Origin of the sequence: Methylobacterium sp. E-005 (assembly GCF_022829725.1) — a bacterium.
GTDB lineage: Bacteria > Pseudomonadota > Alphaproteobacteria > Rhizobiales > Beijerinckiaceae > Methylobacterium.
In genome coordinates this window covers 337,777-391,852 of sequence record NZ_JAKSYG010000256.1, presented here as the reverse complement: position 1 = coordinate 391,852, position 54,076 = coordinate 337,777, and the positions used below count along the sequence as shown (strand labels likewise).

General features: G+C 68.2%; 62 protein-coding genes (2 of these 62 running past the window's edge). 35 read left to right on the top strand and 27 right to left on the bottom strand.

Going from position 1 to position 54,076, the window contains the following annotated elements:
* From MKK88_RS32855 to MKK88_RS32835, 5 genes are all read left to right on the top strand, one after another.
* Nucleotides 1–164, top strand: the final stretch of a protein-coding gene (locus MKK88_RS32855) for a phosphoglycerate kinase (protein WP_244007828.1). Its footprint begins 1,039 nt before the window's first position; 164 of the gene's 1,203 nt are visible here — the last part of the coding sequence; the start codon falls outside the window, past its left edge; its stop codon occupies nt 162–164.
* A gap of 92 nt (nt 165–256) precedes the next feature.
* Complete coding sequence (locus MKK88_RS32850; protein WP_244007826.1) at nt 257–502, top strand: hypothetical protein; 246 nt, start codon at nt 257–259, stop codon at nt 500–502.
* A 152-nt stretch (nt 503–654) separates the two neighbouring features.
* Nucleotides 655–1,725 (top strand): class II fructose-bisphosphate aldolase, encoded by a 1,071-nt coding sequence (gene fba, locus MKK88_RS32845; protein ID WP_244007824.1) that lies wholly within the window; start codon nt 655–657, stop codon nt 1,723–1,725.
* A 19-nt stretch (nt 1,726–1,744) separates the two neighbouring features.
* A complete protein-coding gene (locus tag MKK88_RS32840) occupies nt 1,745–2,392 on the top strand; it encodes a thiamine phosphate synthase (RefSeq protein WP_244007822.1) in 648 nt (215 codons plus the stop codon).
* Nucleotides 2,389–3,432 carry a tetratricopeptide repeat protein gene (locus MKK88_RS32835; RefSeq protein ID WP_244007820.1) on the top strand — a complete coding sequence of 348 codons (1,044 nt, stop codon included), beginning with the start codon at nt 2,389–2,391 and terminating at the stop codon, nt 3,430–3,432. Before MKK88_RS32840 ends, MKK88_RS32835 begins: the two co-directional genes overlap by 4 nt.
* 4 nt (nt 3,433–3,436) lie before the next feature.
* Here MKK88_RS32835 and MKK88_RS32830 read toward each other — a convergent pair whose 3' ends face one another.
* The 3 genes from MKK88_RS32830 to MKK88_RS32820 are packed head-to-tail and all read right to left on the bottom strand — an operon-like array spanning nt 3,437 to nt 4,726.
* Nucleotides 3,437–3,877 (bottom strand): cupin domain-containing protein, encoded by a 441-nt coding sequence (locus MKK88_RS32830; protein ID WP_244007818.1) that lies wholly within the window; start codon nt 3,875–3,877, stop codon nt 3,437–3,439.
* Nucleotides 3,874–4,287, bottom strand: a complete 414-nt coding sequence (locus MKK88_RS32825; protein ID WP_244007816.1) for a carboxymuconolactone decarboxylase family protein — start codon at nt 4,285–4,287, stop codon at nt 3,874–3,876. The genes MKK88_RS32830 and MKK88_RS32825 overlap by 4 nt, the downstream gene beginning before the upstream one ends.
* A gap of 13 nt (nt 4,288–4,300) precedes the next feature.
* Nucleotides 4,301–4,726, bottom strand: coding sequence for a DUF779 domain-containing protein (locus MKK88_RS32820; RefSeq protein ID WP_244007814.1), 426 nt, complete (start codon nt 4,724–4,726; stop codon nt 4,301–4,303).
* A 163-nt stretch (nt 4,727–4,889) separates the two neighbouring features.
* On the opposite strand from MKK88_RS32820, the gene MKK88_RS32815 reads away from it, so the two are divergent.
* On the top strand, nt 4,890–5,183 hold the full coding sequence (locus tag MKK88_RS32815; RefSeq protein ID WP_244007812.1) for a hypothetical protein: 294 nt from the start codon (nt 4,890–4,892) through the stop codon (nt 5,181–5,183).
* Nucleotides 5,180–5,509: a hypothetical protein gene (locus tag MKK88_RS32810; protein WP_244007810.1), complete on the top strand. Its 330-nt coding sequence runs from the start codon at nt 5,180–5,182 to the stop codon at nt 5,507–5,509. Before MKK88_RS32815 ends, MKK88_RS32810 begins: the two co-directional genes overlap by 4 nt.
* Nucleotides 5,510–5,582: 73 nt before the next feature.
* Here the strand turns inward: MKK88_RS32810 and adh are convergent, their stop codons facing one another.
* The 6 genes from adh to MKK88_RS34010 all read right to left on the bottom strand — a co-directional run bounded on the left by adh (nt 5,583) and on the right by MKK88_RS34010 (nt 11,048).
* A complete protein-coding gene (adh, locus tag MKK88_RS32805; protein ID WP_244007808.1) occupies nt 5,583–7,106 on the bottom strand; it encodes an aldehyde dehydrogenase in 1,524 nt (507 codons plus the stop codon).
* A gap of 340 nt (nt 7,107–7,446) precedes the next feature.
* Nucleotides 7,447–7,794, bottom strand: a complete 348-nt coding sequence (locus MKK88_RS32800) for a DUF3325 domain-containing protein (protein ID WP_244007806.1) — start codon at nt 7,792–7,794, stop codon at nt 7,447–7,449.
* Nucleotides 7,791–9,281 (bottom strand): PepSY-associated TM helix domain-containing protein, encoded by a 1,491-nt coding sequence (locus MKK88_RS32795; protein WP_244007980.1) that lies wholly within the window; start codon nt 9,279–9,281, stop codon nt 7,791–7,793. Before MKK88_RS32795 ends, MKK88_RS32800 begins: the two co-directional genes overlap by 4 nt.
* 26 nt (nt 9,282–9,307) lie before the next feature.
* Complete coding sequence (locus tag MKK88_RS32790; RefSeq protein WP_244007804.1) at nt 9,308–9,634, bottom strand: iron transporter; 327 nt, start codon at nt 9,632–9,634, stop codon at nt 9,308–9,310.
* A gap of 248 nt (nt 9,635–9,882) precedes the next feature.
* A complete protein-coding gene (locus MKK88_RS32785; protein ID WP_244007802.1) occupies nt 9,883–10,179 on the bottom strand; it encodes a hypothetical protein in 297 nt (98 codons plus the stop codon).
* Between the two features lie 59 nt (nt 10,180–10,238).
* A complete protein-coding gene (locus MKK88_RS34010) occupies nt 10,239–11,048 on the bottom strand; it encodes a cold-shock protein (protein ID WP_279602688.1) in 810 nt (269 codons plus the stop codon).
* Nucleotides 11,049–11,361: 313 nt separating this feature from the next.
* Here MKK88_RS34010 and MKK88_RS32770 point away from each other — a divergent pair, with 313 nt between their 5' ends.
* From MKK88_RS32770 to MKK88_RS32760, 3 genes are all read left to right on the top strand, one after another.
* Nucleotides 11,362–11,835, top strand: coding sequence for a response regulator (locus MKK88_RS32770; RefSeq protein ID WP_244007800.1), 474 nt, complete (start codon nt 11,362–11,364; stop codon nt 11,833–11,835).
* Nucleotides 11,836–11,945: 110 nt separating this feature from the next.
* Nucleotides 11,946–13,028, top strand: a complete 1,083-nt coding sequence (locus MKK88_RS32765) for a Ppx/GppA phosphatase family protein (protein WP_244007799.1) — start codon at nt 11,946–11,948, stop codon at nt 13,026–13,028.
* Nucleotides 13,029–13,038: 10 nt separating this feature from the next.
* Nucleotides 13,039–13,764: an RlmE family RNA methyltransferase gene (locus tag MKK88_RS32760; RefSeq protein ID WP_244007797.1), complete on the top strand. Its 726-nt coding sequence runs from the start codon at nt 13,039–13,041 to the stop codon at nt 13,762–13,764.
* 236 nt (nt 13,765–14,000) lie between these two features.
* Here MKK88_RS32760 and MKK88_RS32755 read toward each other — a convergent pair whose 3' ends face one another.
* The 5 genes from MKK88_RS32755 to MKK88_RS32735 form a co-directional block, all read right to left on the bottom strand.
* Nucleotides 14,001–15,104, bottom strand: a complete 1,104-nt coding sequence (locus MKK88_RS32755) for a DUF4167 domain-containing protein (protein WP_244007976.1) — start codon at nt 15,102–15,104, stop codon at nt 14,001–14,003.
* A 495-nt stretch (nt 15,105–15,599) separates the two neighbouring features.
* Nucleotides 15,600–16,514, bottom strand: a complete 915-nt coding sequence (gene prmC / locus MKK88_RS32750; RefSeq protein ID WP_244007795.1) for a peptide chain release factor N(5)-glutamine methyltransferase — start codon at nt 16,512–16,514, stop codon at nt 15,600–15,602.
* 8 nt (nt 16,515–16,522) lie between these two features.
* Nucleotides 16,523–17,608 (bottom strand): peptide chain release factor 1, encoded by a 1,086-nt coding sequence (gene prfA, locus MKK88_RS32745; protein WP_244007792.1) that lies wholly within the window; start codon nt 17,606–17,608, stop codon nt 16,523–16,525.
* 213 nt (nt 17,609–17,821) lie between these two features.
* On the bottom strand, nt 17,822–20,083 hold the full coding sequence (gene ptsP / locus MKK88_RS32740; RefSeq protein WP_244007790.1) for a phosphoenolpyruvate--protein phosphotransferase: 2,262 nt from the start codon (nt 20,081–20,083) through the stop codon (nt 17,822–17,824).
* 188 nt (nt 20,084–20,271) lie between these two features.
* Nucleotides 20,272–21,507: an aspartate kinase gene (locus MKK88_RS32735; protein WP_244007788.1), complete on the bottom strand. Its 1,236-nt coding sequence runs from the start codon at nt 21,505–21,507 to the stop codon at nt 20,272–20,274.
* A gap of 207 nt (nt 21,508–21,714) precedes the next feature.
* Between MKK88_RS32735 and ubiG the strand changes: the two genes are divergently transcribed.
* From ubiG to MKK88_RS32705, 6 genes are all read left to right on the top strand, one after another.
* The gene (ubiG, locus tag MKK88_RS32730) at nt 21,715–22,476 is read left to right on the top strand and encodes a bifunctional 2-polyprenyl-6-hydroxyphenol methylase/3-demethylubiquinol 3-O-methyltransferase UbiG (RefSeq protein ID WP_244007786.1); all 762 of its coding nucleotides are present in this window, start codon (nt 21,715–21,717) and stop codon (nt 22,474–22,476) included.
* A gap of 46 nt (nt 22,477–22,522) precedes the next feature.
* A complete protein-coding gene (locus MKK88_RS32725; protein ID WP_244007784.1) occupies nt 22,523–23,092 on the top strand; it encodes a YbhB/YbcL family Raf kinase inhibitor-like protein in 570 nt (189 codons plus the stop codon).
* A 177-nt stretch (nt 23,093–23,269) separates the two neighbouring features.
* A complete protein-coding gene (locus MKK88_RS32720; RefSeq protein WP_244007783.1) occupies nt 23,270–23,848 on the top strand; it encodes a PAS domain-containing protein in 579 nt (192 codons plus the stop codon).
* 164 nt (nt 23,849–24,012) lie between these two features.
* The gene (ykgO, locus tag MKK88_RS32715) at nt 24,013–24,138 is read left to right on the top strand and encodes a type B 50S ribosomal protein L36 (RefSeq protein WP_003601867.1); all 126 of its coding nucleotides are present in this window, start codon (nt 24,013–24,015) and stop codon (nt 24,136–24,138) included.
* A gap of 120 nt (nt 24,139–24,258) precedes the next feature.
* A complete protein-coding gene (locus MKK88_RS32710; protein WP_244007781.1) occupies nt 24,259–24,870 on the top strand; it encodes a tetratricopeptide repeat protein in 612 nt (203 codons plus the stop codon).
* Nucleotides 24,867–25,874, top strand: coding sequence for an alpha/beta fold hydrolase (locus MKK88_RS32705; protein WP_244007779.1), 1,008 nt, complete (start codon nt 24,867–24,869; stop codon nt 25,872–25,874). Before MKK88_RS32710 ends, MKK88_RS32705 begins: the two co-directional genes overlap by 4 nt.
* Before the next feature lie 141 nt (nt 25,875–26,015).
* On the opposite strand, the gene pyk is transcribed toward MKK88_RS32705, so the two are convergent.
* The 3 genes from pyk to MKK88_RS32690 all read right to left on the bottom strand — a co-directional run bounded on the left by pyk (nt 26,016) and on the right by MKK88_RS32690 (nt 29,290).
* Nucleotides 26,016–27,452, bottom strand: coding sequence for a pyruvate kinase (gene pyk, locus MKK88_RS32700; RefSeq protein ID WP_244007777.1), 1,437 nt, complete (start codon nt 27,450–27,452; stop codon nt 26,016–26,018).
* 70 nt (nt 27,453–27,522) lie between these two features.
* Nucleotides 27,523–28,005, bottom strand: a complete 483-nt coding sequence (locus MKK88_RS32695; RefSeq protein ID WP_244007775.1) for a DUF1036 domain-containing protein — start codon at nt 28,003–28,005, stop codon at nt 27,523–27,525.
* Nucleotides 27,971–29,290: a glycerate kinase gene (locus tag MKK88_RS32690; protein WP_244007773.1), complete on the bottom strand. Its 1,320-nt coding sequence runs from the start codon at nt 29,288–29,290 to the stop codon at nt 27,971–27,973. Before MKK88_RS32690 ends, MKK88_RS32695 begins: the two co-directional genes overlap by 35 nt.
* 178 nt (nt 29,291–29,468) lie before the next feature.
* Here MKK88_RS32690 and MKK88_RS32685 point away from each other — a divergent pair, with 178 nt between their 5' ends.
* The 3 genes from MKK88_RS32685 to MKK88_RS32675 all read left to right on the top strand — a co-directional run bounded on the left by MKK88_RS32685 (nt 29,469) and on the right by MKK88_RS32675 (nt 30,981).
* Nucleotides 29,469–30,230, top strand: coding sequence for an N-formylglutamate amidohydrolase (locus MKK88_RS32685; protein WP_244007771.1), 762 nt, complete (start codon nt 29,469–29,471; stop codon nt 30,228–30,230).
* Nucleotides 30,231–30,290: 60 nt separating this feature from the next.
* On the top strand, nt 30,291–30,599 hold the full coding sequence (locus MKK88_RS32680) for a DUF1244 domain-containing protein (protein WP_244007769.1): 309 nt from the start codon (nt 30,291–30,293) through the stop codon (nt 30,597–30,599).
* A gap of 103 nt (nt 30,600–30,702) precedes the next feature.
* Entirely contained in the window at nt 30,703–30,981 is a 279-nt protein-coding gene (locus tag MKK88_RS32675) for a DUF2312 domain-containing protein (protein ID WP_026604676.1), read from the top strand.
* Between the two features lie 59 nt (nt 30,982–31,040).
* Here the strand turns inward: MKK88_RS32675 and MKK88_RS32670 are convergent, their stop codons facing one another.
* Entirely contained in the window at nt 31,041–32,873 is a 1,833-nt protein-coding gene (locus MKK88_RS32670) for an alkaline phosphatase family protein (protein ID WP_244007767.1), read from the bottom strand.
* A 218-nt stretch (nt 32,874–33,091) separates the two neighbouring features.
* Nucleotides 33,092–34,129 carry an aspartate-semialdehyde dehydrogenase gene (locus tag MKK88_RS32665; protein ID WP_244007765.1) on the bottom strand — a complete coding sequence of 346 codons (1,038 nt, stop codon included), beginning with the start codon at nt 34,127–34,129 and terminating at the stop codon, nt 33,092–33,094.
* Between the two features lie 416 nt (nt 34,130–34,545).
* Between MKK88_RS32665 and MKK88_RS32660 the strand changes: the two genes are divergently transcribed.
* From MKK88_RS32660 to MKK88_RS32650, 3 genes are all read left to right on the top strand, one after another.
* On the top strand, nt 34,546–35,298 hold the full coding sequence (locus MKK88_RS32660) for a hypothetical protein (protein WP_244007763.1): 753 nt from the start codon (nt 34,546–34,548) through the stop codon (nt 35,296–35,298).
* Nucleotides 35,299–35,434: 136 nt separating this feature from the next.
* Nucleotides 35,435–35,851 carry a hypothetical protein gene (locus MKK88_RS32655; protein ID WP_244007761.1) on the top strand — a complete coding sequence of 139 codons (417 nt, stop codon included), beginning with the start codon at nt 35,435–35,437 and terminating at the stop codon, nt 35,849–35,851.
* A gap of 157 nt (nt 35,852–36,008) precedes the next feature.
* Nucleotides 36,009–37,628 carry a gamma-glutamyltransferase family protein gene (locus tag MKK88_RS32650; protein WP_244007759.1) on the top strand — a complete coding sequence of 540 codons (1,620 nt, stop codon included), beginning with the start codon at nt 36,009–36,011 and terminating at the stop codon, nt 37,626–37,628.
* A gap of 4 nt (nt 37,629–37,632) precedes the next feature.
* On the opposite strand, the gene MKK88_RS32645 is transcribed toward MKK88_RS32650, so the two are convergent.
* The 7 genes from MKK88_RS32645 to ruvA all read right to left on the bottom strand — a co-directional run bounded on the left by MKK88_RS32645 (nt 37,633) and on the right by ruvA (nt 42,662).
* Entirely contained in the window at nt 37,633–38,595 is a 963-nt protein-coding gene (locus MKK88_RS32645) for a hypothetical protein (protein ID WP_244007757.1), read from the bottom strand.
* Nucleotides 38,596–38,684: 89 nt separating this feature from the next.
* Nucleotides 38,685–39,359 (bottom strand): alpha-ketoglutarate-dependent dioxygenase AlkB, encoded by a 675-nt coding sequence (locus MKK88_RS32640; protein ID WP_244007755.1) that lies wholly within the window; start codon nt 39,357–39,359, stop codon nt 38,685–38,687.
* A complete protein-coding gene (locus MKK88_RS32635; protein ID WP_244007753.1) occupies nt 39,360–39,995 on the bottom strand; it encodes a 2,3-bisphosphoglycerate-dependent phosphoglycerate mutase in 636 nt (211 codons plus the stop codon). It abuts the gene before it with no gap.
* A gap of 10 nt (nt 39,996–40,005) precedes the next feature.
* Entirely contained in the window at nt 40,006–40,803 is a 798-nt protein-coding gene (dapB, locus tag MKK88_RS32630) for a 4-hydroxy-tetrahydrodipicolinate reductase (protein ID WP_244007751.1), read from the bottom strand.
* 214 nt (nt 40,804–41,017) lie between these two features.
* Nucleotides 41,018–41,515 (bottom strand): bacterioferritin, encoded by a 498-nt coding sequence (gene bfr / locus MKK88_RS32625; RefSeq protein ID WP_244007749.1) that lies wholly within the window; start codon nt 41,513–41,515, stop codon nt 41,018–41,020.
* Between the two features lie 44 nt (nt 41,516–41,559).
* Nucleotides 41,560–41,835, bottom strand: coding sequence for a bacterioferritin-associated ferredoxin (locus MKK88_RS32620; RefSeq protein ID WP_244007747.1), 276 nt, complete (start codon nt 41,833–41,835; stop codon nt 41,560–41,562).
* Between the two features lie 209 nt (nt 41,836–42,044).
* The gene (ruvA, locus tag MKK88_RS32615) at nt 42,045–42,662 is read right to left on the bottom strand and encodes a Holliday junction branch migration protein RuvA (RefSeq protein WP_244007745.1); all 618 of its coding nucleotides are present in this window, start codon (nt 42,660–42,662) and stop codon (nt 42,045–42,047) included.
* A 150-nt stretch (nt 42,663–42,812) separates the two neighbouring features.
* Here ruvA and MKK88_RS32610 point away from each other — a divergent pair, with 150 nt between their 5' ends.
* From MKK88_RS32610 to obgE, 6 genes are all read left to right on the top strand, one after another.
* Nucleotides 42,813–43,433 (top strand): YceI family protein, encoded by a 621-nt coding sequence (locus tag MKK88_RS32610; protein WP_244007743.1) that lies wholly within the window; start codon nt 42,813–42,815, stop codon nt 43,431–43,433.
* A 90-nt stretch (nt 43,434–43,523) separates the two neighbouring features.
* Complete coding sequence (locus MKK88_RS32605; RefSeq protein WP_244007741.1) at nt 43,524–43,928, top strand: hypothetical protein; 405 nt, start codon at nt 43,524–43,526, stop codon at nt 43,926–43,928.
* 167 nt (nt 43,929–44,095) lie between these two features.
* Nucleotides 44,096–44,410 carry a 50S ribosomal protein L21 gene (rplU, locus tag MKK88_RS32600; protein WP_244007739.1) on the top strand — a complete coding sequence of 105 codons (315 nt, stop codon included), beginning with the start codon at nt 44,096–44,098 and terminating at the stop codon, nt 44,408–44,410.
* Between the two features lie 86 nt (nt 44,411–44,496).
* Nucleotides 44,497–44,763, top strand: a complete 267-nt coding sequence (gene rpmA, locus MKK88_RS32595; RefSeq protein WP_012317134.1) for a 50S ribosomal protein L27 — start codon at nt 44,497–44,499, stop codon at nt 44,761–44,763.
* A 185-nt stretch (nt 44,764–44,948) separates the two neighbouring features.
* On the top strand, nt 44,949–45,554 hold the full coding sequence (locus tag MKK88_RS32590) for a GNAT family N-acetyltransferase (RefSeq protein ID WP_244007737.1): 606 nt from the start codon (nt 44,949–44,951) through the stop codon (nt 45,552–45,554).
* 86 nt (nt 45,555–45,640) lie between these two features.
* A complete protein-coding gene (obgE, locus tag MKK88_RS32585) occupies nt 45,641–46,669 on the top strand; it encodes a GTPase ObgE (RefSeq protein ID WP_244007735.1) in 1,029 nt (342 codons plus the stop codon).
* 74 nt (nt 46,670–46,743) lie between these two features.
* Here the strand turns inward: obgE and MKK88_RS32580 are convergent, their stop codons facing one another.
* Nucleotides 46,744–47,934, bottom strand: a complete 1,191-nt coding sequence (locus MKK88_RS32580; protein ID WP_244007733.1) for a cupin domain-containing protein — start codon at nt 47,932–47,934, stop codon at nt 46,744–46,746.
* A 294-nt stretch (nt 47,935–48,228) separates the two neighbouring features.
* On the opposite strand from MKK88_RS32580, the gene proB reads away from it, so the two are divergent.
* The 7 genes from proB to MKK88_RS32545 form a co-directional block, all read left to right on the top strand.
* Complete coding sequence (proB, locus tag MKK88_RS32575; protein WP_244007731.1) at nt 48,229–49,344, top strand: glutamate 5-kinase; 1,116 nt, start codon at nt 48,229–48,231, stop codon at nt 49,342–49,344.
* Between the two features lie 158 nt (nt 49,345–49,502).
* Nucleotides 49,503–50,801, top strand: coding sequence for a glutamate-5-semialdehyde dehydrogenase (locus tag MKK88_RS32570; protein ID WP_244007729.1), 1,299 nt, complete (start codon nt 49,503–49,505; stop codon nt 50,799–50,801).
* Nucleotides 50,802–50,820: 19 nt separating this feature from the next.
* On the top strand, nt 50,821–51,495 hold the full coding sequence (locus MKK88_RS32565; RefSeq protein ID WP_313902368.1) for a nicotinate-nucleotide adenylyltransferase: 675 nt from the start codon (nt 50,821–50,823) through the stop codon (nt 51,493–51,495).
* A 60-nt stretch (nt 51,496–51,555) separates the two neighbouring features.
* Nucleotides 51,556–51,942 (top strand): ribosome silencing factor, encoded by a 387-nt coding sequence (gene rsfS, locus MKK88_RS32560; protein WP_244007972.1) that lies wholly within the window; start codon nt 51,556–51,558, stop codon nt 51,940–51,942.
* Between the two features lie 8 nt (nt 51,943–51,950).
* Nucleotides 51,951–52,445 carry a 23S rRNA (pseudouridine(1915)-N(3))-methyltransferase RlmH gene (rlmH, locus tag MKK88_RS32555; RefSeq protein WP_244007726.1) on the top strand — a complete coding sequence of 165 codons (495 nt, stop codon included), beginning with the start codon at nt 51,951–51,953 and terminating at the stop codon, nt 52,443–52,445.
* Nucleotides 52,446–52,645: 200 nt separating this feature from the next.
* Entirely contained in the window at nt 52,646–53,995 is a 1,350-nt protein-coding gene (locus tag MKK88_RS32550) for a peptidoglycan DD-metalloendopeptidase family protein (protein ID WP_244007970.1), read from the top strand.
* On the top strand, nt 53,995–54,076 hold the 5' end (the start) of the coding sequence (locus tag MKK88_RS32545) for a S41 family peptidase (RefSeq protein ID WP_244007724.1). 1,259 nt of this gene lie beyond the right edge of the window; only the first 82 of its 1,341 coding nucleotides appear in the window; the start codon lies at nt 53,995–53,997; its stop codon lies beyond the right edge, outside the window. The genes MKK88_RS32550 and MKK88_RS32545 overlap by 1 nt, the downstream gene beginning before the upstream one ends.

Sequence of the window (54,076 nt, the reverse complement as noted above, 5' to 3'; positions counted from 1 at the left end):
GGCAGCTGGTCTCGGTGGCGGGCGGCGGTGACACGGTCGCGGCCCTCAACCACGCTGGCGTAGCGCAGGATTTCACCTACGTTTCCACCGCGGGTGGCGCCTTCCTCGAATGGCTGGAGGGCAAGGCCCTGCCGGGCGTCGAGGCCCTGCGAGCAAAGGGCTGAGCGCGGCGCGCCGCTCTCCTCCCCAGGGTCCGCCATCCCATCTATACTCCCGGCCATCAAACAGCCGGGGGGCCGAGCCGATCGGTGACATCATGGAGAACGCGACGATCGAGATCCTGAAGGGCATTCAGGCGAGCCTTGCGCAGCTTCGCTCGGACACGACAGCGTTGCGCGCCGAGACCGGAGCTCGGTTCGACAGCCTCGCGGCTGGCTTGCCGAAGGATCGGCGAAACGCCGCCGGTATGCTCGTGATGATGCGGGCCACGGCCGGTGATTTCGACGCACGGGTGGGCGAGGTCGAGGAGCGTGTCGCAGCGTTCGAGAGCAGGATCGCCTGATTTTTTTCACTGGACAATTGCTCTGCGCGGTAACGATTAGCACTTTGACGCAAAGCTCTCAGCCTGACGGCGCTATAGAAGCTGACTGAGAGCTTCAAATCGCCGTCGGCGATCGGGCTGACCACCAAACGGCAAACGGGAAGACAGTCACGATGGCACGCATCACCCTTCGACAGCTCCTGGATCACGCCGCCGAACACGAATACGGCGTGCCCGCCTTCAACCTGAACAACATGGAACAGGGGCTCGCCATCATGGCGGCCGCCGACGCCACCGATTCCCCGGTGATCCTCCAGGCGAGCCGCGGCGCCCGCGCCTATGCCAACGACATCGTGCTGGCCAAGCTGATCGACGGCCTGGTCGAGATCTACCCGCACATCCCCGTCTGCATGCACCTCGACCACGGTAATAACGAGGCCACCTGCGCCACCGCGATCCAGTACGGCTTCACCTCGGTGATGATGGACGGCTCGCTGAAGGCCGATGGGAAGACGCCGGCCGACTACAACTACAATGTCGAGATCACCCGGAACGTCACCAAGATGGCGCATTGGGCCGGCGTGTCCGTCGAGGGCGAACTCGGCGTGCTGGGCTCGCTGGAAAGCGGTCAGGGCGAGGCCGAGGACGGCCACGGCGCCGAGGGGACCCTGAGCCACGACCAGCTCCTGACCGATCCGGACGAGGCGGTGAAGTTCGTGGAAGCCACCAAGGTCGATGCGCTGGCGGTGGCGATGGGCACCAGCCACGGCGCGTACAAGTTCACCCGCCAGCCCGATGGCGAGGTGCTGGCGATGAACGTGATCGAGGAGATCCATCGCCGCCTGCCGACGACGCACCTCGTCATGCACGGCTCCTCCTCGGTGCCGCAGGATCTCCAGGACATCATCAACCAGTATGGCGGCCAGATGAAGCCGACCTGGGGCGTGCCGGTCGAGGAGATCCAGCGCGGCATCAAGCACGGTGTGCGCAAGATCAACATCGATACCGACAACCGGATGGCGATGACCGGGCAGATCCGGAAGGTGCTGACCGAGAACCCATCGGAATTCGACCCGCGCAAGTACCTGAAGCCCGCCATGGAAGCGATGACGAAGCTCTGCAAGCAGCGCTTCGAGGAATTCGGGACGGCCGGCAAGGGCTCGAAGATCCGTCCGATCTCGGTGGCCGAGATGGCCAAGCGCTACGCCAGCGGTGCGCTCGATCCGAAGATCGGCGCGCGCTGAGCGCAGACAGGCCGCCGCGATGAGTAACGATACGCGTCTCGCCCTGCTCGGGCCGCACGGCCTCGACGCGGCCGGCATGGAGGCTTTCGTGGCGGCTCTTGGGGCCGCCTGCGATGCCGGCGATGTCGCGGCCGTGATCCTGCGTCTCGCCGCCACCGACGAGCGCGGGCTGACCGCGCAGGTCAAGCAGGTGGCAGCGGTGGCACAGCCGCACGGGGCGGCGCTGGTGGTGGCCTGCCCGGGTTTCACCGGCGACCTCGCCGCGGTGGCGATTCGGGGCGGTGCCGATGGCGTCCATATCGACAAGCCCCGCGATCTGAAGGAGCTTCGGAACCGGTTACGGGACGGGCGCATCCTGGGGGTCGGTGGCACCGAGACCAAGCATGCCGCCATGGAGGCCGGCGAGGCGTCGGTCGATTACCTGATGTTCGGCGGCCTCTACCCGGACGGCGCGGCGCCCGACGCCGAGACGGTGCTGGCGCGGGTCTCGTGGTGGGCTGAGATCTTCGAGACGCCCTGCATCGCCGTGGCGACACGTGCCGACGCGATCGGCGCGCTCGCGGCCACCGGCGCGGAGTTCATCGGGCTCGAAAGCGGGCTCTGGCTGACCGATCCCGAGGCCGTCGGACAGGCGCAGGCTGCGCTTGCGCAGGTGCCCGCGCGATGAAGCGGGCAATTCCTTCAGCCCTGGCCCTCGTCAGCGTGCTGTCGGCCTTGCCGGCTTGGGCCGCGGGCCCGAGTGATCCGGTGAGAAGCGCGGCCCAGCCGATCGGCTCACCGGGTGCAGGGTCCGGCAAGTCGCCGATGCCGGAGCTGCCAAGCCCCTACACACCGAACTACACCCGCGGTGCAGTCCCGCCCGCCAGCGGCCAGCCGGCGGATCTCGCCTATGGTGCGTATCAGCGCGGGCAGTACGTGACGGCCTTCCGGGAGGCGACCAAGCGCATCGAGGCCAATTCCAAGGACGCACCGGCGATGACGCTGCTGGGCGAGTTGTACAATCAGGGCCTCGGGGTGAAGCAGGATCCCGTCAAGGCCGCCGAGTGGTACCGCTTGGCCGCGGCCCAGAACGACGCGGCCGCCATGTCGTCCCTCGGCCTGATGGCCCTCGACGGCCGCGGCATGCCGAAGGATCCGAAGGCCGGTCGCCGGTGGCTGGAACAGGCGACGGCGCATGGTTCTGGGACGGCGGCCTACAACCTCGGATTGATCTTGATCGGAACGGGCAACCCAACCGACGAGGCGGCCGCGGCTACGCAGTTCCGCAAGGCGGCCGATGCGGAGATCGGCCCGGCACAGCACGACCTTGGCGTGCTCTATCTCCAGGGTCGCGGCGTACCCAAGGATGCCAGTAAGGCGGCGTCCCTGTTCCGTCGCGGCGCGGACAATGGCGATCTGGCCAGCGAGATCGAATACGCCATCCTGCTGTTCAACGGGAACGGCGTCACCAAGGACGAGCGTTCGGCCGCCCGCTACTTCCTGCACGCCGCCTCGCGGGGGAACGCGATCGCGCAGAATCGCATCGCGCGGCTCTACGCGGTCGGGCGCGGGGTGACCAAGAACCCGGTCGAGGCCGCAGCCTGGAACCTCGCCGCCGCGGGTCAGGGCCTGTCCGACGCATGGCTGGATCAGACCCTGTCCGGACTCTCCGCCGAGGAGCGCGCCCGCGCCGAGCGGCTTGCCAACGAGCGGATCGAGCAGCGCTGAGGCCCTACGCCTCGGCCTTCGACCAATCGACCCCGGCTTCCAACTCCGGCAGGAGCACGACACTCTCCTGCTCGTTCGGGTCGGTCCGGCTGATCACCGCCGTGACCGGTTCGGTGCGGCTCCGGTTGTAGGGCAGGTGCGGCACGTCTGCGGCGATGTAGACGAACTCGCCGGCCCCCGCGATCGCGTGATGCTGCAGGCGCTCGCCCCAGAAACAGCCCGACACCCCCGACAGGACGTAGATCGCGGTCTCATGCGCTTCATGTTTGTGCGCATGGGCGCGCTCCCCGGGCGGGATCTCCAGGAGCTGCATGTGCAGCGCCTTCGAACCGACCGCCTCGGCGGAGATGGCCGGCCGATAGAGGTGCCCCTGTTTGCCGCGAAACGGCGCGCTCTCGCGCACGACGCGAAGGCCGTCCTTGGGCGTGCTGGAACCGGTACTCATGGACCATCCCCCACCTTGAAGGCGGCATCGACGGGGATCTGCATGCCGTTGACCAGCGCGTTCGTTTGGTTCGCCATGCCGACCACCGCCAGGAATTCCCCATGCTGCGCCGGCGTCAAGCCTTTCGCGCGCGCCGCGGCCGTGTGCGAATGGATGCAGTAGGGGCAGCCGTTGGCAATCGAGACCGCAATGTAGACCAGTTCCTTGGTCAGGGGATCGAGCGTTCCCGGTCCCATGACGACCTTGAGACTGGTCCAAGTCCGCTCGAGGAGCGCCGGGTCGTTGGCAAGCCCGCGCCAGAAATTGTTGATGAACTCGGATCCGCGGGTCGCCCGGATATCGGCAAAGACCGTTCGTACCCGTGGATCGGCCTCCGCGTCGGCATCGCCCCAGAGCGTCACGGTCGCCATGGCGTGATTTCCCTCAGAGCTTGCAGGCGCCTTCCAAGGCCCGATTCTCGGCGTCCGAGAAGAGCCGCGAGCGGATATGGAAGCGCTTCTCGCGGCCGTTCTCCAGTGAAAACATGCCGCCGCGCCCGGGAACGACGTCGAGAATCAGGTGCGTGTGCTTCCAGACCGCGAATTGTGAGCGGCTGATGAAGAAGTCCGCCCCGGCGATCTGGCCCAGATGTACATCACCGTCGCCGACGAGGAAGTCGCCCACCGAATAGCACATCGGCGAGGAGCCGTCGCAGCAGCCGCCCGATTGATGGAACATGACCGGGCCGTACTCGGAGCGCAGCTCCTCGATCAGCGCCAGCGCCTTCGGCGTCGCGGTGACGCGCAGGGGGGTACCGTCGGCGCCGACCTGCTCGGCGGTCGTGGCCTCAATCCTCGCGTCCAGGCTCATGCCGTCCTCCCGGGTGTCGTTGTTGATATGCGTCTGCGGTTTCGAATTTCCACATTTGCGTCAACGATATGGTCAAGCTGGTGCCGGACCGCTCGCAGCCGCGTTGCCTGCCGAGAACGCCCCGACCGGGCGACACGGAGAGCCCTGCGGGCTGATCGAGACCATGATCCTACGAAGCGCCGTTTCCTGTCACACGCTCATCGTCGCCATCGCGGCGGGCCCGGCCAGCGCGGATCCCCTGACCCTGCGGGTCCAGCCCAGGACCCAGCCGCTGTTCCTCCAGCATGCCTGGCACGTGGCCGGAAACCCGAACGTCACCCCCGATAATCCGATGGGCGTCGTCGGCTGGGACGGCCCACCCGACGACGTGCCGAGCGTGAGCGCCGATGCCGGTCCGATGCCGCCCGGCTCCATCGCCAACGTGCCCTACGAGGGCTTCGGGTACGGTGTCTATTGATCCGCCTGCTGGTCGCCTTCCTTCTCGCTGCCCTGGCGAATGGCGCCGCCCTGGCGCGTGAGGATGTCAACGCCCCCGCGCGGGAGGCGGAACTGCGCACGTGCCTCAATCACCCGGATTGGATCGCGCCGCCCGACGCCGTGATCGCCGACCGGGCATCGTTCTGCGCCTGCTACGCGGAGAGCGCTGTGACGGCGCGGCTGTGGGAACTCGAGAAGGCCGAGGCCAACCAGGGCGAGGAGGTTCGCCGTCCGGTGGCGGACCGCACCATCAGCCTGCACGACCGGAAATCGGCGGCGATCGCCGCATCCTGCCTGAAGCCCTGAACGCGGGCTCTGAAAAAGCCCCGGCCGTAAGGCCGGGGCTAAGTCGTCTCGGGGGGTTAACCCGGGCAGAAGCTCAGAAGAACCCGAGCTTCTTGGCCGAGTAGCTGACCAGCATGTTCTTGGTCTGCTGGTAGTGATCGAGCATCATCTTGTGTGTCTCGCGGCCGATGCCGGACTGCTTGTAGCCGCCGAAGGCCGCGTGGGCCGGATAGGCGTGGTAGCAGTTCGTCCAGACGCGGCCGGCCTGGATCGCCCGACCGAAGCGATAGGCGCGGGTCCCGTCTCGGGTCCAGACGCCTGCGCCGAGGCCGTAGAGCGTGTCGTTGGCGATGGAGAGCGCCTCGGCATCGTCCTTGAAGGTCGTGACCGACAGGACCGGTCCGAAGATCTCCTCTTGGAAGATGCGCATCTTGTTGTGGCCGCGGAACACCGTCGGCTTCACGTAGAAGCCCTCGGCGAACTCGCCGTCCTTCACGTTGCGCTCACCGCCGGTGAGCAACTGCGCGCCCTCCTGCCGGCCGATGTCGATGTAGGAGAGGATCTTCTCCATCTGCTCGCCCGAGGCCTGGGCGCCGATCATCGTGGCGGGATCCAGCGGCGAGCCCTGGGTGATCGCCTCGACGCGCTTCACCGCGCGCTCCATGAACCGATCGTAGATCGACTCGTGGACCAGCGCCCGGCTCGGGCAGGTGCAGACCTCACCCTGGTTCAGGGCGAACATCGTGAAGCCCTCGAGCGCCTTGTCGAAGAAGTCGTCGTCCTCGTTGGCCACATCGGCGAAGAAGATGTTCGGCGACTTGCCGCCGAGCTCCAGCGTCACCGGGATCAGATTCTGCGACGCGTACTGCATGATGAGGCGGCCCGTGGTCGTCTCACCCGTGAAGGCGATCTTGGCGATCCGCGGCGAGGAGGCGAGCGGCTTGCCGGCTTCGAGGCCGAAGCCGTTGACGATGTTGAGCACGCCCGGGGGCAGCAGGTCGCCGATGATTTCCATCAGCACCAGCACGGAGGCCGGAGTCTGCTCCGCGGGCTTGAGCACCACGCAATTGCCGGCGGCGAGCGCCGGGGCGAGCTTCCACACGGCCATCAGGATCGGGAAGTTCCACGGGATGATCTGGCCGACGACGCCCAGCGGCTCGTGGAAGTGATAGGCGACCGTGTCGTGGTCGATCTCGGAGATCGAGCCCTCCTGCGCCCGCACGCAGCCCGCGAAGTAGCGGAAATGATCGATCGCCAGCGGGATGTCGGCGTTCATCGTCTCGCGAATCGGCTTGCCGTTGTCCCAGGTCTCGGCCAGCGCGATCAGATCGAGGTTTTCCTCCATCCGGTCAGCCATCTTGAGGAGGATCCGGGCGCGCTCGGCCGGCGCGGTGCGGCCCCAGGCCTCCTTGGCGGCATGGGCGGCGTCGAGCGCCTTCTCGACGTCCTGCGCGTCCGAACGGGCCACCTCGCACACCACCTTGCCGGTGATCGGCGACGTGTTCTCGAAGTAGCGGCCGGCCACGGGGGCGACCCACTGGCCGCCGATGAAATTCTCGTAGCGGGCCGAGAAGGGCGACTTGACCTTCGAGTCGCCGAGGAATTCCGGCTTGTTCATCGCTCTGTTCCCTCCATTGGCCCCGGCCTCGCGAACCGCGGCTCTTAGGCGTTAGCTGGTGGTCGGGCGGCCGTTTCGTCGAGCCGCATCCCGATCCGCTATGATCACAGCCAATGGCTTTTGGCTTGTGGAATCAAGATGGACTTTTGGCCAGTGCGCGAGCGTGGGGATCCTACGCTGTTCCGGTCATGACCGCGAGAGCACAATGATGTTCGCGATCGGTCGAGTTGAAAACGTCGAAGTTCCCGCGCTGTGTCGATGCACTATCGCGTGAACACTGCGCGATCCGTACGCCGCACGACCGATTGATCGAAGATCCATGGGTGGTGCGATCGGTCAGTCATGACGCCAGCGCCAGCGGGGCGATCAGGGCGGCGAGCGGAAGCGCCGCCAGGGCAATGATCCGGAGCGATGTGGGCCGAAAGGCGATCACGCCGACCACGGCGAGTGCTGCCCCCGTCAGCGAGCCGACCCACTGGACCGGACCGAAGCTGCACCCGGCGGAAGCCATCGCAGCCAAGAAGGACAGCCCGAGTCCCGCCCAGCCGGCGTTTCGCAGTCCCCTGATCCGGGATCGGGAAACTGGAATGCGGACCACCGCACGGTGGTGCCGATCCTGGCTCAGGGCGAAGGCGGAGAAGCCCGCGAAGGCGAGCAGAAGGCTCAGGATCATGGCGGGCGCGGTCACGCTTCGGCCGTCATGTGCAGGTGCTCCTGAATCGGGCGTCGCGCCCATGCCCGCCGGCTTGCAAGCCGCGCCGCGAGGAGCAGCAGCAGACCCAGGAGCGCCATGGCAACATCGAAGCCGATGAACCGGGATTCGCCGATGGTGATGGCGTCGATCACCGGGATGGCCAAGAACGCCGAGGCCGGCACGGCCAGCGCGAAAGACCAAGCCCGCGTTCGCGGATAGAGCGCGGATGCCAGGGCAGCCAGCACCCAGACCGCGAAGAATGCGCCGACCTCCCACTCCGCCCGGACGTCAAGCGCGACGGGGAGCAGGCGATTGGCCAGGAAGTAGGCGGCGAGGCCCGCAGGCAGTCCGGCGATGGTGCCGAGATTGAGGATGCGGACGAGACGCAGGCCAAAGCCCTCCGGCGCGACATTCTTCGGAGCCCGGGCGACGGTCCAGAGCACGAGACCCGTCGCCACCGTGGCAGCCCCCATGAGGCCGCAGAGGAAGAACAGGAACCGCAGCGGCGCAGCCGCAAAATGCGCTTCATGCAGGCCGACCATCACGGCACCGGTCCGCGTGGCCGCGCCGGCCTCGCCCACCCGACCAAGCTCTGCGCCGGTCGCCGCATCATAGGCGATCTGGGGATGCAGATGGGCGAGGCCCGGCGGCTCCTCGAAATAAGCGGTCACGGTCGCGGCCGCATCGGCGGGATTCGCGACCGTCACGAGTTCGGGCATCTCGCCGGTCGTCGCGATGGCGCGCGACACGATTTCGCCGAGCGGCAGCCCCGTGCCCGGCCGGCCCGCCACCGGGCGACCCGCGATCATGAGGCCGGCCTCCGCGTAGTAGCGTTGAATATCGCCGCGGTAGCCCGTCTTCACCGCCCAGGGCATCAGCATCGAGGACAGGGTCACGAGGCCCGTATAGACGATCATCAGGTGGAACGGCAGCGCCAGGACGCCCATCACGTTGTGGGCGTCGAGCCAGCCGCGCTGCGCCGAGCGATCTCGCCGGAAGGTGAAGAAGTCGGCGAAGATCCGCCGATGAATCACGATTCCCGAGAGGAGCGCGATCAGCAGGACCATCGCGCAGGCGGAAACGATCCACCGGCCCCAGATCGGCGGCATGTTCAGCTCGAAGTGGAATCGGTAGAGGAAATCGCCGCCGCGTGTGTCCCGCACCGTCGAGCGCTCGCCGGTGGCCGGATCGAGCAGGGCATGATGGAACGGGCCGCCGAAGTTCGGCCACCAATAGACCTCGACGGTCGGGTTTTCAGCGGTCGGCAGCCGGATGGACCAACCTGCGGCGGCGGGCATCGTCTTCTGGAGGAACGTCCCCGCTCGGCTTGCCGCGGCGACGGGATCCGACACCGTGTCCGATAGTTCCGGCCGCATCCAATGCGAGATCGCAGTCCGATAATAGCTGGCGGTGCCGGTGACGAAGATCGCGAACAACAGCCAACCAACGACGAGGCCGGACCACGTGTGCAGCCACGCCATCGACTGGCGGACGCTTTTTGGCCGGCTCACGCGACCCCTCCCGCCTGGAAGGCGCCTACGAGCCACAAGGCGGCGATCAACAACGCTGCGGCGAGCCCGAGGCCCAAAGCGGCACGGCCGACCGTCCCAGCGGCGAAAACCCAGATCACCGCGGCCGCCATGATGGCGAAGCTCGCGATGAGGGCAGCCGATACGGCCTCGGCCCGGCCCCCTGGCAGCATCAGGGCCAGGAGCGCGCTCGCCAGGGCGGCGATCAGATACCCACCCACGCCCGCGAGAAGCACTCGGGCGGTCACCGCCAACCGATACGCGCGCACGGAGCCTGGACGGGCCTTCACTCCATCCGCACTCATGGCGCCACCTCGCGTCTCCGTGAATCCATGGCGCGACCTAATCGCGACCGCCGAGGTGACGCAACGGCTATGTTCCGGAACGATTCCAGTGAGGCAAGAAGGACTTAGAACGAGTCTGAACTAAACGGGCGTGGAACACCAAGTCCCAACGGGCCGTTCCGCGCAGCCCCCATCATCGCGCTGAGATGGTGTGGGTTGGCCGTTGGGACACTGGAGTAAGGCAGCGCCTTCTCGGACAAGGCTGCACCTCAGTACCCGGATGGCGGAGCCGTGCGCCCCGACCCGGATCGGCGCAGCGCCAGCGCGGCGTCCCGTGCGCTCGGCGGTAGCTCGGCCTCGAGTTTGACGCGCGGCGATGGCGCCTCGCTCATTGACCGGTCGTGGTCATGTCCCCGCGCGTAGCCGGCGTTGATCCCGGCATAGAAGCCGGAAAAATCTTCGGCGCGCGCACCGCCGGCCAGGACGACGAGAAGGGCTGAAAGCACGATACGGCGCATGGCGGACTCGGGGATGTCGCCCAGAAACGAAGCGGGCGGCGGTTCCATCCGGAACCACCGCCCTCAGTCTTCATGCGGATCGCGGCGTCAAAACGGCCGCGATCGCCTCAATCCTCGACGTTGATGCTCTGGGCCTCACGGCCCTTCTGACCCTCGACCACGCCCAGGGTGACCTGCTGCCCTTCGGCCAGCGAATCGAGACCGGCGCGGGACAGGGCCGAGCGGTGGACGAAAACGTCCTTGCCGCCATCATTGACCGAGACAAAGCCGAAGCCCTTGGCCGGGTCGTACCATTTTACGGTGCCGGTCATCTCCACCGACGGGCCGCCGGCGAATCGGCCACCGCCGCCGCCACCACCACCGCCACCACCGTAGCCGCCACCACCGTAGCCGCCACCACCGCCGCCGCCACCGAAGCCGCGGCCGCCGTCAGCAGCGCCGTAGCCGCCGGTCCGCGGACGAAACTCGCGGCGGGGAGCCGGCGCCTCGGCCGTGGACGTGTCGACGCTCGTGACGCTGGTCACCTGCGGGCCCTTCTGACCCTGTGCCGTGGTCACCGTCAGGCGGGTTCCCGGCATGAGATCAGCGTGGCCCGCCGCTTCGACGGCGCGGATGTGAAGGAAGGCATCGCCGCCGCCGTCACCCAGCTCGACGAAGCCGAAGCCCTTCTCCTTGTTGAACCACTTGACCGTGGCATCTTGCTCGGGCCCGGAAGCGACCGGGGCCGCGCCGCGGGACGGACCGCGGTCGAACCCGCCGCCGCCGCCGCCGAAGCCGCCACCACCGCCACCGAAACCACCACCGCCGTACCCGCCGCCATATCCGCCGCTGGGAGGAGCCTGGTCAGGCCATCTCGGCTCGCCACTCTCGTCGAAGCCGCGCTTCTGCGGCCCTCTGAAATCACGACCACGTCCCATAGAAAGCTCGCAAAAACCGTCCGCCGCCCTTGTCTCGAATACCGCGTGCGCGCCATCCCAGACAGCCCACGCCCCGCACTATCATTACCCCAGGTCGCGGTAACCAAGAATAACGCCCCAGTCCTGACGCAATCGGGCCTTGACCGCAAGGACCTTCTTGGCTCAAACGCGCCCGTTTCGTTACTTTCTTGCGGGAAACAACGCAGGCGGCCCACGAGTCCCGGCACAATCTTTCGCATGTGAGAGAACGCGTTAGCGAAGCGCAAACGGTAGCCGGGTAGCTTCGGCGTCGCGTCCTGCACTGCGACCGGCCATGATCGCGACCCCGACCTTTCCCGATCTCTCGGCCCTCGTCGTCGACGAGAGCCTCTACATCCGTCGAATCGTGCGCGATATGCTGATGCGCGTCGGCATCAAGCGTGTCCTGGAAGCGCCCGACGGCGCCGAGGCGCTCGGCGTCCTGGCAGAGAGCAAGCCCGATATCAGCATCATCGATTGGGATCTCTCGATCCTATCGGGCGAGGAGTTCATCCGCCTCGCGCGCACGCCTACCACGTCGCCCTGCCCAACCATTCCGATCATCCTGATGCTGGCCCAGCCGCGCCGGAACGTCGTGGACCGCGCGGTGGCGCTCGGCGTCAATGAGATCATCGCCAAGCCGTTCTCGCCCAAGACCCTGTGGTCGCGCCTCGACGAGGTGATCAACCGCCCCCGCCCCTACTCGCAGGTGAAGAGCCTCCTGCGGCCGATCCCGCGCCGGGCCGGTCTGATGAAGGCCGTGGCCTGAGCGTGGCGGCGATCGGACGTTGCAGTTCCCCGCCGAGCCTGTAGGGTCGAAAGTCAGTTGAGGCCGGGCACCGCGCTCCAGGCCGACCCGAAGGATCGACGGCCGCGCCGATGAGGGACGAGACCGCCGCGGCCGCGCCGTCCCGAATCCAGATCGGTGCAGAGCCGCCCCAACAGCCGAGCCCGATCATGGGCCGTGAGCGCCGGCGCCCGGCTTACGCGGCGCTGGATCTCGGCACGAACAATTGCCGCCTGCTGATCGCCGAGCCGACCTTCACCGGCTTCCGGGTGATCGACGCGTTCTCACGGATCGTCCGGCTCGGCGAGGGACTCGGCACCTCCGATCGCCTGAACGAGGCCGCGATCGAGCGTACCGTCGAGGCCCTGCGCATCTGCCGTACCAAGATGCAGACTCGCGGTGTGCAACGGGCCAAGGTCATCGCGACCGAGGCCTGCCGGCTCGCCGTGAACGGGGCGGCCTTCGTCGAGCGCGTCCGCCGGGGTGTGGGCCTCGACCTCGAAATCGTCGACCGCCAGACCGAGGCCTACCTCGCCGTCACCGGCTGTGCGGCGCTCGCCGATCCGCTCGCCGAATCAGTCGTGATCTTCGATATCGGCGGCGGCTCCACCGAGATCGCTTGGCTCGACGGCGCTGCCGCCAACCCGTCCACCGACCCGACGCTGCGGATCCGGGCCTGGGATTCGCTGCCCGTCGGCGTGGTGACCCTGGCCGAGCGTCACGGCGGGGCCGAGGTCACGCGGCGCATGTTCGAAGGCATGGTCGAGGAAGTCGCCGAGAAGCTCTCGCCCTTCGCGATTCGGGCGGCGGCTGCTGCGACGGGCAGGCATTTCCACCTGCTCGGCACCTCCGGCACGGTCACGACGATCGCCGCCATGCATCTGCGCCTCGCGCGCTACGAACGACGACGCGTCGATGGCCTGTGGATGAGTGACGCCGCCGTCACCACCGCCATCGACGACCTGCTCGACACGCGGTTGGAACAGCGGGCCGACAACCCTTGCATCGGCCGCGATCGAGCCGATCTGGTGCTCGCCGGCTGCGCGATCCTCGAGGCGATCCGCCGGGCCTTCCCGTCCGAGCGCCTACGCATCGCCGACCGGGGCCTGCGCGAGGGCCTTCTGATGAACATGATGCGGGAGGACGGGGTCTGGAACAGGAAGGCAGTTCGATGAAGGCGGCACGATGAGCGACCGGCGCGGCGGCGCGAGTTCCGGCGGCGGCGTGCGGGGGGAGCTGAAGCAGCGGGTCAAGACCGGCCGCGGGCGGACCCTGTCGCAGAAGCGCTGGCTGGAGCGGCAGCTCAACGATCCCTACGTGGCGCGGGCCAAGCGCGAGGGCTACCGCTCCCGCGCGGCCTACAAGCTCATGGAGATCGACGAGCGCTACAAGCTGCTCCGGCCCGGCCAGAGGATCGTCGACCTCGGCGCCGCGCCGGGCGGCTGGTCGCAGGTCGCCGCCCGGATGGTGGGGCCCTCCGGCAGGATCGTCGGCATCGATCTCCTTGAGATCGAACCGATGGCCGGCGTCGAATTCATCACCCTGGACTTCCTCGATCCCGAGGCGCCGGCCAAGCTCACGGCGCTGCTCGGCGGTCCGGCCGATCTGGTGATGTCCGACATGGCAGCCAACGCCACCGGCCACAAGAAGACCGACCATCTGCGCATCATCGGCCTGGCCGAGACCGCAGCGGAATTCGCCAGGGAAGTGCTGGGACCGGGCGGCGCTTATCTCGCAAAAGTGCTCCAGGGCGGCACCGAGAGCGCGCTGCTGACCGATCTGAAGCGGGATTTCGCCACCGTCCGCCATGTAAAGCCGGCGGCGAGTCGGGCCGATTCGAGCGAGCTCTACGTCCTGGCGACCGGCTATCGCGGAACGCCGGGTGGCCCCCAGGCCTCCGACGAGGATTGAACGCGGGCGCGCTCCTGTCCTCTCGCGCCCCTCGATCCCGCGCCACTGCGTCGGCGCTCGGAAGACCTATGACAGAGCAGTTCGCTCCACGCCCGATCTTGCCCCTGCCCGGCTCGTCTTTCGTGTCGAGGTCTGCACGGACCGGTGTGCACCCGTGCAGCGGCGCTCAATGACAAAGGGCCGCCCCGGTTGCCCGGGACGGCCCTTCCAGATCGATGATCCGGGGCTTTTTCGACCTACTCGGTCGATCCATCCTCGGACGGCGTGCGGGTCTCGCCTTCCTCTGCAACGCTCTCGAAGCGCGGGCGACGGCGGCGGCGGGGCTTAGCGGCGGGCGCCTCCTCGGCGGTTGCCTCGGAGTCCGGTGCCGCCGGCGGCTCAGCCGCCGGGACCGGCCGGGCCGGGGCCATCAGGAAGGCCGGCAGGCCGCTCGGATCCTCAGCTGCAGCGACAGGTGCGGCTTCGCGGCGGCGTTCGCGCCGGGGAGCGGCTTCACCCTGCCGCGCGGTCTCGCCGCGCGGAGCCCGCTCGGGACGCCCCTCCGAACGGGGCTCCGCCCGGGTTTCCTGCCGGGTCTCAGACCGTGGCTCGGCGCGCGTCTCCGTCCGCATCGAATCGTTGCGTCCGTTGTCGTACCGGCCCTGATCGGCGCGGGTGTCCTGGCGATTTTCCTGGCGATTTTCCTGGCGGTTTTCTTGGCGGTTTTCTTGGAACGCCTCCTGCCGATTGTCCGATCGGTCCTGGCGATAATCCTGCCGATTCTCTTGCCGGTTGTAGTCCTGACGGTTCGACTGCCGATCCTGCCGGTAGTCCGGGCGCTGATAATCCTGCCGCTGGTAATCCTGTCGCGGCTGGTCCTGCCGGCGGTAATCCTGGCGGCCGTTGTTGTCGAAGCGGCGCTGATCGCGGTTCTGAAACCGGTCTCGGTTCTGGCGTCCATCCTGATTCAGGTCGCCGCGCGCCTCATAGGGCTGGGGCTGCTGACCCGGATCGCCGTCGTCATAGCCGTTATAGGCGCGGCCATTCTGGGACGCGCCATTGCCCTGCCCGTCCTCGTCGCCCTCATCGCCCTCGTCATCGTAAGGACGGCTGGCGTAACCGCCTGTATTGGCCGGACGGGTCTGGTCCTGAGCACCCGACACAATCCGGAAATAGTGTTCACCGTGCTGGAAGTAGTTCTCGGCAGCCACCGGATCGCCCGCCGCCAATGCATCACGGGCGAGCTGAGCGTACTTATCGGCGATGTGCTGCGCGGTGCCGCGGAGTTTGACGTCGGGACCGTTGGATTCGTACGAGCGCGTCAGCGGATTCGGACCCTTCGGCCGATTCCGGCCGCGCATCCGTCGATTCTGGTTTGGTCTCATCGGTCTGTAATGACCCTCGTTCACGCAAACGACTGTCTTCGGAGGCGCCCGTTCGGGATCTCGAAACGCACACCGGTCAAGCGCACCCGGCGGCGCTGCGCGTGCGGCCGCACTGCGACCCTCGCGACTGTCTGACCATCCCTCGCACCGTGCGCCCGGGCTAGGCACCGGAAACCAGCTGATTGTCAGGCTCGAATGCTGCTAGACCGCCGCGCTGCCACGCGCGCCCTGGTCCAACGGTTTGGGGATCAGCGAACCCATCGGCGACCTGTGGTCGTCACCGACCATAGCGTTGTCCGTCTTAACGAACCGTTCGCGATCTTCAAGACGACACTAGCGTTCCCCGGCTCAGGCAACAAGCATTTTTTCGACGGCGTCACTTTCTGCCGAAGTGGCCTGCGGTTCGGTGAAACAGCGCCCGACAATATAGCCTCGGCGCCGAGCCGAATTGCGATGCGATCGGGCGGGGATCTAGCGCGCGAGGATCCTGACGTGGGGATTCCCACCGCCTTTGGAAAGACCGAAAGACAAAACGCGGTCGTTGCCCGCGAGATCGCGCGTGAGGCCGTGATCCACGAAGCCGGTCGCAGCGGCGAGATCGCGCACGACCGCCCCCTGATCGAAGCCGATTTCGACGATCAGCGTCCCCTCCGGAGCGAGAAGCCCCTGCGTGCGAACACCCTCGAGGATGCGCCGGTAGGCGTCGAGACCATCGGGCCCGCCATCGAGGGCAGCCCTTGGATCATGCGTCCGGACTTCCCGATGCAACGTCGGGATCACGTCCCGCGCGATGTAGGGCGGGTTCGACACCAAGAGGTCGAAGGAACCCGTTACCGCGTCGCACCAGTCCGAAACAGCGACGGCAGACCGCCCGGCGAGCCCGTTCGCCGCGAGGTTGTAGCGCGCGATGGCGAGCGCCGCAGCCGAACGGTCGAGGCCGATGCCGAAGGCCCGGGGTAACTCACTCAAGAGTGCCGCCAGAATACAACCAGAACCCGTGCCGAGGTCGAGGCACCGCAGCGGCGCATGCCGGTCCGCGATGGTCGCCAGCGCGGCCGCGACCAGGATTTCGGTATCGGGCCGTGGGACGAGAGTCTCGGGGCCGAGCCGGATGGGCAGACCCCAGAACTCCCAAGCGCCCAGGATGCGGGCAACCGGCTCGCCGGAGAGCCGCCGGACCAGGGCGGCATCCAGGGCCGCCGCTTCGCTATCATGGAGGGGACAATCCCCGGCCAGGAGGAGATCGCGACCTTCGAGTCCGAGGATTCCGAGCACCAGGAAGCGGGCATCGACCGCCGCTTCGGCAAGGCCGCCGGCTTCCAGAACGGCCGCGCAGTGTCGCAGCGCCGCCCGGCGGGACAGACCCAGGTTCGACCCCGTTGTCACGGCGCCGCTCAGGCCATGCCTTCGGCGGCCAGGAGTTCCGCCTGATGCTCGGTGATGAGGGCGTCCACCACCTCGTCGAGGGCGGTGCCGGCCATCACCTCCTCGAGCTTGTAGAGGGTCAGGTTGATCCGGTGGTCGGTCACGCGGCCTTGCGGGAAGTTGTAAGTCCGGATCCGCTCGCTGCGATCACCCGAGCCGACCTGCGCCTTGCGGTCGGCCGCGCGGGCGGAATCCTTCGCGTTCCGCTCGGCCTCGTAGAGCCGGGCGCGCAGCAGCGCCATGGCACGGGCGCGGTTCTTGTGCTGCGACCGCTCCTCCTGGACGAACACCACGATGCCAGTTGGCAGATGGGTGATGCGGATCGCCGACTCCGTCTTGTTCACGTGCTGGCCGCCCGCGCCCTGGGCGCGCATCGTGTCGATCTTCAGATCCGCGTCGTTGACATGGATATCGACCTCTTCGGCCTCGGGCAGCACGGCGACGGTGGCGGCCGAGGTATGGATGCGCCCCTGCGTCTCGGTATCGGGCACGCGTTGCACCCGGTGGGCGCCGCTCTCGTATTTGAGGCGCGCGAACACGCCCCGTCCCTTCACCTCGGCCACGACCTCGCGAAAACCGCCCACCGTACCCTCGCTCTCCGAGATCACTTCGACCCGCCAGCCCTTCGACTCAGCGTATCTGGCGTACATCCGGAACAGGTCGCCGGCGAACAGGGCCGCCTCGTCGCCGCCGGTGCCGGCCCGAACTTCCAGGATGGCGCTCTTCTCGTCCGCGGCGTCCTTCGGCAACAGCAGGAACTGCAAGTCGCGATGTGCCAACTCGAGCGCAGCCTGCGCCTCCGGCTTCTCCTCGGCGGCGAGCGCCCGCATCTCGGAATCCGTGCCGGGCTCATCGATCAAAGCCTCGACGCCGGCGAGATTCTCCAGGGAGGTTCGATAGTGGCGGATGGCCGCCACGACCGGATCGAGGTCCGACAGCTCGCGCGAGAGCTGGACCACGATGTCCGGATCGCCCTCACCGGAGGCGAGCTGTGCGGTGACGATATCGTGCCGCGCCAGGATGGCGTCGAGGCGCTCGGTGGGAAAGGGGATCATCGCCCGTGTTTCTAGAGCTCTGTGCGCGGCGTCCCGGTCGGGGCGCGGATCACGTCTCGGACGCGGAAAGGTTTTGGTCGGCAGGTTCGAGACCCGGCGTCCAGTCCTTCCCCCCACGTCTCCCGTTCGAGAGCGGAAACCGCAGCGCGCCGCCCGAGAGCGTCGTGGCGTTGCCGTACAACCCCGGCCGGATATCCGGCAAGGGTTGAGACTCTAGATAGGCACGCCGTGGGCATGCGCGAAGGCCGTGAGGGCCGGGCGCAGGGAATCGCCGTCGTGCATCCTGGCCATCTCGGTGTCGATGAGGGCGGCGACCGCCGCAGCATCGAGGCTCAGCACCATCGCCTTGACCGGGCCGATTGCGGCCGGCGACATCGACAGGTCCCGATAGCCGAGGCCGATCAGCGCCATTGCGTCGAGGGGCCGTCCCCCGATCTCGCCACAGACCGTCACCGGGCAGCCTGCGGCGTTCGCCCGCTCGACGATCAGCCGGAACGCTCGGAGCGCCGCGACGCTGAGCGGATCGAATCGGTTGGCCACCCGGCGATTCTCGCGATCGACCGCGAACAGGAACTGCATCAGATCGTTCGAGCCGACGGAGAGAAAATCCGCTTCCTTGGCGATCTCGTCGATCTGGAACAGGAGCGAGGGTACCTCGATCATCGCACCCAGCCGGCAATCGACCGGGAGCTGGTAGCCGTGGCGCTTGAGATAGGCCTTCTCGCGCTCGACGATGCCGCGGGCGCGGACGAACTCGTCCACGGTGGCGACCATCGGGAACATGATCTTGAGCGGATCGCCGTTCGCAGCCTTCAGGAGCGCGCGAAGCTGCATCCGCAGCAAAGCCGGCCGGTCCAGACCGATGCGGATCGCCCGCCAGCCCAGCGCCGGGTTCTCCTCCTCGAGCTTGGCCATGTAGGGCAGGATCTTGTCGCCGCCGATATCGAGGGTGCGCACCGTGACGGGCTTGCCCTTCGACGCAGCGAACACCTTCCGGTACAGTTCCTGCTGCTCCGCGGCCGAGGGCATGCGCTGCGCCACCATGAATTGCAGCTCTGTGCGGAACAGGCCGACGCCCTCGGCGCCGGTCTCCTTCAGGTGGCTGAAATCGACCAGCAACCCTGCATTGAGATGCAGGCCGACTCGAAGCCCGTCCCGGGTTTGGGCCGGGACGTCTCGCAGAGCACGGTACTGCTCCTGCCGGCGGGCGCGCAGGCGCACCATCTCGGCATAGGCTGCTTCGACCTCCGGGCCGGGCCGGACATGGATTTCGCCCGCCACGCCGTCGACGATGATGGCGTCGCCGGCGTCGCAGAGCGCCGTCGCGTTCTCCACCTCGCCGACTGCCGGAATCCCCAGCGCCCGGGCGACGATCGCCACGTGGCTGGTCGGACCGCCCTCCTCCAGTACGATGCCCCGCAGGGTCGAGGCTTCGTAGTCGAGGAGCGCGGCCGGCCCCATGGTCCGCGCCACCAGGATGGCGTTTTCCGGCAGCACCAGCACCCCGGCCGCGCCCGGGCCGATCAGGGCTCGCAGGAGCCGGTTGGCGAGATCGTCGAGATCGTGCAGCCGCTCGCGCAGGTACGGGTCGGACTGGCGCATCATCCTGGCGCGGTTGTCCGACTGGACCCGTTCGACCGCCGCTTCCGCGGTCAAGCCGGAGGCCACCGCCTCGCGCATCCGTCGGAGCCAGCCCTTGTCGTGGGCGAACATCCGGACGGTCTCCAGCACCTCGCGGGATTCCGCCGTGCCAATCCGGTCACCGCGCTCCACCAGGGCGTCGATCGCCGAGCGCACCTCTTCGATCGCCTCGTCGAGGCGGGCGACCTCGCGCTCGACGTTCTCGGCGATCAGCGTCTTCACGACGACGCGGGGCTCGTGCAGCACCACGTAGCCGAGGCCGATCCCATCAGCCAGCGCGATGCCCCGGGCCAGGACCGGGCGCCGGGCGGCCGTGCCGGCATCCGGGGCCAGACCCTCCAGTTCGCCCGAGGCGATCATCTCCGACAGCACCATGGCGGTGGTCTGGAGCGCCTCGATCTCCTCCTCGGAATAGACGCGGTAGGTCTTGTTCTGGACTGTCAGGACGCCGAGCGTGTTGCCGGCGCGCAGCAGCGGCACACCGAGAAAGGCGTGATAGGCCTCTTCACCGGTTTCCGGCCGGTACGAGAAGGCCGGGTGGTTCTGGGCGTCGGACAGGGAGAGCGGTTCGGCCGTGCGGGCGATCAGGCCGACGAGGCCCTCGTCGGCGCGCATGCGGGTCTGGTGGACCGCCTCGCGGTTCAGGCCCTCGGTGGCGAACAACTCAAGGGTGTTGTCATCGCGCAGCACATAGACCGAGCAGACCTCGGCCACGACATTGGCGGCGATCAGGACGACGATGCGGTCAAGCCGTGCCTGGGGGCTGACCGGCTCCGCCATCGCTTCGCGAAGGCGGCGCAGCAGCAGGCGCGGGCCTCCGGGCGCAGCGGGCATCGTTTCGTCGTTCCAGTGTCGGTGAGTGGCCTTGGCGTCGACCACCCTGCAACCTTGGCGCCAGCTCGGGACCGCCGGCGCCGGATGGACCGTGCCGCACACTCCAGAGGCGCTCTGGGATCAGCGAAACGGACCGCGACTGTTCAGCTCACACCACGCGCCCGGATCGAACCCGCGTCGTCCCAGGCTCAGGCCTGATCCAGGCCGTATAGCGAGTGGAGCGTGCGCACGGCAAGCTCTGTGTAGGCGGCCTCGATCAAAACAGAGAACTTGATCTCCGAGGTGGTGATCGCGCGGATGTTGATTCCCTTCTCGGCCAGCGACCGGAAGGCCTTCGCGGCGACGCCGGCATGGCTGCGCATACCGACGCCGATCGCCGAGACCTTCACAACATCGGTAGCGCCCTCGATCTGCGCGTAGCCAATGTGGGTCCGCGCCTCGTCGAGGATCGCCCGGGACCGCTCGTAATCCGAGGCCGGTACCGTGAAGGTCATGTCGGTGGTCGACTGATCGCCCGACACGGTCTGGATGATCATGTCGACGTTGATGTTGGCGTCGGCCAGCGGCCCGAAGATCGCGGCGGCGACGCCGGGGCTGTCCTTGACCTTGCGCAGGGTGATCTGCGCCTCGTCCCGGGAGAAGGCGATCCCGGTGATGATCTGCTGTTCCACGATGTCGTCCTCGTCGCAGATGAGGGTGCCCGGGCGCGCGGCGTCCGGCGGATCGAAGGAGGAGCGCACCGTCGTCGGCACCCGGTGAACCATAGCAAGCTCCACCGAGCGCACCTGAAGCACCTTGGCCCCCAGCGAGGCCATCTCCAGCATCTCCTCGAAGGTCACCCGCTCCATGCGGCGGGCCTTCGGCACGATGCGCGGATCCGTGGTGTAGACCCCGTCCACGTCCGTGTAGATATCGCAGCGCTCGGCGCCGATCGCGGCGGCCACTGCGACCGCTGAGGTGTCGGATCCACCGCGGCCCAAAGTCGTCACCCGGCCGGTCTCGGCGTGGATGCCCTGGAAGCCCGAGATCACCGCGACTTCGCCCTTGGCAAAGCCGGCCTCCAGATTCTTCGGGTCGATCTCGGCGATGCGGGCCGACCCATGGGCATCCGAGGTCACCACCGGGATCTGCCAGCCCTGCCAGGAACGGGCTTTCAGTCCGTCCTTTTGGAGCGCGATCGCCAGAAGGCCGGCCGTCACCAGCTCGCCCGAGGCGACGACCGCGTCGTATTCCCGGGGATCGTAGAGCGGGTTGGCATCCTTGACCCAGTCGACCAGCTCGTTGGTCTTGCCCGACATGGCCGAGACGATCACGGCAACCTCGTAGCCGGCCGCGACCTCGCGGGCGACGTGGCGCGCGACGTTGCGGATGCGGTCGACGTTGGCGACGGAGGTGCCGCCGAATTTCATCACCAGACGGGGCATGGTCTCTCGATCGCGGGGTCCCGATGGCGCGGGTTTTTCGGAGGCGGCGGGACGGGACCGAAGCAGGCCCATCCGAAGGGTGCTGGGCGGGTACAAGCGGCTCGGTAAGGTGTCAACAACCGGCCAAGCATGACGCCTACGCGCCGCGGCGACTCAACCAGCACCGTCGTGCTAAGGCGCGGCCGGAAGTTCGAGGACGGAACGCTTATGGACAGGGCAGCCACGGAGAGCGGCAGCGGGGGCTTCGTCGATCGCGGCGAGGTCGCCCGGTTCGATGCGCTCGCCGCCACGTGGTGGGACGAGACCGGCCCGATGCGGGTCCTACACCGCTTCAATCCGGTGCGGCTCGCCTATATCCGCGACGCGCTCTGCCGCCATTATGGGCGCGATCCGCGCGCACCCTTTCCGCTCGATGGCCTGACGATCTGCGATGTCGGCTGTGGCGGCGGTGTGCTCTCCGAGCCGCTGGCCCGGCTCGGGGCGACCGTGACGGGGCTGGATCCGGCCGAACAGAACATGGCGGTGGCGCGGGCCCATGCCGAGGCCGCGGACGTGCCGGTCATCTACCGCGGCGAGACGATCGAGGCGGTGGTGGCGGGTGGCGAGCGTTTCGACGCCGTACTGATCATGGAGGTGGTCGAGCATGTCTCGGACATGCCGGCCTTCGTGCGTACGGCCTGCGCGGCAGTGAAGCCCGGCGGCATGCTGTTCGCCGCGACCCTGAATCGGACGATGCGCTCCTTCGCGCTCGCGATCGTCGGCGCCGAGTACGTCCTCGGGTGGCTGCCGCGCGGCACGCATGACTGGGAAAAGTTCGTGAGGCCGGACGAGCTTAGCCGCGCCATCCGGGCGGGAGGGCTGGCGGTGACGGACACGACGGGGGTCGTCTACAATCCCCTCACCGACGGCTGGCGCACCGGCCGGGACACCGCGGTGAACTACATGGTCGCAGCCGAGCATCGCGACTGAACCGAACGCCGCCTTTGCCGTTGGCACCGCGGCGGAGACGGTGGCAATGCTTGAAAAGATACCGCGTGTGGTGGGTGAGGCCCTGTCGGGCCTGAAGGCCGGCGCCGAGAAGGCGGCCTTTCACGAAGCCTTCCCGGATGTTCCGGCGTCGCTCACGCTGAGCAGTCCCGCCTTTGCCGATGGGGCCACGATGCCGGCCCGTTTCACCGCGGATGGCGAGGGCGTGTCGCCGCCGCTCGCCTGGAGCGGCCTGCCGCCGGAGACCGCCTCCGTGGTGCTCCTAGTGGAGGATGCCGGAAGTCCGACGCCGCATCCGCTGGTTCATCTGATCGTCTGGAATCTCACCGCCGATCGAACCGGACTCGTTGAGGGCGCCGTCTCGCGGCCCGCGTCCGATGCTGATGTCCCGCTCGGGCAAAACAGCTTCCTGCAAACCGCTTGGCTTCCGCCGGATCCGCCCAACGGCCACGGCCAGCATGCTTACCTGTTTCAGATTTACGCCCTGCGGCAGACCCTAGACCTCGCGGAGAACCCGGGCCGCGGCGCTCTCCTGAGCGCGATGCATGGTCTAGTCGCCGCCAAGGGCTTACTGGTTGGACTTTACGCTCGCGGTTAAATGTCGATGCCTGTCGCAGAATACGGGCAGACAACTGTTGCGCCGCGTTGTGCCACGTTTTCCGAGCCTCTAACATTCCCGGTCGATACCCCGGGGGCGGGTAGCACCTTCGAAGCGTAATAGGAGAGCGGGCCTGTGGGGGTCGACGCGCGGCCGAGGCGACGGGGCAGTGAGAGCGTGGCACGTGCCCTCGCCGCCTCGGATGTCGGCACCTGGGAATGGCATCGGGGCGACGGGATCCTGCGCTGCGACGCAGTCGCGGCGGCGATGTTGGGGCTGCCCCGTGCCCGCGGTGACCGGGGCGGGACCTTCCCGTTGCTCCTCGATCGTATTCATCCTGAGGATCACCAGCGGATCGATTCGCTGATCGACGGCCTCCGTCGGCTGGGCGGCCTGTTCGTGGCCCAGTTCCGGACGGTTCCTGAGACGGACGATGTGCGGTGGGTCCTAGCGCGTGGGCGCTTCAATCGCAACAGCGAGGGCTTGGTTCACGAGGCGCGCGGGATCGTCATCGATGTGACTGCCAGCAGCCAAGACGGCTTCCTCGTCGAGGCCGCCTTCTCGGCCACGGACACCGCAACGGGTGGAATCGATCGGGTGGCCGAGCTGGCCCTGATGCTCTTCGAAACGGCCGCCTCGGATCTGCGTCAGGACAAGTTCGATCGGCTGAAGCCGGTGCTCGATGTCTTGCTGCACGAGATCGGGCGGCAGTTGGTCGAGCTGCCGCCGATCGCGCGCCAGGACCTCATCCACTGAGCACCGCGTTCGGGCTACGCCTTGCCTTGCCGGTGGGAATCCTGATATGGCGGCGCCATTCCGCGATGCGTGTGCCGTGATCGCCGGGCGCGAGTGCGCGTCCAGCCCCGCGACGACGTTCCCGATACCCTTTTAATGGACAGCCCTCTGGGCTCGAGAGACCGATGAAGATCCGCAACTCCCTCAAGTCCCTGCGCGGCCGTCACCGCGACAACCAGCTCGTGCGTCGCAAGGGCCGGGTCTACGTGATCAACAAGACCCAGAAGCGCTTCAAGGCCCGCCAGGGCTGAAGCCTGCTGGTCCGATCGCTGTCGGGCAAACACAGCCGCTCCTACCCGGGCGCGGCTGTTTTCGTATGCGCGGCACCGCGGCGCGTTGACGGGTCGATCGGCGGGGCACACTTTGGCGGCATGACGTCGGCCCGCCTCCTCGCTGCCCTGGTTTGCCTCTCGGCCCAGATGCCCACGTCTCTTGCTGCATGGGCAGCGCCGGAGGCGAATCGCGCGGCCCGAGCTGCGCCGGAGGCGAAGCCCGCGCCGAAGCCGCCAAGCCTCGACGACCTGTTCGCCCGGCTGCGCGCCAGCGAGGATCCGGTCGAGGCCAAGGGCATCGCCCGGCTCGTCGAGCGGCGTCTGGCCGGCTCCGGCAGCCCCACCGCCGACCTTCTCAGCGATCGCGCCCGTCAGGCCGTCACGGCTCACGATTTTCCGCTGGCCGCCGAGCTGATGGACCGGGTGACCGCCCTGGAGCCCAACTGGTCCGAGGGCTGGAATCGACGCGCCACGGTGTTCTGGCTCCTGACCGACAAAGATGACGCGATCGGCGACCTGAAGCGCGCGCTAGTCCTGGAGCCGCGCCATTTCGAGGCCTGGGCGGCTTTGGGCCGGATCTACGAATCGCAGGAGGACAAGGCGCGGGCATTGGCGGCCTTCCGCCGGGCCAAGGCGCTCTATCCGCAGATGGACAAGATCGGCGAGGCGATCGACCGCCTCGCGCCGGAGGTCGACGGCCGCGACCTGTGACCCGGGTGCTCGGCGTTCTCCTCACCCTCGTGGTTCTGCCGATCGCAGTGCTGAGCCTCGTCCTGATCGTCGGTGCAGCGGCGACATTGGCCATCTCCTGGCGGATCGGCGCCGCCTACCCGCCGGCCGGTCCCTTCGTGGCGGTGACCGGCGGCCGCCTCGCTACCATCCAGGATGGGCCATCGGATGGCCCTCCGATCGTGCTCCTGCACGGCGCCTCAGCCAATGCATCGGACCCGATGGAGGGGATCGGCCGTCGCCTCGCCGCCCGGGGATTCCGGGTCATCGCCTTTGACCGTCCGGGCTTCGGCTGGAGCGACCGGATCGCCGGCGCCGGGGCCGCCGCACCCGCCGTGCAGGCGCGCCTGATCGCGGAGGCGCTGGCCAATATGGGTGTCGGTCCGGCCATCGTGTTCGGCCATTCCTGGGCGGGTTCACTGGCTCTCGCGCTCGCCCTCGATCATCCCGAGCGGGTCTCGGCGCTCGTCCTGGCGGCGCCCGTCGCCATGCCGATGGCGGACCGGTTGCCCGATCTGCCCTGGTACTGGCGGCTTGCCGTTCAGCCGCCGGTGGCATGGCTGCTCAGCCGCACGGTCGGGCCGCCCCTGGCGCAGCGTTTCCTGCCGGAAGCGGCCCGCCGGGTCTTCACGCCTCAGCCGGAGAGCCCGGATTACCCGGAACGCTCCCGGGCGGCGCTCGTCCTGCGGCCTGAAACGTTGCTCGCCAATGTGCAGGATCTGCTCGGCCTGACGAAGGCGTTGGCCGCCCAGGCCCCGCGCTACGGCGAGATCCGGATGCCCACCCTGGTCATCGCGGGCGAGGCCGACCCGATCGTGCGCAGCGCCGAGCAGGCGGTGCCGCTCGCGCGGGCGCTCCCGGGGGCTCGGCTTATCCTGCTGCCGGGGATCGGCCACATGCTCCAGTACGTGGCCTCTGAGCGCGTAGCGGAGGAGATTGCCAAGCTGTCGACCGGCGCGGCGACTGCAACTCCCGCGGCCCACTGAGGCGCTGTGATCCGAGCCAGCTCCTCAGGGACGCAGGTTCGGGCCGGACGTTCTTGATGAAGCGCGACGCGTCCCCTCTCCCCTCCGCGGGGAAAGGGGGATCTCCGGCCATACGAAGTGTTCAGCGCGTTCGTTGAGCCCTCACGCCTTCTCGGCGTGCTCGCGGGTGATGAAGGTGAGCCGTACGAGGTTCGTCGCCCCGGGCGTGCCAAAGGGCAGGCCGGCCACCACGATCACCCGATCCCCTACGGCCGCAAAGCGCTCGCGGACCGCGAACTTGGCGGCGCGGAACGACATGTCGTCGACGTCGCTGGCGTCCTTGGTCACGATCGGATGGGTGCCCCAAGCCAGCGCCAGACGGCGCGCCGTCTCGCGCCGGGGCGTCAGGGCGATCACCGTGGCGTTCGGGCGCTCGCGCGACAAACGCAGGGCCGTCGAGCCGGAACTCGTCCAGGCCATGATGGCGTCGAGGTCCAACGCATCGACCATCTGGTGTGCCGCCGCCGCGATCGCGTCGTTGGCTGTGTGGTCCGGCGTCGCGCTCTGGGCCCGGATGATCGACCAGTAGAGCGCGTCCCGCTCCACCTGCTCCGCGATCCGGCTCATGGTCTCCACCGCGCCGAGCGGATGCGCCCCCGAGGCGCTTTCGGCCGACAGCATCACGGCATCCGCGCCCTCGTAGACCGCGGTTGCGACATCCGAGACCTCGGCGCGGGTGGGGACCGGCGCCGTGATCATCGATTCGAGCATCTGGGTCGCGACCACGACCGGCTTGCCGAAGCGCCGGGCGCTGCGGGTGATGCGCTTCTGCACGCCCGGCACCTGTTCCAGCGGCATTTCCACGCCGAGATCGCCGCGGGCGACCATCAGGCCGTCAGAGATCTCGATAATCTCGTCGAGCCGGGTCAGCGCCTGCGGCTTCTCGATCTTGGCCATCACCAGGGCGCGCCCGGCGCAGACCTTCTTGACCTCCGCCACATCCTCGGGCCGCTGGACGAACGACACGGCGATCCAGTCGGCACCGGCATTGAGGCCAGCGTCGAGATCCGCCCGATCCTTCTCGGTCATGGCCGGCACCGGGATCACCGTATGCGGCAGCGACACGCCCTTGCGATTGGAGATCCGCCCGCCGACCTCCACCCGGGTCACCGCCCGGTTCTCCGATGTCTCGACCACCGAGAGCCGCAGCTTGCCGTCATCGAGCAGGATCGCGTGGCCGGGCTCCAGGGCCTGGAGGATCTCCGGATGCGGCAGGTGGCAGCGCGCAGAATCGCCGGGCGTCGGATCGCCGTCGAGCACGAAGGTCGCGCCGGCCTCGATCATCGCGGCCCCCTCCGCGAAGGTGCCGAGCCGCAGCTTCGGCCCCTGCAGATCCACCAGGATCCCGATCGGATGCCTCGCCTCGCGCTCGATGGTGCGGATCGCCTCGACCTTCTCGGGCAGCTTCTCCCGGGGGAGATGGCTCATGTTGAGCCGGAATACGTCCACGCCCGCGCGGAACAGCCGCTCGATCATCTCCGGCGAGTCGGAGGCCGGACCCAGGGTGGCGACGATCTTCGTGCGGCGTGAGCGTTTCAAGCGTCTTCCTCCGGTGTTGCGACCGCGCGCCTTACGGCGTCGACGGGTATCGTCATGGGCTGGGCGGCGCCTACGGTTTGGCCGGGGCGTCCGCGCGATTTGGATCGGTCAGCTGGATCGTCCAGCTCTTCTGCTCGCCCGTATCGACCTCGAAGAAGCCGTTCCGGTCGTAGCCCCGTGCCAAGCAATCCTCGATGCCGCGGATCGTGAACTCGGAGTCGCGGGTGCACATGAGCGAGCGCCCGCTCCACTCGCCGCCGCGTGAGTAGTCCACGGCGAAGACGTAGTAGAACCGCGCCGCCAGCGCGCCCTTCAGCAGCGTTTCGCAGGCCTTTGGCGCGAGATCCCACCAGCCCTCCGTGACCCAGCCCTGCGGGTCGCGGTAGCCCAGGGAGATACCGACCTTGCTGCCGGTCTGGTTGCACAGGCGCAGGTCGGCTTTCGCGGGGCTCGCGCCGAGGATCGCGAACCCGAGGGCCGTGAGGACGGGTAAAAGCCTGGCCGCCGGGACACGAACCTTAGTTGACGAGGATGATGCGGCAATCGTTGACATTGGTACAGGTCGGGCCGGGGTTCACGAGGTCGCCGAGGGCCGCGAAGAACGCGGTGGAGTCGTTCTGGTCCAGCATCGCGGCCGGGTCGAGGCCGGCGGCGCGGGCGCGCTCCAGGGTCGTGGGATCGATGATGCCGCCCGCCGGATCGGTGGCGTGCCCGCGGCCGCCATCGGTGCCGTCGGTGTCGGCGCTGATGCCGGAGATGCCCGGCGCCCCCGCGAGCGCCACCGCGAGGGCCATGGCGTATTCCTGATTCGGGCCGCCATTGCCCTCACCCCGAATGGTCACGGTGAGCTCGCCACCGGAGATCAGCGCGACGCGCCGGCCGGACTCCTTGTAGCGCTTGGCCGCGATGGCGTGCTCGGCCGCGACTTCGCGGGCCTCGCCCTCAAGGTCGGCGCCCAGCATCACCGGCTCGTAGCCGGCCACGCGGGCCCCCTCCGCCGCCGCGTTCAAGGCGTCGATCGGGCGGGCGATAATGCGGTATTCCGCCCGGTCGAAGGCCGGATCGCCCGTCTTCGGCGTCTCGTTGTTGGGATCGTTGAGCAGCCGGACTGCCTCTTCCGGCAGCGGGATGCCGCGGCGTTCGCAGATGGCGCGGGCGTCGGCCAGGGTAGACGGGTCGGGCACGGTCGGCCCCGAGGCGATCACCGCCGGATCGTCGAACGGCACGTCCGAGATCGCCAGCGTCAGGATCCGCCGCGCGTTGCGGGCGGCCAGCGCCAGGCGCCCACCCTTGATCCGGGAGATGTGCTTGCGCACCGTGTTGATCTCGCCGATCGGGGCGCCGGAGCGCAGCATCGCGCGGGTGATAGCCTGCTTCTCGGTAAGGGTCAGGTCGCCGGCCGGGGCGATCCAGTTGGCCGAGCCGCCGCCGGAGAGCAGCACCAGAACCTCATCGTCCGGGCCGGCCTCGGTGGCGAGCCGCAGCGCCTCCTTGGTCGCGGCGATGCCGGCCTCGTCCGGGACGGGATGACCCGCTTCGACCATGTGGATCCCCGGCGCGTCCTGGCCGTAGCCGTGGCGTGCCACCGCGAGCCCCAGGATGCGATCGTCGCCGAGCCCGTGCTGCTGCCGGTAGAAGCGGCTCGCCACAGCGCTCATGCTGCCCGCGGCCTTGCCGGCAGCCAGGATGATCAGCCGGCCCGGGCTGGGCGCGGGCAGGTGCGGCGGCAGGGCGAGATCGGGATGGGCCGCCCGAATCGCCGCCGTCAGGAGGCTGTCGAGGAGGGCGCGTTGCGCCCGGATGGCGGGATCGACGGCGGGCGGGGCGGTCTCGGTCATGGCGTCGAACGGGCTCCTCTCTTGACCCGATCGCACGATCCCCGCCCGTTTCTTGCCTGGGCGGCGGGCCCGTTTCTTGCCGTGAGCGCACGATCCTTGGTAGGTGATCTGCCCGAGCCTTCGCCCCACGGCAAGCGCCATCGGCGCCCCCGCACAGATTGGAAGACCTCGGAGCCCCGTGACCTGTCCGGAGATTGAAGCCGCCACCGCTCCGCATCCCTGCGAGATCATACCGGGCAATCCCGGCTGTGGCCTCGTCATCGCCTGCGACCATGCGTCGAACCACGTCCCGCCCGATATCGAACTCGGGCTTCCAGCCTCCGAATTCGCTCGGCACATCGCCTACGATATCGGCGCTGCGGCGGTGACCCGGAGCCTCGCGGCCCAGCTCGGCGCCCCCGCGATCCTCACGAATTTCTCCCGCCTGATCATCGATCCGAATCGCGGCCGCGCCGACCCGACGCTGGTGATGCGCCTCTCCGACGGCGCCGTGGTTCCGGGCAACGCAAAAATCGACGAGGCCGGCAAGCAGGCGCGGATCGCCCGCTTCTACGCGCCGTTCGATGCCGCCATCGACGCGGCGATCACTGCCGCCGAGGCCGTTGGCCGCCCGCCCGCGATCCTGACCATGCACAGTTTCACGCCGTATTGGCGCGGCATCCCAAGACCCTGGCAGGTCGGCATCCTGTACGACCGGGACGAACGCTTCGCCCGCCCGCTGATCACGGCGCTGGAGGTCGATCCGGCCGGGCTGAATGTCGGCGACAACCAGCCCTATGGCGGCGGTTTGCCGGGTGACACGATCGACCGCCACGCCACGGCGCGGGGCCTGCCCAACGCGCTCGTCGAGATTCGCCAGGATCTGATCGCCAGCGAGGCGGGCCAGGATGAGTGGGCCGCGCGTTTCGCCCGCATCCTCCGGCCGCTGATCGCGGCTTGATCCCGGCGCACCCGATTCCGAAATCCTGGGCGTTGTCCCAATCGGAAAGTTATGCACCCAATGAGCGAGATCGACGCCCGCACCCAGACCGAACTCGAAGCCGCCGTGTTTCGCCGGCTCGTGGCGCATCTGCGCACGCGGACCGACGTTCAGAATATCGATCTGATGAATCTGGCGGGCTTCTGCCGGAACTGCCTGTCCAACTGGCTGAAGGACGCTGCCGATGAAACCGGCGTGTCACTGACCAAGGACGCGAGCCGGGAGGCGGTCTACGGTATGCCTTACAGCGAGTGGAAGGCCAAGTATCAGACCGAGGCCAGTGCCGATCAGCAGGCGGGCTTCGCGACCAATCAGGCTCAGGGGCATTGAGACGCCGCGAATCGGTTCAGCTTCCGGTAAGTTCGGCCCGTTAACCACGGGTCAGGGCGCAACTGCGCCGTGTAGTCCGGAGAGCCCCATGAACGCCCATTCGATGCCCACCGCCGCGCAGCGGCCCGGCGGCGACGTCTCGTCGGCCGAGGGCGTGGCCGCCGACGAGCTGAAGCAGTTCATCGAGCGGCTGGAGCGGCTGGAGGAAGAAAAGGCCGGCATCATGGGCGACATCAAGGAGGTGTTCGCCGAGTTGAAGGGCCGGGGCTTCGACGCCAAGGCGGTGCGCACCATCCTGCGGATCCGCAAGCAGGATCACAGCGAGCGCCAGGAGCAGGAGGCCATCCTCGAGCTGTACATGCAGGCCCTCGGCATGGCGTAGGTCGCTTCGCCCGTGCCGGATCTCGCACCCGGCACGGGCGAGCGGCGTCCCGGGGGCCGTCAGTGTGCCCCGGCCGATGCCGGAGGGGATTCGTCGATCAAACCCAGCGTCCGTCCCGGATACCCGGCGCCATCGAAGTAGCGGGTCTCGCCGACCGTCTGATAGCGCAGGACCGTCGCTAGGCCCGTCGCGTCCGGCTGCGAGCGCAGGACGTGCGTGTCCGCCTTGGGCGTCGCGCCATTCGCCAAAGCTTCCGTCAGCACCCGCCCGACCAGCTTGCCCTTGGCGGGGATTGTCAGATCGAGGAGGCGTGCGAGGGTCTGGCCGAGATCGGCATTGCTCGCCGGCACCGGGCTCTCGAGACCGGCGCGGAAGCTCGGTCCGGCGGCACCCATCACGTTGCGCGTGTCGGCCCGCGAGAAGCTGCCGTGCATGCCCTGGCCCTGCTGCAGCGCCGTATCGGAGACCTCGACGCCGCAGGTGGTCGGATCTGCGCACCCGGTCGAGAAACTCCGGAAGTTGACAACGATGGCGGGCATCGGCGTCAGGGCCGAGCCGTCCAGCGCGATGGAGGAAAGGGGCAGCGTCCCCGGGATCGGTCCCAGCGCCGCACTCACGAACAGGCCGCTGACGTAGTCCTGCTTGGACAAGGCGTCGACGACGCGCTGCGCCAGGGACCGGTTGCCATTCGGGATGTAGACGAGATCCGAGCCGCCATTGGCCGCCACCACGACGTCGGGCTTGGCCGGATCCGTGCCGATCAGACCGTTCGCCCGGCTCGGGAAGCTGTCTGCCCCGAGCTTGGCGCCTTTGGCGTCCGGATCGAACAGGGTCAGGCCCAGGGCGTGCGCGATGTCGATGGCGACGAAACCGGGGGGGAGCTGACGGCTCGGCACGCCCTTGTAGCTCTGGGTCGCCGCGAAGCTCGTCGCGCTTTCCTTGGAGATGGTCGAGAAGCCGTGATCCGAGGTCAGGATCACGTCCGTCGTCTCGGCAAGCCCCTGGTCCTTCAGGGCCGCCAGCAGGGTGGCGAGGTTGGTGTCGGCGTTGCGGATGGCCGCGAGGCTGGTCGGGCCGTTGATGCCCGGAACCAGCCGCCCGAGACTGTCGCCCTGGTTGTGCTGGGTTCCGTCCGGATCGCGCGACCAGAAGACCATCACGAAGGGGGTCTTGCGATCCTTGAACAGCGGCAGCACCGCCTTGGTGGCCACATCGGCGAAATAGGCCTGCTGGTCGACGTTGGCGGAGAGCGTCCCCGGCGTCTCGGCATTGCCGGCGGGGCCATTGGCGCCGCGGGTCGGCGCCTGCGCCGGAAGACCGACGGCACCCAGGCGGGCCTTGAACTCGTCGCTCAGGGGAATGCCGCCCGCGCGGCCGGTGCTGTCATCGATCAGGATCGTGTCCCGGCCCGAACGGGCCGTGTGATCGAAGACGAGGGACGGTCCGAGTTTGCCGATGCTCGCGGTCGACAGGCCCTTGGCGTGCGCCGCCCGCAGGATCGTCTCCTCGTTCAGGTAATTGCCGGCGAAATGCTCGTCGACATCGCCGAGGACCGGGTCGTTCTCCAGGAAGGGGGTCAGGCTCTCGCCAGCGCCCGGCACCGGAAAGGCGGTGTAGATCGTGTTCCCGTACTGGCCGGTATCGCCGAGCATGTGCCCCGTCGCCATCGCGGTGGCGTTCGGCATGGTGAAGGTCGGGAACAGGGAGTGGGTGTTGGTGAAGCGCACACCGGACTTCATCAGCCGGTCCATGGTCGGCGCGTTGGCGGCGTTGACCATGCCGTAGCGCAGGCCGTCGGCGATGAAGAGCACGACGTTACGGGGCTCGGCCTGCGCGTTGGTCGCAGCCAGGAATCCGAATCCGATCAGGCAGGAAGTGAGCGCGCGCCGCACGACGAATCTCCGAGTGTTCCGGCGAGCGGCGTGATCTGAGATCGTGACAGGCGCGTGACAGGAGTGCTTGGGGCCGAAGAGTCCCACCTGTCCCCTCCCCCTCGTGGGAGGGGCGGGGGTGGTTGCAGAAGGCACCGCAGCGCTCGATCCTGAGCCACCCCAGCTCCAACTCCTCCCCACAAGGGGGAGGAGAGAGCGCAGCGGGGCGATCGCTGCCCTCAGGCCGCGCGCTTGGCGCGGTTGAGCAGCTTCCGGTTCACCAGCACCTCGGCGATCTGAACAGTGTTCAGCGCCGCGCCCTTGCGCAGGTTGTCCGAGACGCACCAGAAGTTCAGGCCGTTCTCGATGGTCGCGTCCTCGCGGATGCGCGAGATATAGGTCGCATCCTCGCCGGCCGCCTCGTGGGGGGTCATGTAGCCGCCGTTCTCGCGCTTATCGATCACCAGCACGCCGGGGGCGGCGCGCAGGATCTCGGTGGCCTTCTCGGGCGAGAGGGGTCGCTCGAATTCGACGTTCACCGCCTCGGCATGCCCGATGAAGACCGGGACGCGGACGGCGGTCGCCGTCAGCTTGATCTTCGGGTCGAGCATCTTCTTGGTCTCGGCGACCATCTTCCACTCTTCCTTCGTGTAGCCATCCTCCATGAACACATCGATGTGGGGAATGACGTTGAAGGCGATGCGCTTGGTGAACTTGCCGCCTTCCTTGATCTCGCCGGCGGTGAAAACGGCGCGGGTCTGGTTGAACAGCTCGTCCATCGCCTCCTTGCCGGCGCCGGAGACCGACTGGTAGGTCGAGACCACGACGCGCCTGATCGTCGCCGCCTCGTGCAGGGGCTTGAGCGCGACGACCAGCTGCGCGGTCGAGCAGTTCGGATTGGCGATGATGTTGCGCTTGGTGAAGCCCACGATGGCGTCGGCGTTCACTTCGGGCACGATCAGCGGCACGTCGGCGTCGTAGCGGAACGCCGAGGAGTTATCGATCACCACGCAGCCCTGCTGGCCGATCCGGGGCGACCATTCCTTCGAGGTCTCGCCGCCCGCCGACATCAGGCAGATGTCGGTGTCGGAGAAGTCGTAGGAATCGAGCGTTTTGACCTTGAGCGTCTTGTCGCCGAAGGAGACTTCCTGACCCTGGCTGCGGCGCGAGGCCAAAGCCACGACCTCGTCGGCGGGGAAAGCCCGCTCGGCCAGGATATCGAGCATCTCGCGGCCCACGTTACCCGTGGCGCCGACGATGGCGACCTTGTAACCCATCTCTCGTCTCCGCGCGGAAAACCCCGACCGATCCGGGCGCCGCGCCCCCGCCAGACATATCGGCCGAAGGATCGTTCGTGCCGGACAGCGCCCGCCAAACGGGCGCGGCCGCAGACCCCGTCCTCATCCGAGGTGGGATCGACGGCCTCTTCGAGCAAGGCGCGCATGAACGAGCGCTGTCAAGATAAAGAGCCGCGCAACGATCGATTCACCCTGACCCGGGGAATCCGGTGACGATGTCGAGATCGCCAGGGGAATTCAATCCTTCCGTCTGACGATGGCGGACGAACCAGGAGGTTCGCTGTCCGTGGGGTATCAGGGTGGCTGGATCGGGCGAGGCATTGGACGGGGATGATCCCGCCTGGGGCGTGGCGAGTCTCCCGGGTCGGGTGACACTGTCATCCGGCGCCCTCGCCATGCGTCTCGTTCTCGCCTCGGCCGTGATCGCCCTGTTGTGCGTCTGCGCGTGGCGTCCGGGCCCCGGACCGGGTTCGCCCAAGCAGCAGCCACCCGCGGCGCTCGCATTGAAGCCCGGGTTCCGACCGACGATACCGGATGCGGCGGCTCCGCCTCCGGTGCCCGTCGCTCTGTTCGACCTTGCGGAACCGGGCATCGGTCCGACCCGCGTCACCGCTGGGATCGACCCGCGCAAGGGCCTGCGCGAAGACGTGTTGAGCCGCGGCGATGTCGCCGCCATCGAGGCCCCGGCGTTCCGGGTGACCCTGACACGTGGTAAAGATGCGGGCGCGGCGCCGACGCTCTTCGTCCTGATGGCCCGGCGTGCTGCGTCCGGTCCTGCCCTCGACCGGCCAGCCCTCGCGGTGGTCCGGACCGGATCGCGCGGCCGGATCCAGACCAAGTTCGGCCCGGTCGATACCCTGGAGGTGACCTTCGGCAGTCCGGTGCCGCGGACCTGTCTGGGCTTCGTCACGCGCGAGGCCGGGTTCCGGCTCGACGGATGGTCCTGCGCGCCGCTCGGCCATCCGCCCGACGCGCAGGCGCTGGCCTGTACGCTCGACGCGTTGAGTCTGGTCGACCTCGCCGACCCAGAGACGATGGCCGCCTTCTCGACGGCGGCCCCCGCCTCCCGTTCCTGTCCCCTGACAAAGGTCGCGGACGTTTCCGGCCGGATCGGGTCGGCCGCGCAACGATCGCGAAATAAAAAATGAGGCGTGAGTGTGGCAAATCGCACAAGCTCAGCCATAAGGGCGGAACAACAGCTTCGCCCAAGCGTCTTATCGTGAAAGGCGTCGAACTGTTAAGCTTCGGTCGCCATACTGGTGGCACTCAAACGCAAGGTTAGCCATGCGCTCGCTTAGGATCGCACTTCTCGGCGTCATCGCCGCCGCCGGTTTCGGCGCCGCTGCGCCGGCCCAGGCGCAGGATGGTTTCGTGCCAGGCCCGATCTATCGGGTCAGCCGTCCGCTTCCGATCCGGGTGCGTCCGCGCAGCTGGCTCGACGCCGGCAACGTGCCGCTGACCTCCAACGTTCCAGGCGCGGGCGGTTCGCGCAACCCGGCCCTGAACCCCTACCTGATCGCCGCCAGCAATTCGCTGCTCCCGCCCTACGGCCCGTCTGATCGCTACGGCCGTGGGATCCTGCCGGATCCGATCACCAATGGACCGTTCATTGGCGCCCGTTCGTCGGCCATCCGCAATGTCGACCTGTCCTTTGTCGATCGACTGGACCCGACGTCGCCGCTCTACGGCCGGCCCTACTAAGCCGATCGATCCGAACCAGGTGACGTTCAAGAGCGCGGGCCATCAGGCCCGCGTTTTTTCGTTTGCGGTCATGCCGTTTCGGGCCTTCATCGGCCTCGGTTATCCTGTATGCCAAGCGGCGCAGGGGCCGAGAGGCTGCCGAGGCGGGGTCTGAGCCATGAAGCCGTTCGACTGGGCGACCGGGTATCCGTCGCTGCGCATGCCGATTTTCGGACGCAACTGCGTGGCGACCTCGCACGCGCTCGCCGCGCAGGCCGGGATGCAGATGCTGCAGGCCGGCGGCAATGCCGTGGATGCCGCCATCGCGACCGCCGCCGCCAAAACCGTGACCGAGCCGTGCAGCAACGGGTTGGGCTCCGACGCCTTCTGCATCCTCTGGGACGGGAAGCAGCTGCACGGCCTCAACGCCTCGGGCGGCGCGCCGGCAGCTTGGACACGGGACTACTTCCTCAAGAAATACGGGCCGGCCGAGCGGCCGCCGATGCGCGGCTGGGATTCCGTAACCGTGCCGGGCGCGGTCGCCGCCTGGGTCGCGCTGAGCGAGCGCTTCGGCCGCCTGCCCTTCGCCGACCTGATGCAGCCGGCGATCCGCATCGCCGAGCGGGGCTACCTCGCCCCCGTTGTCGTACAGCAGAAATGGGCGGCCGCGGCCGGGGTCGAGGCGATCACCCGTCAGCCGGGTTTCTCCGAGTTCTTCCTGCCGAAGGGCCGGGCACCGGAGGTCGGCGAACTGGTGACCTTTCCCGGCGCCGAGAAGACCCTGCGTCTGATCGGTGAAACCAAGGGCGAGGCCTTCTACCGAGGTGAGATCGCCGAGGCGATCGCCGCCCATGCGCGCGCCAATGGCGGCGCCATGACCGTCGCCGACCTCGCCGCTTACAAACCCGAATGGGTGACGCCCACCGCGCAGGACTATCGCGGCTACACCCTCCACGAGATCCCGCCGAACGGCCAGGGTATTGCGGCGCAGATCGCGCTCGGAATTCTGCAGCATTTCGACCTCGCCGACCTGCCCGTCGATGGGCCGGAGGCGCAGCACCTTCAGATTGAGGCGATGAAGCTCGCCTTCAACGACACCTACCGCTACGTCGCCGACCCGCGCGGGATGGAGGTGACGCCTGAGGCGATGCTCGATCCCGCCTATCTGGCAAGCCGCGCTCAGCTGATCGACCGCAACCGCGCTCAAGTGTTCGGCCCCGGCAAGCCGCCTTCCGGCGGCACGATCTATCTCACCGCGGCTGACGAATCCGGCATGATGGTGAGCTTCATCCAGTCGAACTACATGGGCTTCGGCTCCGGCGTGGTGGTGCCGGGCTGGGGAATCTCGCTCCAGAATCGGGGCTACGGCTTCGTGCTCGACCCGAAGAGCCCCAACGTCGTCGAACCCGGCAAGCGGCCGTTCCACACGATCATCCCGGGCTTCCTCACGCAGGACGGCACGCCGGTGATGAGTTTCGGCGTGATGGGCGGCAACATGCAGCCGCAGGGCCACGTCCAGACCCTCGTCCGGATGATCGATCACGGCCAGAATCCGCAGGCCGCCTGCGATGCGCCGCGCTGGCGTGTGAGCGACGGGCTCGACATCAACGTCGAGGCGGCGATGCCGGCCGTGACCGTCGATCGGCTGAAGGCCCTGGGCCACCGGCTGGAGGTGATCGAGGACAGCTACCAGGATTTCGGCGCCGGCCAGTTCATCTGGCGGATGGGCGATCCAGCCGTCGAGGGCTACGTGGCGGCGAGCGACCCGCGCCGCGACGGGCAGGCCGCGGTCTGGTGAGGCGCTACTTCATCTGCACGCTGTCGATCAGCTCCCGGAACTTGGCGAGGACGCCGGTCCGCTGATCCTCGCGGACGACGCCCAGCGCGCGCAGATAGCCATCCGGGTTGAACCGGATGGTCTGCGAAACCACCACCGGCTGATTGGTGGGCTGATCCGTCGCGCGGGCCACGATTTCGTGCCAATCGACGCCGTTTGAGCGGTAGCTCTGTGCCCGCTCGATCACGAAGTCCTTCAGCGTCTGATTGGAGGCCAGCGCGGCGCGGGCGAAGCCGTCGCGCTGCTCGGCGGTCGGCGGCTGCTGCACGGCCTGCGCCAGGACCAGGATCGGCTGCTCGAGATTCTGCATCTGGTCCTTGGGACCCTGCGTGAGCAGGACCGAATTCCCGGCCAGCACCCGAACGGGGCGGAACCCCGCCATGTCGCCGATCCGGAACGGCAGCGCGTCGACTTGCTGGGTCAGCGTGAGCGCGGGGCGCAGGGTGACGCCGGTCACCATCTTGCGCATCGTCTCCTCGGTCTCGGCGTCGGGCAGGGCCTGCGCGATGACGAGGCCCGTCACGCTCGGCGCGCCGATCACGAGGATCCACTTGCGGATCGCCGGGGTGGACGCGTTGGAATCGGCGGGCTGCTCGCCGGTGTAGAGCATCCCTTCGTTGTCGCCGACCTTGACCTCCTCCCGCTTCTCGACCGCGAAGCCCTGGCTCAGGAGGTTCGCATCGGTGAAGCCGCTGACCATCTCGGCGAAGGCGTTCGGCGGCAGTTCCACCACCGAGACGGTGGCGCCGCCCTCCTTGCGCTCGAACCCCGTGAAGCGCCGCGACAGCGTCATGTCGGCGGGCGGCTCGAAGCCGAAGCGGGAACCCGGCGGGAAGACCGGCTCCCCGGCCCGCGCCGCGGTGCCGAAGACCAGACTCGCGAGGACGAGGGTCCACCCGAAACGCAGCGTCAGGTTCCGCACCAGCATCGACCTTTGTGTCTCCCGGGCTGGTCCCACGGACTTCGCCTCCCGCGATGCGTCGGATGCCGCGCTGCCGCTGTCAAGCACCTGGGAGATCAGGAAATTGGGAGACTGGGTTCCACCCCTCTGCCGGTCCAGGCGCTCACCCGGCGCAGCGTCAGGTTGCAGCGCCCCCCGGCCGGCAGAACACCTGGAAGCCGGTCCTCGGCCAGCAGGTCGGTAGCCTGGTAGAGCCGGTCGACCCCGTGGAAGATCAGCCGCGAGGCACCTCCGATCACGATCGCATCCCCGGCAAGCAGGCGGATCGAGCGGGTCGGGTCGGCGCGCCGCAGGCCGCCAAACCGGAACAGGGCGGGTGCTCCGAGCGACAGGGAGACGACTGGGGCCGAGAAATCCGCCTCGTCGCGATCCTGATGCAGGCCCATGCGGGCGGCCGGATCGTAGAGATTGATCAGGCAGGCTTCCGGAGGCGCAGGATATCCCGCCAGCGTGGTCCAGGCCGCCAGTGCGGTGGGCGGGATCGCGGGCCAGGGCCGCCCGGTCTCGGGATGCATCGTCTGATAGCGATAGCCGTTCCGGTCCGAGACCCAGCCCAGCGGCCCGGCATTCGACATCCGCACGGAGAAGGGTTTTCCGGTGCGCGGCATCCGCGGGACGAAGGGTGGCGCTGCGTCGAGCCCTGCGGCCACCTCGTCGGCGAGGCGCTGACGGGCTGCCGGATCCAAGAAACCCGGATGGTGGATCAGGCCCGGCGCGAGTTCCGTCGCCACTCAGCCGCCCGCCTCGTCCGGAGGAAGCACGCTCTTCTCCGTGACCGTCGTGTCGGCGGCGAGCCGGTAGACCAACGGCACGCCGGTCCTGATCTCGAGATCGGCGACCGCCTCGCTGTCGAGGCGATCGAGCACCATCACGAGGGCGCGCAGCGAATTGCCGTGTGCCGCCACCAGCACCCGTTCGCCGCGCATCACCCGCGGCAGGATCGCCGCGATGTAGAAGGGCAGCACCCGCGCGGCCGTATCCTTCAGGCTCTCGCCGCCGGGCGGGCGCACGTCGTAGGATCGGCGCCACTGATGGACCTGCGCGTCCCCCCACCGCATGCGCGCCTCGTCCTTGTCGAGGCCGGCGAGGTCGCCGTAATCGCGCTCGTTCAGCGCCACGTCTCGCACCACCGGGATGGTGGCGAGACCCATCACGTCGAGCATCAGCGCGCAGGTATGCTGCGCCCGCACCAGCTCGGACGTGAACGCGACGTCGAACGACAAACCCGCCCGCTTCAGCTGGCGGCCTGCGGCCTGAGCCTCCGCAACGCCGCGTGCGGTCAGTTCAGGGTCGCGCCAACCCGTGAACAGGTTCTTGCTGTTGAACGCGCTCTGGCCATGGCGGGTGAGAACCAGAAGGCGTTTCATGGGAGCTCCGTCAGAGGCCGAGCACGTCCGCCATGGAATAGAGGCCGGGCGGCTTCGGATGGGCCCAGAGCGCGGCCTTGACGGCGCCCGTGGCGAAGAGACCGCGGTCGGCGGCGTGGTGACTGATCGTCAGGCTCTCGCCCGCACCGGCGAACATCACGCTGTGATCTCCGACGACCGTGCCGCCCCGCAGGGTCGCGAAGCCGATATCGCCGGGCTTGCGCGCGCCGGTATGGCCATCCCGCGTGGAAACGCGGACAGTCTTCAGATCCACCCCACGACCCTCCGCTGCGGCCTCGCCTAGCATCAGCGCCGTCCCCGAGGGGGCGTCCACTTTCATGCGGTGGTGCATCTCGCAGATCTCGATATCGAACTCGGCGCCGAGGGATTGCGCCACGCGTCGCACGAGTTCGGCCATCAGGTTGATGCCGAGGGACATGTTGCCGGACTGGACGATCCGCGCGTGATACGAGGCCGCCTTCAGCTGCTCGCGATCCGCGTCTGACAGGCCGGTGGTCCCGACGATGTGGACGATGCGGGCCTGGGCGGCCAGTTCGGCAAAGTGAATGGTGGCGGCGGGCGTCGTGAAATCGAGCACGCCATCGGCGGCCGCGAAGGCCGCGAGCGGATCATCGGTAACGGCCACATTCAGGGGCGAAAGGCCAGCCAGCGTTCCCGCATCCTGGCCCAGGGTGGGTGAACCCGGGCGTTCGATCGCCGCGGAGAGCGTGCAGCCCTCCGCTTCCGCCACCGCCCGTACCAGCATCCGTCCCATGCGCCCATCGGCGCCAACCACAACGAGCCGCATCCGGTCTTTGCCCTCGTATCTCGACGGAGGGGGAGCCAGCTCGGCCCCCTCCCCTGTGCCTAGCGGATTCCAACGTGCCGGTCTCACACCGAGGGCCTGAGATGCATGCGCATTGCCCCTCCCCGCAAGGGGGAGGAGAGAGCCAAGCAGCCCGCGATTTGTCAGAATCGAAGTCGCCTGGCCCCTGCCGAACTCCGGCGATGCCGGAGCTGGATCAATCCTTCTCCGGCGCGATCGCCTCAAGCCCGCCGAGGTGGCGCTGCGCGTAGAGCGGCAGGCCGATCTGCTTGATGAGATCCAGCTGTGTCTCGAGGAAGTCGATATGACCCTCTTCGTCTTCGGCCAGCTCCTCGAATAGGCGCATGGACACGCGATCATTGAAGGAGTCGCAGTACTGAGCGGCTTCGAGGTAGAGGCTGCGCGCGCCGTGCTCGGCCGCGAGATCGCATTCGATGACCTCTTGGACGTTCTGGCCGATCCGAAGGGGCTCCAGCTCCTGCAGGTTCGGGAAACCGTCGAGGAACAGGATCCGATCGATGAACCGATCGGCGTGATTCATCTCCTCGATCGACTCCTTGCGCCAGAACTTGGCGAGGTCGATGTAACCCCAGTTGTTCAGCATGCGGAAATGCAGCCAGTACTGGCTGACCGCCGTCAACTCGCTGCGCAGGCCACGGTTGAGATACTCAATGACCTTGGTGTCGCCATTCATGGCCCCCGAACTCCTTGACGTCTTCTTAGGCGGGGGCAGTCACGTCAGGCGGCGACTCCCTCATCCGCAGTTTGGAATAAAACCAAACTGCAAGCCTGAGCGCAAGCCGGCGAGCAGGCATGGCCGCTGCGCGGTTCCTCGTCCTGATGACCGAGCGTGCTGCGCATGATGGACCGGATGGTCTGGGCGCAACGCCCGCATTTCGGGCTGCACCCCAGGCAGGCATAGACCTGTGCGGGTGTGCGCGGACAGCCTGGGCCTGGCGCCAGACAGGACCGGATTGCGCCATCGGAAATGACATTACAAGAACAGACGATCATGCGCGCCGCAGATCCCGCTGTTTCCCAGCACGACCCGCGCGAACGGGCCGGGCCACTCCAGTTCCACCAGTTTAGAAAAGTTGAAAAGTAACGCCTTTTCAATATCTTACCGGTCTCGCTCCGAGATGGCACTCAGCAGCCGCCCGGTCAAGGGACGGGATTTGCCGGGTGCAGACGTCCCTGGGCGCACGCGGTCGGGCGGGGTTTGGTCAGCGGGCGAGTTCCCGCAAACCAAAGCGAATCAGCACCCTTGCCTCGGCGTCGGGACCAGCCTCTTTCAGGGCGGCGGCGATCGCGGTTGCGGCCTGGACCTGCGGGTAGCCAAGATTGACCAGGGCTGACACGGCATCGCCCACGGGACCGGAGGTGGTACCCGACTCGACGGCGCCGGTCAGGGCGACCAGGGCCGGATCGATCGGTGCGAAGGCGGGCGCCTTGTCCTTCAGCTCGGCGGCCAGCCGGGCGGCGAGCCGCGGGCCAACGCCGGGCGCGCGGCTGATCGCGCCCTTGTCGCCCGTCGCGATGGCGCCGGCGAGCGCCTCGGGCTCCAGCACCGAGAGCACACCCAGCGCCACCCGGGCACCGACACCCTGCACAGTCTGGAGCAGGCGGAACCATTCCCGCTCGGCGTCGGACCGAAAGCCGTACAGGCGGATCATGTCCTCGCGGACATGGGTCTCGATCGAGAGGTCCGCCGGTTCGCCGACCTTCGGCATTCGCTGGAGGGTCCGCGCCGAGCAATGCACCACGTACCCGACGCCCGAGACATCGAGGATCACGAAATCCTCGCCGAACGAATCCACGATGCCCTTGAGTTTTCCGATCATTTTTACGCCTGCCCGCTGGAGCAGATTGCCTACAGAAGCGCGCGCGGGTCCGCCAGACGCGCTTGAGCCCGTCCGGACTTCGTGAAATCAGGGGCGCCCCGCCGACCGAGCTTGGCCGACCATCTGCGGGATAACGCTGGGGGGACGACCATGCGCGCGCCACTATTCGCCCTGCTGGGCCTGCTGTCTCTCGCTCCGGCCCGGGCGGCGGACGATCCTGTTCCCGTGGCGCCGAGCGCCGACCCGACCCAGGTACGGCCGGGGGCCTACGTGCTCGATCCGGACCACGGCAAGATCACGTGGTCGGTCTCGCATCTCGGCTATTCGACCTATTACGGTCAGTTCGCCGGCCTCACCGGCACCCTCACCCTGGATCCGAAGGCCCCGGAAAAGAGCCAGCTCACCGTCAGCGTGCCGCTCGGCGGCGTGATCACCGGCAGCCCCCATCTGAACGAGCGCCTCGCGACGCCGGACTTCTTCGACACGGCCAAGTTCCCGGCTGCCAGCTTCACCGCCACCAAGGTGGAGCCGACCAGCCCGACCACGGCGCGCATCACCGGCGACCTGAACCTGCGCGGCACCGTTCGGCCGTTCGCGATCGACGCGACCTTCAACCAAGCTGGCATCCACCCGGTCGACCAGCGCTACACGGTGGGGTTCGACGGGCGGGCGGTGATCAAGCGTTCGGAGTTCGGCATCAACGCTTACCTGCCGCAGCTCGGCGACGAGGTGTCGTTGCGGATCGAGGGCGAGTTCAAGGCGGCGCCGTAGCGGAGCAGACCCATCGGCCGAACGGTTGGCGACGGCCCAGGGACAGGTGTAGGCCACCGCCGTCGCAGCACAGCCAGGAGGTGGCCGGACATGACACAGCGCAGTGTCGCGAGGGGGCGAACGCCGGCCACACATGCGGGCCGCCCTGGCATCGCCATGGTCGTCCTGGTGCTCGCGGGCCCGGCTTTCGCCCAGGCGCCGACCTCGCCGCTCGACAATTACGCCGACGCCGCAACGACGACGATCATCGCAGAGCAATCCTGCCCCGGCGTGCAGATGAAGGCCGGTCAGCTCACGAACCTCCGGCTGGCGGCCCGGGTCAATACCGGACAGGAACCGGCGCTGCAGGAGAAGCTTCGGACGCGGGCGACACAGGTCCGCCAACAGCTCGCCGAGGTCGGTCGGGACGCCTGGTGCGCGAACGCGCTGGCAGCCTTCGGCCCGGAAGGCACCGTCGCCAGGGGCGTCCTCGTGCCGAACCGGTTCGTCCGCTGAGGATTGACACGCGGCCGGCCTGCCCCTACTGACCCCGCATGGCGCGCGGCCTCTCAAGGGGTCCGCGCGTTTCGCGTTGTCCGGGCTCAAGCCCGTTCAATGACTTCAAACAAGAAGCCGGTCCAGGGGCGGCCGCCCCGGAGGCCGTTCGAGAACACGAGAGAACGATGTTCGCAGTCATCAAGACGGGCGGTAAGCAGTACCGCGTCGCCAACAACGACACCATTACCATCGCGTCGCTCGCGGGCGAAGCCGGCGAGGCTGTGACCTTCGGCGAGGTCCTCCTGTTCGCCGACGGCGCCGGCGCCACGCAGGTCGGCGCCCCGACCCTGTCGGGCATCAGCGTCACCGGCGAGATCGTGCGCCATGGCCGCGACAAGAAGGTGATCGCCTTCAAGAAGCGCCGCCGGCAGAACTCGCGCCGCAAGCGCGGCCACCGGCAGGACCACACGGTGGTTCGCATCACCGGCATCTCGGCCTAAAGCCGGCTCAAAGCTGGGCGCGTAACGGTCCCGAGGGATCCCATTCGCGACCGCACCCCGACAGATCAGAATTCGGAGCTCATCCCATGGCACACAAGAAGGCTGGCGGCTCATCCCGCAATGGTCGCGACTCGGAAGGCCGGCGCCTCGGCGTCAAGAAGTTCGGCTCGGAGGCCGTCATTCCGGGCAACATCATCGTGCGTCAGCGCGGCACCAAATGGCATCCCGGCGCGAATGTCGGCATGGGCAAGGACCACACGATCTTCGCGCTGGTACCGGGCCATGTCCGCTTCGAGACGCGCCGCGGGCGCGCCTTCGTCGGTGTTACCCCGCTGGCCGAGGCCGCGGAATAAAAGGCGGGCGCCCGAGTGGCGAAGCTGGCGTCCCGCCCGGTGGCCCACACCGGACCGGAGACGTCGTAGCCGAGCCCCTGAGTGGCCGGATCGGACGGAACACCGGGGAGGATGGGACGCCATCCTCCCCTTCGTCGTCTTGAGGCGATGCCCCGGAGCCGGGCGCATCGCCCTGCGAGGGCACGATGTTCCCCGATCTGACCCGTGACGATGTCTTCCGGATCGAGACGCGGCGGCTTTGGCTGCGCTGGCCGAACGCCAAGGATGTGTCGGCTATCGTGACGCTGGCCGGCGAGCGCGAGGTGGCCGAGATGACGGCCCACATCCCGTACCCGCTCGACCGCCGCACGGTCGACGAGTTCCTCATCCAGGCCCGGGGTGCCAACAGCGGTGGAACGGGCCTGACCCTCGCCCTCGCCCGCCGGGAGGCACCGGGCAGCCTGATCGGGCTGATCGGGATTGCAGGGGCCGAGGGCACGCCGCATCTCGGCTACTGGCTCGGCCGGCCCTGGTGGGAAAACGGGTTGATGAGCGAGGCTGCGGCGGGCCTTGTCCATGCATTCTTCGCCTATGCCGGCGGTGAGCGACTGACGGCCACCACGTCGCCGGAGAATCGCGCCTCGCAACGGGTGATCGCAAAGACGGGGTTCCGCTGGGCGGAACGCCGTTCGACCCCGTGCCCGGCGCGGGGCGGACCGCGGCAGCTGGACTGGTTCGGCCTGGACCGCGCCGAATGGGCCGAGCGCAAGGCGACAAGGGCACCGGCTCCCGATCTGGCGCTGGCCTCCTGAGCGACTGGATCGGCACAGGGCTGTGCCGCATCTTATATCGAGCGCGGGACCGCTTCCGAGCGGCCCGCAGGCATGAGAGACGACCCGTGAAATTCCTCGACGAAGCCAAGGTCTATGTCCGCTCCGGTGACGGCGGTCCCGGCTGCGTCTCGTTCCGGCGGGAGAAGTTCATCGAGTTCGGCGGCCCGAACGGCGGCGATGGCGGTCGCGGCGGCGATGTCTGGGTGGAGTGCGTCGAGGGGCTCAACACCCTCATCGACTACCGCTACCAGCAGCACTTCAAGGCCAAGAAGGGCGAGCACGGCATGGGCTCGAACTGCCACGGCGCCAACGGGTCCGACACGGTCCTGAAGGTCCCGGCCGGCACGCAGATTTTTTCGGAGGACGGAGAGACCCTTCTCGCCGACCTGACCGAGGTCGGCCAGCGGATCCGGCTGGCCAAGGGCGGCAATGGCGGCTTCGGCAACGCCTACTTCACCACCTCGACCAACCGCGCGCCGAAGCACGCCAATCCGGGCCTGGAAGGTCAGGAGATGTGGATCTGGCTGCGGCTGAAGCTGATTGCCGATGCCGGTCTCGTCGGCCTGCCCAATGCCGGCAAGTCGACCTTCCTGGCGAGCGTGACGGCGGCGAAGCCGAAGATCGCCGATTACCCGTTCACCACGCTGCATCCCGGCCTCGGCGTCGTCCGCTCGGATGGGCGCGAATTCGTGCTGGCCGACATTCCCGGCCTGATCGAGGGGGCGCATGAGGGCGTCGGGCTGGGCGACCGGTTCCTGGCCCATGTCGAGCGCTGCCGGGTGCTGCTGCACCTCGTCGACGGCACCACCGAACATGCCGGCAAGACCTACAAGCTCGTCCGCGGCGAGATCGAGGCCTACGGCAACGGGCTCGCCGAGAAGCCCGAGATCGTGGCGCTTTCCAAAGCCGACGCCCTCGACGCCGAGACGCTCAAAAGCCAGGTTGCCAAGCTGAAGCGCGCCGCTGGCCGCGCGCCGCTGGTCCTGTCCTCCGCGAGCCGGAGGGGCGTGCCGGAGGCGCTGCGGGCACTCCAAGCCGAGATCGACGCCAGCGCCGAGGCGGACAGGGCGCCTGTGGCGGCTTGGCAGCCGTGATCAGCCTGCAAGCCCGAACGTCCGGCGGGGCTTCGGACACGTAGCCCCGCCGGATCGCACGTGGCTCGGGCCGATCAGCCCTGCTTCAGCTTGGTGAGTGTCTCAGCCGGCACCCCGGCGAAGTTGTTGGCCAGAAGATAGTTCGGGCTGGCCTTGATCCAGGCGTCGAGGTCGATCTCCTCGAACTTGCCGTTGTCCCAGGTCTGGATGATCTCAAGATCCTCGTCGCCGACGTTCTTGATCGCGTGCCCGAAGCCCATCGGGATGTAGGCCACGTCGCCGGGCGAAAACTCCGCCACCTTGCCGCGGCCGCCCGAGCCGAACAACGCCACCTGACCCTTGCCCTTCAGGTAGAAGTGCCACTCGTTGGCATTCACGTTCCAATGGAATTTGCGCATCTGGCCGGGCCGGATCGTCATCACGCCGCCCGACATCGACTTCGAGACCGGCCATTCGTCCACCGTCGCCAGCCGGAACGTGCCACCGTCGAAGTCGCGCACCGCCCGCGGATCCTTGAGCAGCCGGAACTTGTGTGTGGATTCCTTGGGCCAGGGTGCGTCGAGCGCCTGCGCGATCGGGATCACGGGGCCGGCCTGGATGTAGGCTTCGCCCTTGGGGAAGGCGTTGAGGGCGTCCTTCGGCAGGCCGAAATCGAGCGCCAGCATATCCTTCGGTGACACGTCGACCCAATCGGTGATCGAGAAGGTGCCGTGCTCGGAGAAGGCGCCGTTATCGAACGACAGGATGAAGTGGCAGGGCTTGTCGCCGATCGTCTGGATCGAGTGGCCGTGGCCCTTCGGGAAGAACCAGAGGTCGCCCGGCTCGTAGTTGTTGATCTCGCTCGCCCCGGACGGGTCGAGCACCACGGTCTGGCAGCGCCCGTCGATCACGTAGGCCCATTCCGCCGCGATCGCGTGCCAGTGCAGCTCGCGCGACGCGCCGGGATCGAGGAACATATGGACGCCCGCGATCCCCTTGCTGATGGGGAACTGATGGACGGTGGCCTCCTTGGCCCAGCCGCCCGACGTGATTTTCGGAACGTTGCCGTCGAGGGAGAAGCGGAAGTCGGGCATGGCGCCGACATCCTTCGGGTCGTGGTAAGCGACCTCTGCCCCCGGGGGCAGCTGCTGGACGTCGCGGCCGAAGCCGCCGGCCCCCGGCGCCCCGTGGTCGGTCGCCGCCGCGGCGGCTTGCTGCGTGAGAGCGACGAGACCGCTCGCTCCGAGAGCGGCGGTCCCGAGAAACGCGCGTCGATTCGCGTCCATCGTATCTGTGTCCTGTCTGTCGGCGGAACGGGAAGCGAAATACCGCCCGGGTCACGCACCGCCGCGCATCCGGCGGCACGCTTCTGCGCCGCAATATAGATATTTGGCATGCCACATACTCACTAGATCGTGAGGGATGGACTATGCGCCTGGGACGTACCGAACCGGCGGCGATCGAGATCCGGACCTGTCTCGGGTTCGGCGGCACGCAGCACCGTGTTGCGCATGAGGGCGGCTGTTCAACGGTTTCGTCTTCGTTCAAACCGCGTCCCTGCCTCCGTGTTCGCCCGAATCATGATCCCTGCCCTCGAAGATTTCCGCCGCATCGTCATCAAGGTCGGATCGGCGCTCCTGGTCGATCGCAATGCCGGCCGCCTGCGGCATGCCTGGCTCGCAGCCCTGGCCGAGGACATCGCCGAGTTGCACGCCCGTGGTGTCGACGTGCTGGTCGTGTCCTCCGGCAGCATCGCGCTGGGGCGCACGGTGCTGGGCCTGCCGCCCGGTCCCCTGCGGTTGGAGGAGAGCCAAGGTGCGGCCTCGGTGGGGCAGATCACCCTGGCCCGGCACTGGGCGGAGGCGCTCGGCCATCACGGCATCGTGGCCGGCCAGATCCTGGTGACGCCACAGGACACGGAGGAGCGCCGCCGCTACCTCAACGCCCGGGCAACCGTGCTGAAGCTCCTGGAGATGCGCGCCGTGCCGGTGGTCAACGAGAACGACACGGTGGCGACCTCGGAGATCCGCTACGGCGACAACGACCGCCTCGCCGCCCGGGTCGCCACGATGATCGACGCCGACGTGCTGGTCCTGTTCTCGGACATCGACGGCCTCTACACCGCGCCGCCGAATAGCGACCCGAATGCGCGCCATCTCGCGGTCGTCGAGCGGATCACCCCGGAAATCGAGGCGATGGCGGGCGGACCGGCTTCCGAGCTGTCGCGGGGTGGCATGCGCACCAAGGTCGAGGCGGCCAAGATCGCCGTGTCCGGGGGCACGCATCTGGTGATCGCAGACGGGCGGGCTAAGAACCCGCTGAAGGCGGTGCGTGAGGGAGCGCGGTGCACGTGGTTCCTGTCCGGGTCCACGCCGACGGCGGCGCGTAAGACTTGGATCGCCGGGTCCCTCGAACCGCGAGGGGCGCTCACGATTGATTCCGGTGCGTTGAAGGCCCTGCGGGGCGGCGCCAGCCTGCTTCCGGTCGGCGTCCGGGCCATCGAGGGCAGCTTCTCCCGCGGCGATGCCGTGGAGATCCGCGACCCGGAGGGCCGGGCCCTGGGTCGCGGCCTCGTCGCCTACGACAATGCCGAGGCCGCGCTGATCATCGGTTATCCGAGCGCCCGGATCCCGGACGTGCTCAATTATCCCGGTCGCGCCTGGATGGTGCATCGCGATGACTTGGCATTATTCTAAGACTGCTATGACCGACCTGCATTCGTTTCAATCGCCCGGCGTCAATTAGTGTTGTCTTCGGTGCTGCGGCACACTTGTCGATGCGCCGCACGATGTGCGAATACGCCCGTCTGCCCTGTCGTGCCGATGAGCGGCCGTCGCGAAACGAGGACGCCAGCGTGCCCGTCCTGAACCTGAGATCGGACTTCGCCGAGGCCGACGCTTTGCCGGAGCAGATGGCGGCGATCGGCCGCCGCGCCCGGGCCGCCGCCCGCCGGATGGCGCTGGCCTCGGCGCAAACCAAGGATCTCGCCCTCAAGGCGATCGCCTCACGGCTGCGGGCCAACGGGGATGAGGTCCTGGCCGAGAACGCCCGGGATGTGGCGGCCGCGCAGAAGGCCGGCCAGAGCGCCGCGCTGATCGACCGGCTCACCTTGGATCCCGGCCGCCTCGCCGCCATGGCGGACGCGGTGGAGAAAATCGGTTCGCTGGCCGATCCGGTCGGACGCCAGCTCGCTGCCCTGGAACGGCCGAACGGCCTGCTGATCGAGCGCATTGCGGTGCCGCTCGGGGTCATCGGCGTGATCTTCGAGAGCCGGCCCAACGTCACGGCGGATGCCGGAGCGCTCTGCCTCAAGGCCGGCAATGCCGCGATCCTGCGGGCGGGCTCGGACAGTCATCGCAGCGCCATGGCGATCGCCCGGGCGATGAGCCTTGGACTGGCCGATGCCGGTCTGCCCGCTGACGCGATCCAGCTTGTGCCGACCCGCGACCGGACGGCGGTAGGTCTGATGCTGTCAGGCCTTGACGGCTGTGTCGACGTGATCGTGCCCCGGGGTGGTCGCGGCCTTGTGGCCCGCGTCCAGCAGGAGGCGCGTGTACCGGTCTTCGCCCATCTCGACGGGATCAACCACGTCTACGTCGCGGCCGGGGCCGACCTCGACATGGCGCGGACCGTGCTGCTCAACAGCAAGATGCGCCGCACCAGCGTCTGCGGGGCCGCCGAGACCCTGCTGGTCGACCGCGCCTGCGCGGGCACGCATCTCGCGGCGCTCGTAACCGCACTGCTCGAGGCAGGCTGTGCCGTGCGCGGCGATGCCGCCGTGCAGGCGGTCGATCCCCGGGTGACGGCGGCCACCGAAGAGGACTGGCACACCGAGTACCTCGATGCGGTCATCGCGGTCCGCGTGGTCGACGGGATCGGTGCGGCGATCGAGCATATCGAGACCTACGGCTCGCACCACACCGACGCGATCATCACGCAGGATGACGTCGAGGCGACCCGCTTCCTGGCGGAGGTCGATTCGGCGATCGTCACCCACAATGCCTCGACGCAATTCGCCGATGGCGGCGAGTTCGGGTTTGGCGCCGAGATCGGCATCGCCACCGGGCGGATGCATGCCCGCGGCCCGGTGGGCGTCGAGCAGCTCACGACCTTCAAGTATCGGGTCCACGGCAGCGGCCAGATCCGTCCGTGACGGCGGCGCAAGGCCCGGCGTGCGGCTGAACCTGCCGCCGACCGCCCCCGGCATGCGGATCGGCCTCTACGGCGGATCCTTCAACCCCGCCCATCTCGGTCACCGCCACGTGACCCTGATGGCGCTGCGACGGCTTGAGCTGGATCGCGTCTGGTGGCTGGTGAGCCCGGGCAACCCTTTGAAGAGCCGCAACGCGCTTCCGACCGTTGCGGAGCGTTGCGCCCAAGCGCAGCGGATCGCCCGGCATCCACGCATTGCGGTGACCGGCGTGGAGGCGGCGCTCGGCGTGCGCTTTACCGTTCAGACGTTGCGCTTTCTCAAGCGGCGCTGCCCCGGAATTCACTTCGTGTGGCTCATGGGCGCCGACTCGCTGGGCACATTTCACCGATGGAAAGGCTTTTCGGACATTGCGCGCCTGATGCCGATCGCGGTCATCGACCGGCCCGGCTCGACCATGACGCCGCTCAGCGCCCGGGCCGCGAAGCGCCTCGCCGAGGCGCGCATTCCTGAGACGGCCGCGTCGACGCTCGCGCTCCGTCGGCCGCCCGCCTGGACCTTCCTGCACGGGCCGCGATCGAGCCTATCCTCGACAGAGATCCGTAACGGTATGCGGGGACGCGGCCGGGACGCGGCGCCAGCGCGGTTGCAATCGCCGCCCGATACCGCCAATTCCAGGGAATCCTGCGGGGCGTGACACCGCTGCGCGGCACCACGAGGAACTAGGACGCTGCCCGAAACCAACCACACGGAGTCGATCCGCCCCCCCGTTCCTGCCCCGGGTGAACCCGGTCAGGCGCGCTCTGACGACCTCAGGGCCCTCGCGCTCGAATGCCTCGACGAGATGAAGGCTGAGGAGACGATCGCGATCGACTTGGCCGGGAAGACGTCGCTGGCCGACACGATGATCATCACCTCGGGCCGGTCGCAGCGGCACGTTGGCTCGATCGCCGACAAATTCATCCAGGAGATGAAGAATCGCGGATACGGCAACGCTCGGGTCGAGGGCATGCCGGCCTGCGACTGGGTGCTGATCGATGCGGGCGACGTGCTGGTGCACATCTTCCGCCCCGAGGTGCGCGGCTTCTACAACCTCGAGAAGATGTGGGGTGCAGATCGGCCGGTCGGCCTCGCGGTCGGTTAGGCCGGCTTTTGCGCCTCCTGCTGGCGGCGGTCGGGCGGCTGAAAGCCGGCCCTGAGCGCGAGTTGGCGTCACGATATCGCGAGCGCGCCGCGCAGGTAGGCCGCGGGCTCGGCTTCCCTGCCTGTGACACCGTCGAGATCCCGGAATCCCGCGCGCGCCGCGCCGCCGACCGCTGCGCCGAGGAGGCGGCGGCCCTGGGCGTCCTGCTCCCGCCCGGCGGCGTCCTGATCGCCTATGACGAGCGCGGACGGGCCGACCTCCCGAGCGAAGCCCTGGCGGAGCGTGTTGCCGGTTGGCGGGACGCGTCGCGACCGGCGCTGATGGTGGCGATCGGTGGCCCGGACGGTCTCGACGCCTCAATTCGGACGAAGGCGGAGCTGATTCTGTCGTTCGGGGCGGCGACCTTGCCCCATGGACTCGTGCGCGTGCTCGCCCTCGAACAGATCTACCGCAGCCTGACCATCCTGGCCGGTCACCCCTATCACCGGGGCGAGGCGGGCTGACCGGCGTGGCGCGGATTCATGTCGACACCGATTGGGCAGGGCGGGCGCGGGACGCTGCACGCCGTCTTCGCACCGACAATCCCACCCATCCCCCGCATCCTGAGGCACCCGGGTCAACGGGCCTCGAAGGAGGCTCCCAGGCGTGGCAAAGCCATCTGGTGGTCCCCTTCGGGGCCCGCGCTCCGCGCCGATTCCTCAGGATGAGGGGGATCGATGGGAGGAGCCTGCGCCGAGGCCTGCCCGTTCTCTTCCTGGTGGCCACCTGCCTCGCTGCGCCGCTGCACGCCGAGCCCCCCGCCCCCTCAGATGCCGAGGCGGCGCAAAAAGCCAACGAAGAACGCGACCGCCGCGCCGAGAATCTGAAGCGCGTGCAGGATGCCCTCGCGGCCAGCACCAGCCAGCGCACCCAGTTCGAGGCGGAAATCGCCGCGATCGGTTCGGACCGATCCAAGCTCGATTCGGCGTTGCTCGATGCCGGGCGGCAAGCGCAGGCGACCGAGGAGCGGCTGAGCCGCCTGGAAGAGCGCCTGAAAGCCATGAGTGAGAGCGAGGCCGCTATCCGGCGTTCGCTGCAGGCACGGCGCAGCGTCGTCGCCGAGATCTTGGCGGCGCTCCAGCGCATGGGCCGGCGTCCGCCGCCCGCGGTTCTCGTGAGCCCCGAGGACATGCTGGCTGCCATCCGGACCTCGATGCTGCTCGGGGCCGTGGTGCCCGAGCTGCGCGGCGAGGTCGACACGTTGGCCGCTGATCTCGCCGAAATGATCCGCCTGCGTGGCCTGATCGCCCAGGACAAGGAAGGCCTGGCCAACGACCTTGCCGGCTGGGCTCGGGAGAAGCAGCGCCTCGAAGCCCTCGTGGCAGCGCGGCGCGCCCGTCAGGCCGAGGTCGAAAGCGGTCTCAATGCCGAGCGCCGCCGCGTGGCCGAACTTGGCGCCCAGGCCAAGAGTCTCAAAGATTTGATGGATCGGACCGAGGCCGCGGACGCTGCGGCCAAGCGCTCGGCCGAGGAGGCCAAGGCCGCCGCCGAGCGCGAGGTGAAGGCGACGCAGGAGCGATTTGCCGCGGCCGGTTTCCGCGACCCGGCGCGGCTGGCACCGAAGGTGCATTTCGCCGAGGCGCGGGGCGAAGTGCCGCGGCCGGTGAGCGGAAAGTTGGCGCGCGGCTTCAACCAGCCCGATGGCAATGGTGGAACCTCCCGCGGCGTGTCATTCTCGACCCGTCCGAAGGCGACTGTCTCCTCCCCGGCCGACGGTTGGGTGCAGTTTGCGGGTCCGTTTCGGTCCTATGGCCAACTCTTGATCATCAACGCGGGCGACGGCTACTATCTTCTGCTCGCGGGGATGGAACAGATCAGCGTCGAGGTCGGCCAGTTTGTGCTCGCGGGCGAGCCGGTCGGCAGCATGGGCGAGAAGGGCGCGGGCTCCAGCGGGTCCGAAAGCGATCCCACCCTGTACGTCGAGTTCAAGAAGGACGGCGGCTCCATCGACCCGGAGCCGTGGTGGGCGAAGAGCCCGAATAATACGGTACTTGGCGAGAAGGTTCGCGGCTGATGCGCAAGACTTCCCTGATCATGCTGGGCGCCTTTCTGGGTGCCGGCACCTCCATGGTGGCGACCCAGACCGACTTCCTGT

What these genes read in the sequence shown, in the direction of transcription:
- MKK88_RS32850 (WP_244007826.1), top strand. Translation starts at nt 257, where the DNA reads ATGGAGAACGCGACGATCGAGATCCTGAAGGGCATTCAGGCGAGCCTT.
- fba (WP_244007824.1), top strand. Translation starts at nt 655, where the DNA reads ATGGCACGCATCACCCTTCGACAGCTCCTGGATCACGCCGCCGAACAC.
- MKK88_RS32840 (WP_244007822.1), top strand. Translation starts at nt 1,745, where the DNA reads ATGAGTAACGATACGCGTCTCGCCCTGCTCGGGCCGCACGGCCTCGAC.
- MKK88_RS32835 (WP_244007820.1), top strand. Translation starts at nt 2,389, where the DNA reads ATGAAGCGGGCAATTCCTTCAGCCCTGGCCCTCGTCAGCGTGCTGTCG.
- MKK88_RS32830 (WP_244007818.1), bottom strand. Translation starts at nt 3,877, where the DNA reads ATGAGTACCGGTTCCAGCACGCCCAAGGACGGCCTTCGCGTCGTGCGC.
- MKK88_RS32825 (WP_244007816.1), bottom strand. Translation starts at nt 4,287, where the DNA reads ATGGCGACCGTGACGCTCTGGGGCGATGCCGACGCGGAGGCCGATCCA.
- MKK88_RS32820 (WP_244007814.1), bottom strand. Translation starts at nt 4,726, where the DNA reads ATGAGCCTGGACGCGAGGATTGAGGCCACGACCGCCGAGCAGGTCGGC.
- MKK88_RS32815 (WP_244007812.1), top strand. Translation starts at nt 4,890, where the DNA reads ATGATCCTACGAAGCGCCGTTTCCTGTCACACGCTCATCGTCGCCATC.
- adh (WP_244007808.1), bottom strand. Translation starts at nt 7,106, where the DNA reads ATGAACAAGCCGGAATTCCTCGGCGACTCGAAGGTCAAGTCGCCCTTC.
- MKK88_RS32795 (WP_244007980.1), bottom strand. Translation starts at nt 9,281, where the DNA reads ATGGCGTGGCTGCACACGTGGTCCGGCCTCGTCGTTGGTTGGCTGTTG.
- MKK88_RS32790 (WP_244007804.1), bottom strand. Translation starts at nt 9,634, where the DNA reads ATGAGTGCGGATGGAGTGAAGGCCCGTCCAGGCTCCGTGCGCGCGTAT.
- MKK88_RS32785 (WP_244007802.1), bottom strand. Translation starts at nt 10,179, where the DNA reads ATGGAACCGCCGCCCGCTTCGTTTCTGGGCGACATCCCCGAGTCCGCC.
- MKK88_RS34010 (WP_279602688.1), bottom strand. Translation starts at nt 11,048, where the DNA reads ATGGGACGTGGTCGTGATTTCAGAGGGCCGCAGAAGCGCGGCTTCGAC.
- MKK88_RS32770 (WP_244007800.1), top strand. Translation starts at nt 11,362, where the DNA reads ATGATCGCGACCCCGACCTTTCCCGATCTCTCGGCCCTCGTCGTCGAC.
- MKK88_RS32765 (WP_244007799.1), top strand. Translation starts at nt 11,946, where the DNA reads ATGAGGGACGAGACCGCCGCGGCCGCGCCGTCCCGAATCCAGATCGGT.
- MKK88_RS32760 (WP_244007797.1), top strand. Translation starts at nt 13,039, where the DNA reads ATGAGCGACCGGCGCGGCGGCGCGAGTTCCGGCGGCGGCGTGCGGGGG.
- MKK88_RS32755 (WP_244007976.1), bottom strand. Translation starts at nt 15,104, where the DNA reads ATGCGCGGCCGGAATCGGCCGAAGGGTCCGAATCCGCTGACGCGCTCG.
- prfA (WP_244007792.1), bottom strand. Translation starts at nt 17,608, where the DNA reads ATGATCCCCTTTCCCACCGAGCGCCTCGACGCCATCCTGGCGCGGCAC.
- ptsP (WP_244007790.1), bottom strand. Translation starts at nt 20,083, where the DNA reads ATGCCCGCTGCGCCCGGAGGCCCGCGCCTGCTGCTGCGCCGCCTTCGC.
- MKK88_RS32735 (WP_244007788.1), bottom strand. Translation starts at nt 21,507, where the DNA reads ATGCCCCGTCTGGTGATGAAATTCGGCGGCACCTCCGTCGCCAACGTC.
- ubiG (WP_244007786.1), top strand. Translation starts at nt 21,715, where the DNA reads ATGGACAGGGCAGCCACGGAGAGCGGCAGCGGGGGCTTCGTCGATCGC.
- MKK88_RS32725 (WP_244007784.1), top strand. Translation starts at nt 22,523, where the DNA reads ATGCTTGAAAAGATACCGCGTGTGGTGGGTGAGGCCCTGTCGGGCCTG.
- ykgO (WP_003601867.1), top strand. Translation starts at nt 24,013, where the DNA reads ATGAAGATCCGCAACTCCCTCAAGTCCCTGCGCGGCCGTCACCGCGAC.
- MKK88_RS32710 (WP_244007781.1), top strand. Translation starts at nt 24,259, where the DNA reads ATGACGTCGGCCCGCCTCCTCGCTGCCCTGGTTTGCCTCTCGGCCCAG.
- MKK88_RS32695 (WP_244007775.1), bottom strand. Translation starts at nt 28,005, where the DNA reads ATGTCAACGATTGCCGCATCATCCTCGTCAACTAAGGTTCGTGTCCCG.
- MKK88_RS32690 (WP_244007773.1), bottom strand. Translation starts at nt 29,290, where the DNA reads ATGACCGAGACCGCCCCGCCCGCCGTCGATCCCGCCATCCGGGCGCAA.
- MKK88_RS32680 (WP_244007769.1), top strand. Translation starts at nt 30,291, where the DNA reads ATGAGCGAGATCGACGCCCGCACCCAGACCGAACTCGAAGCCGCCGTG.
- MKK88_RS32675 (WP_026604676.1), top strand. Translation starts at nt 30,703, where the DNA reads ATGCCCACCGCCGCGCAGCGGCCCGGCGGCGACGTCTCGTCGGCCGAG.
- MKK88_RS32665 (WP_244007765.1), bottom strand. Translation starts at nt 34,129, where the DNA reads ATGGGTTACAAGGTCGCCATCGTCGGCGCCACGGGTAACGTGGGCCGC.
- MKK88_RS32660 (WP_244007763.1), top strand. Translation starts at nt 34,546, where the DNA reads ATGCGTCTCGTTCTCGCCTCGGCCGTGATCGCCCTGTTGTGCGTCTGC.
- MKK88_RS32655 (WP_244007761.1), top strand. Translation starts at nt 35,435, where the DNA reads ATGCGCTCGCTTAGGATCGCACTTCTCGGCGTCATCGCCGCCGCCGGT.
- MKK88_RS32650 (WP_244007759.1), top strand. Translation starts at nt 36,009, where the DNA reads ATGAAGCCGTTCGACTGGGCGACCGGGTATCCGTCGCTGCGCATGCCG.
- MKK88_RS32645 (WP_244007757.1), bottom strand. Translation starts at nt 38,595, where the DNA reads ATGCTGGTGCGGAACCTGACGCTGCGTTTCGGGTGGACCCTCGTCCTC.
- MKK88_RS32635 (WP_244007753.1), bottom strand. Translation starts at nt 39,995, where the DNA reads ATGAAACGCCTTCTGGTTCTCACCCGCCATGGCCAGAGCGCGTTCAAC.
- dapB (WP_244007751.1), bottom strand. Translation starts at nt 40,803, where the DNA reads ATGCGGCTCGTTGTGGTTGGCGCCGATGGGCGCATGGGACGGATGCTG.
- bfr (WP_244007749.1), bottom strand. Translation starts at nt 41,515, where the DNA reads ATGAATGGCGACACCAAGGTCATTGAGTATCTCAACCGTGGCCTGCGC.
- MKK88_RS32620 (WP_244007747.1), bottom strand. Translation starts at nt 41,835, where the DNA reads ATGATCGTCTGTTCTTGTAATGTCATTTCCGATGGCGCAATCCGGTCC.
- ruvA (WP_244007745.1), bottom strand. Translation starts at nt 42,662, where the DNA reads ATGATCGGAAAACTCAAGGGCATCGTGGATTCGTTCGGCGAGGATTTC.
- MKK88_RS32610 (WP_244007743.1), top strand. Translation starts at nt 42,813, where the DNA reads ATGCGCGCGCCACTATTCGCCCTGCTGGGCCTGCTGTCTCTCGCTCCG.
- MKK88_RS32605 (WP_244007741.1), top strand. Translation starts at nt 43,524, where the DNA reads ATGACACAGCGCAGTGTCGCGAGGGGGCGAACGCCGGCCACACATGCG.
- rplU (WP_244007739.1), top strand. Translation starts at nt 44,096, where the DNA reads ATGTTCGCAGTCATCAAGACGGGCGGTAAGCAGTACCGCGTCGCCAAC.
- rpmA (WP_012317134.1), top strand. Translation starts at nt 44,497, where the DNA reads ATGGCACACAAGAAGGCTGGCGGCTCATCCCGCAATGGTCGCGACTCG.
- MKK88_RS32590 (WP_244007737.1), top strand. Translation starts at nt 44,949, where the DNA reads ATGTTCCCCGATCTGACCCGTGACGATGTCTTCCGGATCGAGACGCGG.
- MKK88_RS32580 (WP_244007733.1), bottom strand. Translation starts at nt 47,934, where the DNA reads ATGGACGCGAATCGACGCGCGTTTCTCGGGACCGCCGCTCTCGGAGCG.
- proB (WP_244007731.1), top strand. Translation starts at nt 48,229, where the DNA reads ATGATCCCTGCCCTCGAAGATTTCCGCCGCATCGTCATCAAGGTCGGA.
- MKK88_RS32550 (WP_244007970.1), top strand. Translation starts at nt 52,646, where the DNA reads ATGAGGGGGATCGATGGGAGGAGCCTGCGCCGAGGCCTGCCCGTTCTC.